At 68.2% G+C, this 55,911-nt stretch carries 52 protein-coding genes and 7 pseudogenes (1 of these 59 only partly in view); 34 read left to right on the plus strand and 25 right to left on the minus strand.

The window, feature by feature from the left end:
- Window positions 1-130 precede the first annotated feature (130 nt).
- Window positions 131-424, plus strand: a pseudogene (locus tag P2L57_RS32080) (transposase); the annotation flags it as partial.
- Between the two features lie 222 nt (window positions 425-646).
- Window positions 647-1,135, plus strand: coding sequence for a GNAT family N-acetyltransferase (locus P2L57_RS32085; RefSeq protein ID WP_275820558.1), 489 nt, complete (start codon window positions 647-649; stop codon window positions 1,133-1,135).
- Between the two features lie 336 nt (window positions 1,136-1,471).
- Here the strand turns inward: P2L57_RS32085 and P2L57_RS32095 are convergent, their stop codons facing one another.
- The 3 genes from P2L57_RS32095 to P2L57_RS32105 all read right to left on the minus strand — a co-directional run bounded on the left by P2L57_RS32095 (window position 1,472) and on the right by P2L57_RS32105 (window position 4,312).
- Entirely contained in the window at window positions 1,472-1,867 is a 396-nt protein-coding gene (locus P2L57_RS32095) for a hypothetical protein (RefSeq protein ID WP_372516015.1), read from the minus strand.
- Between the two features lie 30 nt (window positions 1,868-1,897).
- On the minus strand, window positions 1,898-3,118 hold the full coding sequence (locus P2L57_RS32100; protein ID WP_275820560.1) for a metallophosphoesterase: 1,221 nt from the start codon (window positions 3,116-3,118) through the stop codon (window positions 1,898-1,900).
- Window positions 3,119-3,826: 708 nt separating this feature from the next.
- Window positions 3,827-4,312 carry a MarR family winged helix-turn-helix transcriptional regulator gene (locus P2L57_RS32105; RefSeq protein WP_275820562.1) on the minus strand — a complete coding sequence of 162 codons (486 nt, stop codon included), beginning with the start codon at window positions 4,310-4,312 and terminating at the stop codon, window positions 3,827-3,829.
- 99 nt (window positions 4,313-4,411) lie between these two features.
- Here P2L57_RS32105 and P2L57_RS32110 point away from each other — a divergent pair, with 99 nt between their 5' ends.
- The 6 genes from P2L57_RS32110 to P2L57_RS32135 all read left to right on the plus strand — a co-directional run bounded on the left by P2L57_RS32110 (window position 4,412) and on the right by P2L57_RS32135 (window position 10,742).
- Window positions 4,412-4,786: a cupin domain-containing protein gene (locus P2L57_RS32110; RefSeq protein ID WP_275820564.1), complete on the plus strand. Its 375-nt coding sequence runs from the start codon at window positions 4,412-4,414 to the stop codon at window positions 4,784-4,786.
- A gap of 166 nt (window positions 4,787-4,952) precedes the next feature.
- A complete protein-coding gene (locus tag P2L57_RS32115; protein ID WP_275820566.1) occupies window positions 4,953-6,230 on the plus strand; it encodes an endonuclease/exonuclease/phosphatase family protein in 1,278 nt (425 codons plus the stop codon).
- A gap of 1,617 nt (window positions 6,231-7,847) precedes the next feature.
- On the plus strand, window positions 7,848-8,171 hold the full coding sequence (locus P2L57_RS32120; protein WP_275820568.1) for a hypothetical protein: 324 nt from the start codon (window positions 7,848-7,850) through the stop codon (window positions 8,169-8,171).
- A gap of 139 nt (window positions 8,172-8,310) precedes the next feature.
- Window positions 8,311-8,673: a hypothetical protein gene (locus tag P2L57_RS32125; RefSeq protein WP_275820570.1), complete on the plus strand. Its 363-nt coding sequence runs from the start codon at window positions 8,311-8,313 to the stop codon at window positions 8,671-8,673.
- Window positions 8,674-9,053: 380 nt separating this feature from the next.
- Window positions 9,054-9,155: a hypothetical protein gene (locus P2L57_RS32130; RefSeq protein WP_275820572.1), complete on the plus strand. Its 102-nt coding sequence runs from the start codon at window positions 9,054-9,056 to the stop codon at window positions 9,153-9,155.
- A gap of 492 nt (window positions 9,156-9,647) precedes the next feature.
- Window positions 9,648-10,742: an IS110 family RNA-guided transposase gene (locus tag P2L57_RS32135; protein WP_303656930.1), complete on the plus strand. Its 1,095-nt coding sequence runs from the start codon at window positions 9,648-9,650 to the stop codon at window positions 10,740-10,742.
- Window positions 10,743-11,435: 693 nt separating this feature from the next.
- Here P2L57_RS32135 and P2L57_RS32140 read toward each other — a convergent pair.
- Window positions 11,436-12,197, minus strand: coding sequence for a LysR substrate-binding domain-containing protein (locus P2L57_RS32140; RefSeq protein ID WP_275820576.1), 762 nt, complete (start codon window positions 12,195-12,197; stop codon window positions 11,436-11,438).
- 58 nt (window positions 12,198-12,255) lie between these two features.
- Here P2L57_RS32140 and P2L57_RS32145 point away from each other — a divergent pair, with 58 nt between their 5' ends.
- Both P2L57_RS32145 and P2L57_RS32150 read left to right on the plus strand, forming a co-directional pair.
- Window positions 12,256-12,660 (plus strand): DUF5997 family protein, encoded by a 405-nt coding sequence (locus P2L57_RS32145; RefSeq protein WP_275820578.1) that lies wholly within the window; start codon window positions 12,256-12,258, stop codon window positions 12,658-12,660.
- 332 nt (window positions 12,661-12,992) lie between these two features.
- Window positions 12,993-13,649 (plus strand): alpha/beta fold hydrolase, encoded by a 657-nt coding sequence (locus P2L57_RS32150; protein ID WP_275820580.1) that lies wholly within the window; start codon window positions 12,993-12,995, stop codon window positions 13,647-13,649.
- Between the two features lie 82 nt (window positions 13,650-13,731).
- Here P2L57_RS32150 and P2L57_RS32155 read toward each other — a convergent pair whose 3' ends face one another.
- The 3 genes from P2L57_RS32155 to P2L57_RS32165 all read right to left on the minus strand — a co-directional run bounded on the left by P2L57_RS32155 (window position 13,732) and on the right by P2L57_RS32165 (window position 15,721).
- Window positions 13,732-14,913, minus strand: a complete 1,182-nt coding sequence (locus tag P2L57_RS32155) for a PP2C family protein-serine/threonine phosphatase (protein ID WP_275820582.1) — start codon at window positions 14,911-14,913, stop codon at window positions 13,732-13,734.
- A gap of 191 nt (window positions 14,914-15,104) precedes the next feature.
- Window positions 15,105-15,284, minus strand: a complete 180-nt coding sequence (locus P2L57_RS32160) for a putative immunity protein (RefSeq protein WP_275820584.1) — start codon at window positions 15,282-15,284, stop codon at window positions 15,105-15,107.
- Between the two features lie 134 nt (window positions 15,285-15,418).
- Complete coding sequence (locus P2L57_RS32165; RefSeq protein WP_275820586.1) at window positions 15,419-15,721, minus strand: DUF6183 family protein; 303 nt, start codon at window positions 15,719-15,721, stop codon at window positions 15,419-15,421.
- A 255-nt stretch (window positions 15,722-15,976) separates the two neighbouring features.
- On the opposite strand from P2L57_RS32165, the gene P2L57_RS32170 reads away from it, so the two are divergent.
- Window positions 15,977-16,792, plus strand: coding sequence for a class I SAM-dependent methyltransferase (locus P2L57_RS32170; RefSeq protein ID WP_275820588.1), 816 nt, complete (start codon window positions 15,977-15,979; stop codon window positions 16,790-16,792).
- 122 nt (window positions 16,793-16,914) lie between these two features.
- Here P2L57_RS32170 and P2L57_RS32175 read toward each other — a convergent pair whose 3' ends face one another.
- Both P2L57_RS32175 and P2L57_RS32180 read right to left on the minus strand, forming a co-directional pair.
- A complete protein-coding gene (locus P2L57_RS32175) occupies window positions 16,915-17,142 on the minus strand; it encodes a hypothetical protein (protein ID WP_275820590.1) in 228 nt (75 codons plus the stop codon).
- 280 nt (window positions 17,143-17,422) lie between these two features.
- Entirely contained in the window at window positions 17,423-18,235 is an 813-nt protein-coding gene (locus tag P2L57_RS32180; RefSeq protein ID WP_275820592.1) for a hypothetical protein, read from the minus strand.
- Between P2L57_RS32180 and P2L57_RS32185 the strand changes: the two genes are divergently transcribed.
- Window positions 18,225-18,566: a VOC family protein gene (locus P2L57_RS32185; protein ID WP_275820594.1), complete on the plus strand. Its 342-nt coding sequence runs from the start codon at window positions 18,225-18,227 to the stop codon at window positions 18,564-18,566. The genes P2L57_RS32180 and P2L57_RS32185 overlap by 11 nt on opposite strands.
- Before the next feature lie 63 nt (window positions 18,567-18,629).
- Here the strand turns inward: P2L57_RS32185 and P2L57_RS32190 are convergent, their stop codons facing one another.
- Window positions 18,630-21,266, minus strand: coding sequence for a SpoIIE family protein phosphatase (locus P2L57_RS32190; protein ID WP_275820596.1), 2,637 nt, complete (start codon window positions 21,264-21,266; stop codon window positions 18,630-18,632).
- 692 nt (window positions 21,267-21,958) lie between these two features.
- Between P2L57_RS32190 and P2L57_RS32195 the strand changes: the two genes are divergently transcribed.
- From P2L57_RS32195 to P2L57_RS32230, 8 genes and pseudogenes are all read left to right on the plus strand, one after another.
- The gene (locus tag P2L57_RS32195; RefSeq protein WP_275820598.1) at window positions 21,959-22,948 is read left to right on the plus strand and encodes an alpha/beta fold hydrolase; all 990 of its coding nucleotides are present in this window, start codon (window positions 21,959-21,961) and stop codon (window positions 22,946-22,948) included.
- A 249-nt stretch (window positions 22,949-23,197) separates the two neighbouring features.
- Window positions 23,198-23,623: pseudogene (locus P2L57_RS32200) on the plus strand (formylglycine-generating enzyme family protein); the annotation flags it as partial.
- 441 nt (window positions 23,624-24,064) lie between these two features.
- Window positions 24,065-24,265 (plus strand): hypothetical protein, encoded by a 201-nt coding sequence (locus tag P2L57_RS32205; protein ID WP_275820600.1) that lies wholly within the window; start codon window positions 24,065-24,067, stop codon window positions 24,263-24,265.
- Window positions 24,266-24,368: 103 nt separating this feature from the next.
- Entirely contained in the window at window positions 24,369-24,656 is a 288-nt protein-coding gene (locus P2L57_RS32210; protein WP_275820602.1) for a hypothetical protein, read from the plus strand.
- Window positions 24,657-24,780: 124 nt separating this feature from the next.
- Window positions 24,781-25,194: a hypothetical protein gene (locus P2L57_RS32215; protein ID WP_275820604.1), complete on the plus strand. Its 414-nt coding sequence runs from the start codon at window positions 24,781-24,783 to the stop codon at window positions 25,192-25,194.
- A 537-nt stretch (window positions 25,195-25,731) separates the two neighbouring features.
- On the plus strand, window positions 25,732-26,529 hold the full coding sequence (locus P2L57_RS32220) for an SDR family oxidoreductase (protein ID WP_275820606.1): 798 nt from the start codon (window positions 25,732-25,734) through the stop codon (window positions 26,527-26,529).
- Window positions 26,530-26,724: 195 nt separating this feature from the next.
- Window positions 26,725-27,990: an MFS transporter gene (locus tag P2L57_RS32225; protein WP_275820608.1), complete on the plus strand. Its 1,266-nt coding sequence runs from the start codon at window positions 26,725-26,727 to the stop codon at window positions 27,988-27,990.
- A gap of 63 nt (window positions 27,991-28,053) precedes the next feature.
- A complete protein-coding gene (locus P2L57_RS32230; protein ID WP_275820610.1) occupies window positions 28,054-28,446 on the plus strand; it encodes a hypothetical protein in 393 nt (130 codons plus the stop codon).
- A 404-nt stretch (window positions 28,447-28,850) separates the two neighbouring features.
- Here P2L57_RS32230 and P2L57_RS32235 read toward each other — a convergent pair whose 3' ends face one another.
- Window positions 28,851-29,603 (minus strand): SDR family NAD(P)-dependent oxidoreductase, encoded by a 753-nt coding sequence (locus tag P2L57_RS32235; protein WP_275820612.1) that lies wholly within the window; start codon window positions 29,601-29,603, stop codon window positions 28,851-28,853.
- A gap of 31 nt (window positions 29,604-29,634) precedes the next feature.
- Window positions 29,635-30,596, minus strand: a pseudogene (locus P2L57_RS32240) (NAD-dependent epimerase/dehydratase family protein).
- Window positions 30,597-30,783: 187 nt separating this feature from the next.
- Here P2L57_RS32240 and P2L57_RS32245 point away from each other — a divergent pair.
- A pseudogene (locus P2L57_RS32245) lies at window positions 30,784-31,733 on the plus strand (LysR family transcriptional regulator).
- A 280-nt stretch (window positions 31,734-32,013) separates the two neighbouring features.
- Here the strand turns inward: P2L57_RS32245 and P2L57_RS32250 are convergent.
- Window positions 32,014-32,865, minus strand: a complete 852-nt coding sequence (locus tag P2L57_RS32250; RefSeq protein ID WP_275820613.1) for a helix-turn-helix transcriptional regulator — start codon at window positions 32,863-32,865, stop codon at window positions 32,014-32,016.
- Window positions 32,866-32,952: 87 nt separating this feature from the next.
- Here P2L57_RS32250 and P2L57_RS32255 point away from each other — a divergent pair, with 87 nt between their 5' ends.
- Entirely contained in the window at window positions 32,953-33,753 is an 801-nt protein-coding gene (locus P2L57_RS32255) for an SDR family NAD(P)-dependent oxidoreductase (protein WP_275820615.1), read from the plus strand.
- An 844-nt stretch (window positions 33,754-34,597) separates the two neighbouring features.
- Here the strand turns inward: P2L57_RS32255 and P2L57_RS40400 are convergent.
- Window positions 34,598-34,888 (minus strand): hypothetical protein, encoded by a 291-nt coding sequence (locus tag P2L57_RS40400; RefSeq protein ID WP_308292535.1) that lies wholly within the window; start codon window positions 34,886-34,888, stop codon window positions 34,598-34,600.
- Between the two features lie 166 nt (window positions 34,889-35,054).
- Between P2L57_RS40400 and P2L57_RS40405 the strand changes: the two genes are divergently transcribed.
- Both P2L57_RS40405 and P2L57_RS32270 read left to right on the plus strand, forming a co-directional pair.
- The gene (locus tag P2L57_RS40405; RefSeq protein ID WP_308292536.1) at window positions 35,055-35,525 is read left to right on the plus strand and encodes a hypothetical protein; all 471 of its coding nucleotides are present in this window, start codon (window positions 35,055-35,057) and stop codon (window positions 35,523-35,525) included.
- 471 nt (window positions 35,526-35,996) lie between these two features.
- Window positions 35,997-36,509: a DUF2231 domain-containing protein gene (locus P2L57_RS32270; RefSeq protein ID WP_275820617.1), complete on the plus strand. Its 513-nt coding sequence runs from the start codon at window positions 35,997-35,999 to the stop codon at window positions 36,507-36,509.
- 214 nt (window positions 36,510-36,723) lie between these two features.
- Here the strand turns inward: P2L57_RS32270 and P2L57_RS32275 are convergent.
- Both P2L57_RS32275 and P2L57_RS32280 read right to left on the minus strand, forming a co-directional pair.
- A pseudogene (locus tag P2L57_RS32275) lies at window positions 36,724-36,957 on the minus strand (helix-turn-helix domain-containing protein); the annotation flags it as partial.
- Between the two features lie 113 nt (window positions 36,958-37,070).
- Window positions 37,071-37,673: a TetR/AcrR family transcriptional regulator gene (locus P2L57_RS32280; protein ID WP_275820619.1), complete on the minus strand. Its 603-nt coding sequence runs from the start codon at window positions 37,671-37,673 to the stop codon at window positions 37,071-37,073.
- Window positions 37,674-38,307: 634 nt separating this feature from the next.
- Here P2L57_RS32280 and P2L57_RS32285 point away from each other — a divergent pair.
- Entirely contained in the window at window positions 38,308-39,351 is a 1,044-nt protein-coding gene (locus tag P2L57_RS32285) for an ornithine cyclodeaminase family protein (protein ID WP_275820621.1), read from the plus strand.
- A gap of 365 nt (window positions 39,352-39,716) precedes the next feature.
- On the opposite strand, the gene P2L57_RS32290 is transcribed toward P2L57_RS32285, so the two are convergent.
- Window positions 39,717-40,214: a MarR family winged helix-turn-helix transcriptional regulator gene (locus P2L57_RS32290; protein ID WP_275820623.1), complete on the minus strand. Its 498-nt coding sequence runs from the start codon at window positions 40,212-40,214 to the stop codon at window positions 39,717-39,719.
- 185 nt (window positions 40,215-40,399) lie between these two features.
- Here P2L57_RS32290 and P2L57_RS32295 point away from each other — a divergent pair, with 185 nt between their 5' ends.
- From P2L57_RS32295 to P2L57_RS32305, 3 genes are all read left to right on the plus strand, one after another.
- On the plus strand, window positions 40,400-40,705 hold the full coding sequence (locus tag P2L57_RS32295; protein ID WP_275820710.1) for a cupin domain-containing protein: 306 nt from the start codon (window positions 40,400-40,402) through the stop codon (window positions 40,703-40,705).
- Between the two features lie 908 nt (window positions 40,706-41,613).
- Complete coding sequence (locus tag P2L57_RS32300) at window positions 41,614-41,970, plus strand: YciI family protein (protein ID WP_275820626.1); 357 nt, start codon at window positions 41,614-41,616, stop codon at window positions 41,968-41,970.
- Between the two features lie 7 nt (window positions 41,971-41,977).
- Window positions 41,978-43,198 carry an RNA polymerase sigma factor gene (locus P2L57_RS32305; RefSeq protein ID WP_275820628.1) on the plus strand — a complete coding sequence of 407 codons (1,221 nt, stop codon included), beginning with the start codon at window positions 41,978-41,980 and terminating at the stop codon, window positions 43,196-43,198.
- Window positions 43,199-43,320: 122 nt separating this feature from the next.
- On the opposite strand, the pseudogene P2L57_RS32310 reads toward P2L57_RS32305, so the two are convergent.
- A pseudogene (locus P2L57_RS32310) lies at window positions 43,321-43,461 on the minus strand (dehydrogenase); the annotation flags it as partial.
- Between the two features lie 265 nt (window positions 43,462-43,726).
- Here P2L57_RS32310 and P2L57_RS32315 point away from each other — a divergent pair.
- Window positions 43,727-44,306 (plus strand): annotated as a pseudogene (locus P2L57_RS32315) (TetR/AcrR family transcriptional regulator).
- A 76-nt stretch (window positions 44,307-44,382) separates the two neighbouring features.
- Here P2L57_RS32315 and P2L57_RS32320 read toward each other — a convergent pair.
- The 3 genes from P2L57_RS32320 to P2L57_RS32330 all read right to left on the minus strand — a co-directional run bounded on the left by P2L57_RS32320 (window position 44,383) and on the right by P2L57_RS32330 (window position 47,243).
- A complete protein-coding gene (locus tag P2L57_RS32320; protein WP_275820629.1) occupies window positions 44,383-44,994 on the minus strand; it encodes a GOLPH3/VPS74 family protein in 612 nt (203 codons plus the stop codon).
- A 743-nt stretch (window positions 44,995-45,737) separates the two neighbouring features.
- Window positions 45,738-46,532, minus strand: coding sequence for an SDR family NAD(P)-dependent oxidoreductase (locus P2L57_RS32325; RefSeq protein ID WP_275820631.1), 795 nt, complete (start codon window positions 46,530-46,532; stop codon window positions 45,738-45,740).
- A 342-nt stretch (window positions 46,533-46,874) separates the two neighbouring features.
- Window positions 46,875-47,243, minus strand: a complete 369-nt coding sequence (locus P2L57_RS32330) for a hypothetical protein (protein WP_275820633.1) — start codon at window positions 47,241-47,243, stop codon at window positions 46,875-46,877.
- 394 nt (window positions 47,244-47,637) lie between these two features.
- Between P2L57_RS32330 and P2L57_RS32335 the strand changes: the two genes are divergently transcribed.
- From P2L57_RS32335 to P2L57_RS32345, 3 genes are all read left to right on the plus strand, one after another.
- Window positions 47,638-47,832 carry a hypothetical protein gene (locus tag P2L57_RS32335; RefSeq protein ID WP_275820635.1) on the plus strand — a complete coding sequence of 65 codons (195 nt, stop codon included), beginning with the start codon at window positions 47,638-47,640 and terminating at the stop codon, window positions 47,830-47,832.
- A gap of 288 nt (window positions 47,833-48,120) precedes the next feature.
- Entirely contained in the window at window positions 48,121-50,214 is a 2,094-nt protein-coding gene (locus tag P2L57_RS32340; RefSeq protein WP_372516019.1) for an NEW3 domain-containing protein, read from the plus strand.
- 75 nt (window positions 50,215-50,289) lie between these two features.
- A complete protein-coding gene (locus P2L57_RS32345) occupies window positions 50,290-51,987 on the plus strand; it encodes a glycoside hydrolase family 27 protein (protein WP_275820637.1) in 1,698 nt (565 codons plus the stop codon).
- A 123-nt stretch (window positions 51,988-52,110) separates the two neighbouring features.
- On the opposite strand, the gene P2L57_RS32350 is transcribed toward P2L57_RS32345, so the two are convergent.
- The 3 genes from P2L57_RS32350 to P2L57_RS32360 all read right to left on the minus strand — a co-directional run bounded on the left by P2L57_RS32350 (window position 52,111) and on the right by P2L57_RS32360 (window position 53,974).
- Window positions 52,111-52,395, minus strand: a complete 285-nt coding sequence (locus tag P2L57_RS32350; protein ID WP_275820639.1) for a class I SAM-dependent methyltransferase — start codon at window positions 52,393-52,395, stop codon at window positions 52,111-52,113.
- A 353-nt stretch (window positions 52,396-52,748) separates the two neighbouring features.
- On the minus strand, window positions 52,749-53,228 hold the full coding sequence (locus tag P2L57_RS32355; protein ID WP_275820641.1) for an ester cyclase: 480 nt from the start codon (window positions 53,226-53,228) through the stop codon (window positions 52,749-52,751).
- A 104-nt stretch (window positions 53,229-53,332) separates the two neighbouring features.
- Window positions 53,333-53,974, minus strand: a complete 642-nt coding sequence (locus P2L57_RS32360; protein WP_275820643.1) for a TetR/AcrR family transcriptional regulator — start codon at window positions 53,972-53,974, stop codon at window positions 53,333-53,335.
- A gap of 635 nt (window positions 53,975-54,609) precedes the next feature.
- On the opposite strand from P2L57_RS32360, the gene P2L57_RS32365 reads away from it, so the two are divergent.
- Entirely contained in the window at window positions 54,610-55,131 is a 522-nt protein-coding gene (locus P2L57_RS32365; protein WP_275820645.1) for a DUF3995 domain-containing protein, read from the plus strand.
- Here P2L57_RS32365 and P2L57_RS32370 read toward each other — a convergent pair.
- Window positions 55,101-55,376, minus strand: coding sequence for a hypothetical protein (locus P2L57_RS32370; protein ID WP_275820647.1), 276 nt, complete (start codon window positions 55,374-55,376; stop codon window positions 55,101-55,103). The genes P2L57_RS32365 and P2L57_RS32370 overlap by 31 nt on opposite strands.
- On the opposite strand from P2L57_RS32370, the gene P2L57_RS32375 reads away from it, so the two are divergent.
- A protein-coding gene (locus tag P2L57_RS32375; protein ID WP_275820716.1) for a hypothetical protein crosses the window boundary here: on the plus strand, window positions 55,375-55,911 show its 5' portion. It continues 531 nt past the right edge of the window; only the first 537 of its 1,068 coding nucleotides appear in the window; the start codon lies at window positions 55,375-55,377; its stop codon lies beyond the right edge, outside the window. The two genes, P2L57_RS32370 and P2L57_RS32375, sit on opposite strands and share 2 nt — an antisense overlap.

The following is a 55,911-nucleotide window of genomic DNA, read 5'->3' on the forward strand; positions in this document are numbered from 1 at the left end:
TAGTCGGGTCGCACCTCGGCGACCATGCGGACCGCGCGATTACGCAGTTCAGCGGGATAACGGGAAGGACGTGCCATGACTCAATCCTCTCAGAGAATCGAGCCTCCATTCGACCCGGGGCGCTTCAATGGGGGACAACCCGGAACGGCTGGGCAGTGAGGCGTCCTTCGCGGCGCTGTGCGGGGTCAGCCCGGTCGAGCGCTCCTCGGGCAGTCGGCAGTACCGTCGCCTCAACCGCGGCGGCGACCGGCAGGCCAACGCCGCCCTGCACTGGATCGTGCAGACCCGGCTGCGCTTCGACCCGCGCACCCGTGACTACTATGAGCGCCGCCTCAAGGAGGGCAAGACCCGGCGCGAGATTGTCCGATGCCTCAAGCGCTATGTCGCCCGAGAGGTCTTCGACCTGGTCAGGCCCTCACCATAAGGGCACCCGTCATAGGGGCAGCGAGGCCCGTCAGAAGCCGTTCCGACGGGGACCTCCGCGCGGAGCCGTGAGACGCCGAAGCCACACCGGAGCGCTCCGGGGCGGCTTCGGCGTGAGATCGGTTGCGCTCGCACGAGTGGTTCCCGGGAGTGGTGCAGGAACGCCTGCCCGAGCAGCCGGCCCGCCGCAGGAAGGCATTCTGCGGTGCGAAATACTCTCCCGATGAGTTCACGCACTTCTCCGATCAGCCAGCCGATCACGATACGGAGGGCAGTCGCGCGGGATGCCAAACGGCTCACGCGGCTCGTGCGTGGCTCAGGCGCCTACGAGGGTAAGTACGCAGCCGCCGTGGCGGGCTTCCGGGTCGGTCCTGATTACATCGAGGCCCACCGCGCCTTCGTAGCCGTCGGCGCCGACGAGCATGGAGGCCGGGTCCTCGGGTTCTACTCGCTCGTCCTCGCTCCACCGGAGCTCGACCTGCTGTTCGTCGCTGACGAAGCGCAAGGACGTGGTACTGGACGGCTGCTCGTCGCGCACATGCAGTCCGAGGCCCGTGCCGCCGGGCTCGACCGTGTCAAGGTCGTGTCGCATGTTCCCGCCGAGGACTTCTACCACCGCGCCGGTGCAGTGCGGACCGGGACCGCGCTCGCGAACCCGCCCGCCGTGCCGTGGGACCGTCCCGAATTCGAGTTTCGCATTCCTTCGGAATGACGCGGTGTGCCGGTTCGCAGGGCGCCGGCTTCGCCTGCATGGTGGCCGGCATGCAGGAGCCGCTGGACGCCGCGCGCTCCGTGTGTGCCCTCGTCTCTGCCCTGGCGGGGGAATCGCCTGCGCCAGCGGCCTCTCCCGGCGACTCCCTTGCCTCCGGCACTCCCAGGGCCATCGAAATCGCGTACACCTCGGCTCGTTCCACACACGATCGAGGTCGGCCGCGTAAATACGTAGTTCACACAACCCTGATCTGTGAGACGAAGTGGCCACAGTCCACCGTCAGCGCTGTAGGGGGTGATGCCTTGCCAGTGCAGCCATCAGCGCAAGTGGAAGTAGTCACAGCCCTTGCCCCCGTGGAGCTTGGCCGACCGGCGTCGGTGCGGCCCGCGGTGGAGCGGATCGGCGGGAGGCTCCGGACAGGGGCATCAGAGCCTGACTGTCGTGGGTGTTGGCCAAGGCCGACTCGGCGTTCGGGTCGTCGTAGGCGTCGACGATGGCGATGGTCCTGCCGGAGCCGCTGGCGGAGGCGGCGGAGGTCAGGCCGTAGACCGACTGCAGGTCGCTGGGGCCGTAGCCGGTGGGGGAGTCCGCGGCGGCGTTCGGCCGGACGGTCTGGGGTGCGATGCCCCTCTTCGCCGCCTGCTCTTCCTGGAAGGCGGTGGTGCCGCTGGTGACGCGCAGGGCGTTGCAGGATGCGTAGTCCTTCTTCGGGGTGCCGGCGCACTGCAGCATCTCCAGGCGGAACCGCCAGCCCGCCCAGCGCTACGGCGTGGGGGGCCGCTGCGGGGAGCGTAGTACGAGCAGGGTGATCTCGCTCGGGGCGAAGACGCGGAAGGGTGGGCCCCAGAAGCCGGTGCCACGGCTGGTGTAGAGGAGGGTGCGGGTGCCGTGGCGGCTGAGGCCGGCGAGGGCGGGCTGGTCGATGCGGACCAGGTGGTGGAAGGGCCAGATCTGGCCGCCGTGGGTGTGGCCGGAGAGCTGGAGGTCGACGCCGTCGGCTGCCGCCCGGTCGACGAACTTGGGCTGGTGGGCCAGGAGCAGGACGGGGTAGTCGGGGTCGGCGCCGTGCAGGGCTCCGGCGAGGTGGGCGCCGTGGCCGGCGAGGCCGGAGGACTCGGCCGTGACGTCATCCACGCCGGCGACCACGAGGGTGTCGCCACCGCGTTCGAGCAGCAGATGGCGGTTGCGCAGCGGCTCCCAGCCCAGCTCGTCCATCAGGTCGACCCAGCCCTGGGCCTCACTGTAGTACTCGTGGTTGCCGGTGACGTAGACCCGGGCCCGGGTGGCCTGCACGGTGCCGAGTGGGGCGGCCTGGGCGCGGCGGCGTTCGGCCGTGCCGTCCGCGATGTCTCCGGTGTGGCAGACCAGGTCGGCCTTCAGCGTGTTGACCGTCTCGCAGACCCGCGCCGACCAGCGGGCGCGGTCGAGCGGGCCGTAGTGGGTGTCGGTGATGAGGACGACGCGGAGGCCGTCCAACCCGGCTCCCAGGCGTGGGAGTTGCACGTCCAGGAGGCGTACCCGTGGTACCCGGCGGGCCTCGGCGTACCCCCAGGTGAGGAGCATGGTGGCTGCGCCGAGGACCGCCCAGGTGACGATCCGGGCCCGGTCCTGGGCGTCGCCGACGCCGACGCCGGTCAGGGCGAGCCGCAGCGGGACGCCGAGCACGACGGACCAGGTGAACAGGGTCCAGATGGTGCCCAGCAGGGTGTCTCCGACGATCGCCGCCCAGTCCTGCTGGCGTCGGCCGTGGCCGCGCACCATCGCGAGCGGCATACCGATCAGGCCGAGGGCGAACAGGGCGGTGCCGGCGAGCGTGACAGGGAGCGGCCAGTGCTGGCCGGTGTGCAGCAGCAGCCAGCAGGGCACGGTCCACAGCAGGACGGGGGCGATCAGGGGGAGGTAGCGCATCAGGCGGTGCAGTCGGCTCTGTTGAGTCGCGTGCGCTGCACTGTCGGCGGATCGGGTTTCGCTGGTGTCGGTCACGCTTCCCCTCCTTGAGCAACCAGGCTGCCGTCGCGCGCACTGTATCCGGCCGTCCCGAGCCGGTCGGACGGACGGGGTGCTCATGGTGGGCAGCCTCATGTGGCGAGGTGGCCTCCGAGTTCGCCCCCGGCTCACGCGGTTGGTGACTCTGCTCCTGACCGGGGCCGCGGCGGCTTCGAACGGTGAGGCGTGGAAGCTCCGGAAGCAGTGGGGAGTACAGCCCATCGTCGTGGGCCGGGTGAGATCCACGTGCCGGTGCCTGTGATGCTCAGTATTTCTGGGTGGGGATGCTGTGACGGGCGGGAGGATGGGTGGGTGCTGTCCCGGGTCCGGGGGTCTGACTCATGACACGCCTGACCGAAGTGTCCTGGTCTCACGGTGTCTGCCGTTGGCCGGGGATGGTGCGACGTCGGTGCCGGGCCGCGGGGCGTGTCTCGATAGGGCCTGCCGATCAGTTGTGGCGTCCTCACGGTTCTGACCGCCCGCGCGGTCTGGTGCCGGCAACGTGACGCGCCATCGGACCGGAAGGGAGACGGGCACTTGTCGTCGACGCTCTGCGGGATACCGCGATCTGCTGAAGTAGGCCAGGAAGTGGGGAGCCGTGAGGCTGCCCGCGAGGTCTTCCACCTGGTCGGACAGTTACAGCCAGGACCCCGCTTATAGGGGCTGTCCGTGAGAACGTGAGACGAAGGACTCCCGCCGGTGCGCTCACCACACCGGGCGGAATGGGACCGGCTGATCGCCGTAGACGTAGTCGATGTAGGCGCGCAGGTCCTGGTCGAGTGCGGCGAGGCGGTCGGGGCCGATGACCTCGGCGAACCGCTGTTCCACTTCGGCCCACAGTTGGTCGGCCAGGTGCACGTACTCGTGGCCCCGCTTGGTGAGGGTGAGCGACTGGGCCCGCTTGTCGACGGGGTGGGGTCGGCGTTGCACGTAGCCCCAGTCCTGGAGCTCGGCGACGGCCTTGGAGGCGGCCTGCTTGGTGATGCCCAGATGGGCGGCGAGGTCCACGGTGGTGGCGTCCGGGTGGTCGGCGAGATAGCGGAAGGTGTAGCCGTGCGCGGGACGTAGTGGTTCGCGTCCGAGTTCGGCCAGGCGGCTGTGGAAGTGGTCGGTCATCGCCCGGTAGGCGATGGCCAGCAGCAGCGGCACCTGCCCCGGGCGGTGATCGGCGGGATCGGGGTTGGATGGCACGGCGTCTCCTTCGATTGGTCAACTGCATTGACTTGTCCGCCGGGTGCGGCATACCGTGAAGTGGTCAAGCGGGTTGACTATACCTTCTGGAGGAGCGCCATGTCCCTGTCCACCCTCGCCGGTGCGCCGGTCTTCGACCGCGACGGCTTCACCTTCCGTCCGCTTGCCGTGCCCTCCCGGGGCAGCACCGAACTGGCCGTCTGGTCGCCGGAGTTGGCGCCGGGCGCACGGTGCGAACCACACCAGATGGACCGCGAAGAGGTCTTCGTCGTCCTGCACGGGGAGGTGTCGGCCAGCGTCGCGGGCGAGGAGGTGCTCGCCGGACCGGGCGACGCCGTCATCGTCCCCGCCCAAGCCGTCTTGCGGCTCAGCAACGCCTCCGCGCAGGTCCCGGCGGCGGTCACGGCGGTGACCTCGGCCGGCATGAAGGCGACCGTCGGTGGCGCCACCTTCCCGCCGCCCTGGTCCCAGTGAGCCAAGCGTCTCCGCTAGTTAAGATCATCTGCTGCGTTGCTTCAGGAGCGATGTACCCCGCAACGCGGACCTCGTCCCAAGTGTTCGGCCGTCTCCGCAGTTCCCATCCGCGCCGCGGGCGGCCCTGTGTGCCCGATGCCATAGCTCGTCGTGGAGTTGATGTGACGTGAGACGTCTTTTCCTATCCGGAGGCAAGGCCCGCTGGCGGTCGGCGACCGCTCGCCTGACCGTCACCGGACTGTCCTTGCTGTCCTTGCTCGTCGTCCTGCCCCAGCAAAGCGCCTCAGCACTGCCGCTGGAGCAGCACCGGCCCGCCACCTACAACCTGCAAGGCAACGGCGGCGGTTCCAAGTGGAACACCAGCATCCGCCAGCTCATGGCCGGCGATGGCTCCCCGCAGTCCCTTTACAACAACGACTTGTTGGCGTTGCAGGAGAGCGGCAGCCCGCCCGCGGGCGCCGTGCCCACCGACCGCAGGGTGCAGGCGACGGACGGTGGGATCACGTTCACAGTCACCGAGTACGAGTGGAACGTCGGCACGAGCAGCAGGCCGGTGACTTACTACATCTACTTCCTGCCCCAGCCGGGTGCCGGGAACGACCGCACGAGCATGGCCATCGTCACCCACGGCCGAGCCGACGAGATGAACGTCATCCCCAACCGCGGCACGGGCACCCGCGGAAGCGTGGGCGTGCGGTACAACAACACCTGGTTCTACGACATCCACGCCGCCTCGGCAGGTCCCTCCCGCGCGCGCCGGGATGCCCTCGACCTGATCACCCAGATTCAGCACAGCGTCGCCCAGACGCCGTTCGACTGGGTGGCCCTAGGCGACTTCAACGTCGACCTGTTCAGCAACGTCTTCAGCGAGCAGAGGGGCATGTACACCTACGCCCCGACCGAAGTGACGCAGCAAAGCGGCGGGCAGCTCGACTTCATGGTGACCAACCGCCACATCGACGGCTATGGAGCACACCGCATCAACGGCATGGACTCGGACCACTTCCCCGTTGCCTTCCGCCCGAACATGGTGGCCAGCGCACCGCAGGGGGCTGGCTGGAACCTGAACACCTCCACCGGACAGAGCGTCGACGTGTGGCAAGCGAACCCAGGCCAGCAAGCCGGCCTGAACCGGACCTACGCCCCGGGAACCAACCCGCACCAGGAGTTCCGCTACGACGAGGTGCCAGGGAACCCGGAGTACGGAACGCTGCGCAACTCCTACAACGGCATGTGCCTCGCGGTAGCCAACAGCACCTCCGGCGCCCCTGTGGTCAGCGAGCCGTGCGACCCGACCAACCCCGAAGAGTGGTTCACGCGGTGGGCATCGTCGCCCAACGAGTGGATCACCGACTTCGACCGAACCATCTCCTACGACGCGAACGGGCTGATTGCCCTCAGCGGCAGCTACCTCGCGCTGGCCCCGACAGCCCACGCCGAGTGACCACAACTGCCCTTATCTCGTGAGGGCGCACTTTTAACCACACATAGAGCGCCCTCGGCCCAGAAGACCACCGGGACCGAGGGCGCTCCGCTGACAACGCCGGAAAAACCACGCTGCGTTCTTTGAGGGCCCTTTTGGGCGTCCCGGCCTAGCCTTCCCGTGGCATCCGGAGCCGGGGCAGGGGCGGGACGCAGGGGCCGGGCCCTTCCGCCCGGAGTCCGCAGCCCCCGTGACGTGCACAGCGAGCAATGAGCGGTCGCCGCCACCGCGCAGCATAGCCAGGACGGACCAGACCAACTGAGACGGCGAGTGAATCGGACCAGATCATGTGAGACCGGGAACAGATCACCAGAGATGGGGCAGCCGGTTCGGGCAGCAGTTGGCGATCTTGAAGTTCGTGGATGTTCACGAGAAATACGGACAGCAGATGTTCACCACTTCGGGAGGCACTGTGGTCGGTGTCTGTTCGATGTTCACGAGAATGGGCAGCACAGCTGTGCCATGCAGGAACTCGGCATAACGCTCCCCCTATGAAGCGACGAGACGCGATTCTGGTCAACAGACGAACGTTGCTGGGCTGGGCAGGTCGGGGCGGCTGCCACGGCTTGTCCAAGGTCCCGTGCTGTCCGCGCCGTATTTTTGCTCCGGGGCGGGCGCTGGCCCCGGCCACGCGCCGCGGTCGGTGCCACCGACCTGTGGTGATGCATCGAGTGATGTAACGCGCCGCGGGGGTCCGGCGCAGAGAAGGGTGGGTCGGTGGTCACTGGCCCTGCGGACGCGAGGCGGGTCCCCCCCCGTGCCAGCCTCTCGCTCCACGCCTGACGCGGGCGGAACATCCCCCGATGCCGCCCGCGTCACAAGACCCTCGTGACGACCCTCGCCAGGTGGCTACCGGTCCGCAGACAAACGAGCCGCAGGGTGCCAACAAACCGCGCTTCTACGCTGCCACGCGCGGCCTCTTGGGAAGAACCGGTGCTGCGTTGCCCAACGTTGTCCGCCACGCCCTCGGCCCGCTTACCTCGTGCCTCGCCCTGACGTCCGCCGGCGTCCAGATCATCGTCCGCGACACCAGCCCCACCCTTCCCCAGCCTCGCCCCCCGACCTCACCACCGGCACGGGCGGCTTCGGCTGGCCCCTCCTGCAATGCCTCAAACACCAGTTGCGCACCCCCAGCCGGACGGCAAGGAAGTCCACGCCCTCATGCCGTGATGACGGCCACCCCCGGACAGTGTGGGAGGAGGTTGTGCCCCACGGCTGCACGGGGAGGTGGCTTTGGTGTTCTCATGGCTGGTCGGTGCTGCGCGGTGTAGCGTCGTGGGCAGTAGTCGTGGTTCCGAAGTCTCGTTCGCCCGTGATCGCCATCGCGGGCGTTCTTGCTGTTCAGCTTCTCCGGACCAGGGCGATCACCTCCGGAGCCCGTCGTCCGATGCCTCAAACGCTACGCTGCCCGGGAGGTCTTTCACCTGATCAGGCCCGCACAGTCATGCCCCCCGTCATAGGGGCAGCAAGGGCATCGATGTCGCGCGGGGCGCCCTTGTGGACAGGCTGCGAGAATATTTCCGCAGGTATTCGTTGGGATTGGATCCCGCCAAGGGAAACAAATTCAACGTAGGCGAGATGCAGACCGCTTTGCGGGTCGAAACGGAGCGCGGCGTTCAGCTCACCCGAGACAGCAGTGGCGACCTGGAATGGTACGACCAAAAGGGGCAAGGCTACGATGCGGTCGGCAACTCGCCGTCCCAGTACTTGGATGTCACCAAGTTCATGGCCTCGATCAGGGCGCACATCCTCAAGACCGACAACAAGGGCAGGCTGGTTTCCTTCATTCCCGTCGATGTCAACACCTACACCGTGCAGCAGATCAACGACATCAAGGCGGCCATAGCCAACCTGTCAGCGGCTGATCAGGCAAGAATCTTCTTGGTCGGCGACCACAGCTGAGACCGGCTCACCTACAGTGTGGCCGTGGGCGGCTTCGTGCAAGCTGCCGCCCACGGCCACGACCATGCGGGATGCCGTGCAGCGCTAGCTGTTGCACGGAGAACACGGGAAACTCAACACAGGTGGGACGGTGCCCGGCGTGACGAAGATCATTAGCCTTGCAGATGATGACGCGACCCCTGAGATGAACTGGTTTGCCACGAGCTGGCTGTTCGAACGGATCGCCGATTTTGTTCTCGAGCGCGTTGACGACGAGCGGATCCGAGAGGACTTGAAGAGAGATGTGCTATCCGGATACTTGTTCATCCGAGGCATTCCCGAGCCGTTCCAGGAGAGGGTACTGAAGGCACTGCGTGACGACTTGCCGAAGTTCGTGGACGATGTAATCTACCCGCCGTCGGTGACTGTGAACATGGATAACCCTCAAGAATTCATCGATCGCGCGAAGTCGCTGTCTTCGATGGCTGCGAGAAGGCTGGACAGTCGCGGCTCGCAGCCTTGAACCGGTGGATCCTGTACGGTTCGCCTCCCGCTTCACCCGCACTGAACCCGCACCGCTCACCGCTGACGTCTTCCAGACGGTGTCATGGATATGGAAGAACGGACCTGCCGTCGGACAACGTCCCCGACGAGACGCGTTCCCGAGATGCGTCTACCCGGCGGGACGGGGGAGGTTTGGCGAACGTCCCGACCCTTGACGTCGTTGGGGAGTCGTGAGATGTCGGACCGTGGGCGGGTGAGCGAGACGACGGCCAAAACCCTGCAATACCGCTGTGACGGGCCAGAAGACGCCCCGGTCCTGATATTGGGCCCGGCCCTCGGTACCACGCGGCACAACTCGGCGCGCTCACAAGGGAAGAAGCCGATCGCCATGAAAGCCTGGTGGAAGGCGAGTTCGGCCACAATGTGAGGCTGGAACAGGAACGCGTGCGCTACCACCGGCTCGAGGAAGCCCTGAACGACCTGCACCACGATCCACAGTGATCAACTGCCGCACCCACGGACGGGACTGTCTGATCGGTGGGTCTTCCAAGGCAGCAGGCCGCTGACCGCAGGAGCGCGCTGATCCTCGTCCGGTGGTCGGGACCAAGGCCCCGCCATTCGCTGGCCGTCGGTGAATCCTGAGGGCTGAACGTGATGTCGACCTTCGCGATCCGTTGTGGTCGGCCAGAGTCAGATTCAGAGCGTTCCATGAGCTGGGATTGAGAATGTTCTGCGGGCCTGGGTGGGTGCCTCTGAGCGTGGGGAGGATCGGTGGGTGCTGACCCGGGCCGGGGTCTGACTCACGAGAACTCTGACCGCGGTGTCCTACTCACGCTGTGTCGACCGCTGACCGGGGATGGTGCGTTGCTGGCACCGGGTCGGCCGGGTGTGTCCCGATAGGGGCCTGCCGACTAGGCGTCGTCACAGTTCTGACCGCCCGCGCGGTCCGGTGCCGGCTACGCGATGCGCCATCGGGTCGGAAGGTGAACGAACATGACCGCTACGTCCTTAACCCCGCGTACTCGCCGACGCCGGCCCACGGGGGAGGTGGTCCTCGGAGTGGACACGCACCGGGACGCTCATGTGGCTGCCGTGCTCTCCCCGGTGGGGGCGCTGATCGGCACCGAAGAGTTCCCGGCCACCGCGGTCGGATACCGCGAACTGCTGAAGTGGACCAGGGTGCTGGGCACGGTGCGGCGGGCCGGAGCGGAGGGGACCGGCTCCTTCGGGGCGGCCCTGTCCCGATACCTGCTGACCCAGGGCGTCGAAGTGCTCGACGTAAACCGGCCCGACCGGACCGACCGCCGCCAGCGCGGCAAGTCGGACCCGCTCGATGCCCAGAACGCAGCCCGGGCGGTGCTGAGCGGGCGGGCGCGCGCCCAGGCCAAGTCGGGCGATGGACCGGTGCAGATCGCCCGGATGTACAAACTCGCCAAGGGCTCGGCAGTCAAGGCCCGCACCCAGGCGATCAACCAGCTCAAGGCTGTCCTCGTGAGTGCCGACCCGAACCTGCGGGAAGAACTGGCCAGGCTGAACAATTCAGAACTCTTCCGAACCTGCGCACGGCTCGCCGACGACAGCAGGAACGACGAGGGCGACGAAGAGGAGGTACTGCAGGCTACTCGCATCACCCTGTGTCTGCTGGCCGGGCGAATCGGGCAGCTCAGCGAGCAGATCCAGGACTTGGAAGGCCGCCTGGCCCGGCTCGTGGAACGCCACGCTCCACAGTTGCTCACTGTGGTGGGCATCGGTCCGGACACGGCCGCCATATTGCTGATCACGATGGGGGACAACCCGGACCGCCTGGGCAGTGAGGCATCCTTCGCCGCGCTGTGCGGGGTCAGCCCCATCGAGCGTTCCTCGGGCAGCCGACAGTACCGTCGCCTCAACCGCGGCGGCGACCGGCACGCCGCCCTCCACCGGATCGTGCAGACCCGCCTGCGCTTCGACCCACGCACCCAGGACTACTACGAGCGCCGCATCAAAGAGGGAAAGACCCGGCGCGAAATCGTCCGTTGCCTCAAACGCTACGCCGCCCGGGAGGTCTTCCACCTGGTCAGACGCACACAGTCATGCCCCCCGTCATAGGGGCAGCTGTGAGATGTGGGAGCGTGACCGGGTGAGCACGACGGCGACGAAACACCTGCAATACCGCTGTGACGGGCCAGAAGACGCCCCGGTCCTGATCCTGGGTCCCTCACTGGGTACCACATGGCACAAGTGGGACCGCCACCAGCCCGCGGGCCGATGACTCTAGTAGGCGGTCGACCGGCGCATGCCGGAATTCCATATTGCGCATTTTATCCCGTGCCTTACTTCCCCTGAGGCGCTCGGGGGGCGTGCGGTGGGGCCGCTCCGCCTTTCCACGGCGGAGCCGTCGCTCCGACCGCTGCTGGCAAGGCTCGCGGCTCTGCCGCCCCTGACCGGCCCGGGCCCGATAGCCCAAGATCGCCATCTCGTGGGGGTGCGCCGGTGCTCGGGAGGGAAGCCTTCGAGCATGATCTGTGCAGGGAAGACCGGGTCGGACACGGTTCCGGTCTCGTGAGCCCGGTGTCCGCCCGCGGTGAAGCGGAGGCGGTCTGTGAAGGCGGCGCCTTCGACAGGCCTGCTGACAACACATCAATCGCCTTGCGGCTCTGCCCTTTTGACGACCGCCACGCTGGGGATTCAGTTCCCTGGCCAGTCATACACCTGCGTCAGCGCCGTCGCAGGAGCAACGCAGCCGGAGCCGGAGCCGCAGCCGGAGCCGCAGCCGGAGCCGACGGATGCGTGCCGCCTGGGCTACGACCGGCGGCGAGGTTTGCCGTGCTTGCCGCCCTTGGGGGCGCCGGAACGGCTGCGTGGGTTCTTGCCGGTCGACTTACCGGCTGCGGGCTTGCGCTGTGCGCCGGCCTTGTCGGGGCGCTTGCCCTTCGGCTCCGCCGGGGTCTGGGGGCGACCCCGTGTGCTGTTGACGGTCCGCCCGCGGACGATCCCGATGAACTGCTCCACCAGGTCGGTGGTTTCGTCCTCCGGCCACGACAGCGCGACGCTCGACGTGGGGGCGTCCGTGACCGGCCGGTACGTGAGGTCCCTGCGATGGTGCAGGCGGGCGAGTGACTGCGGGACGACGAGGAGTCCCACCCCAGCTGCCACCAGTTCGACGGCGTCGGCCGTCGTGGCGGGGCGCTCGATCGCGGGCCGCCCGGGCGGATGCTCCCAGTCGAGGGTGTCGTCGAGGGGGTGCAGCACGATGTCGTCGGTGAGATCCTCCGCGGACACCTCGTCGACCGCCGCCACGACGTGGTCCTTCGGGACCACGACCACCGTCGTCTCGGTGTAGAGGGGGATCGCGCTGAGGGTCGTCCGGTCGACCGGCAGTCGTACGAAACCAGCATCGGCGCCGCCGTCCCGCAGCACATCACAGGCCTCCGCGGCGGGCACCTGGATGAGGGTCAGTGGGACTTCGGGCAGCCGCTCGTTCCAGATTCGCACCCACTTCGTGGGCGTCACTCCCGGGACGTACGCGAGCCGGAACGAAGGGGTTACATCCGAGCCTGTCACTCCGCCAGGTTACCGGTCGTGGTCAAAGGCAGCGCACACGCTCGATATCCTTGACATCATGACGTCGCACAAGACCACCCAGACGATGAAGCCCGCAACCGCGGCGAAGAAGCTGGGTGTGTACCTCGAAGCCACCCCCGCCGAGTTCCGTGAGGGTGTCGTCTCGCGCACCGAGCTGGACGCGCTGCAGGCCGATCCGCCGGAGTGGCTGCGGGAACTGCGACGTAACGGACCGCATCCCCGGCCGGTGGTCGCGGCGAAGCTGGGCATCTCCATCTCGGGTCTCGCCCGTGGCGGAGTCACGGACGCCCTCACCACGGAGCAGATCGACGCGCTGAAGAGGGAGCGTCCCGAGTGGCTGGAGCGGGAGCGCGCCACCCAGGCCGAGGTCCGCAAGGAAGCGGTGCGCATCAAGGAGAAGAACGCGGAGCGAGGCGACCAACCCGGGGGACCGCGTTCCTGATCTCCATTCCCCGACGATGCCGCGTGTGCTCGACAGTGGCATCCTGAACCCGCCTTGTCCCGTCCGTCACCGTCGTCGTCCGGGATGCCATCAGATCTTTGGCGCACCATGTGTGACTGATGTGGCCTGGTGATCTCGGCAAGTCCCAGGGCACGGAAGCTGTTTCGGGGTGGACCGGACACCGACGGGGTGCTGCGGGCTGACTTGTGCCATGGAACTCATGGTGTCGGTCAAAGACGGTGAGTTATGGGCGGACGACTCCGGAGGGGACGGGCTGCCGCTCGTCCTGCTGCACCCCGGGGGTCGGTGACTCCAGCATCTGGGAGAAGATCATGCCGCCCCTTGTGGAGCGGCACCGGGTGATCCGCTACGACGTGCGCGGCTACGGGCGATCACCACAGCCCACCGCGCGGTATTCGCTGGTCGAGGACCTGGTCGCGGTCCTCGACCACTTCGAGCTGAGCCGGGTGGTTCTGGTCGGCTCCAGCATGGGCGGCGCAACGGCGGTGAGTCTCGCGCTCAGCGACCCCGCGAGGGTCGCGGCGCTCGCCCTGTTCTGCCCGGGCGCCACCGGCAATCCCCGTCTTGCCTCAGCGACCTTCATGGCCGAGGCCGAGGTGCCGGCCAAGGCGGGAGACATGGACGGTCTGGTGGCCTTGAGCCTGCACACCTTCGCGGCAGCCGGAGTCGACGACGATGCGGAAGCCGCCGCCCAGTTGCGGTCGGCGATCCCGGCGTGGTTCACCAACTATCCGTACCAGGTGCCGGACGCCCCAGCCTTCGACCGGCTCGGCGAGCTGGTCGCGCCGTGCGTGCTGGCGTTGGGGGAGCGGGACCAAGCCGAGGTGGTCCGGTGCAATGAGGAGATGGCCGCGCGCATTCCCGGCTGCAGCCTGGTGAGGATGCGGCAGTGCGACCACCTGCCGTCGTTGCGTGAGCCGGAGACGGTCGCCCGGCTGGTACTGGAGCTGAGCGACGACCTGCGTTAGGACGCTCTTACTGTCTGGTCGGTCTTACTGCCTGGTCAGTCGAACGCACGCTGATCGCCGGCGCTTCAAGCGGGGGGAGTGGTCAATGCGGCCTCTCACTCAACGAGGCTGCCGCTGCGCCGACTTGTTCGCTGATCTCTTGGTCGAGCCGGTCAACGAGGAGCATCGCCACATCGTCCGCGAGGCGACCCTCGGTGTGGCGGACCAGGTCCCGGTGCAGTTGCTCCAGGAACTCCGGCGGGGTGCGAGCGTGCGCCGCTTCCATGGCCTCGGTCAGGGCGAAGAAGTCATTGGCACTGTTGCGGGCCTCGATCACGCCGTCGGTGTGGAGCAGCAGACGGTCGCCGGGCACGAACGGATAGCTGTCCGGTTTGGCCGGGGGACCCGTGATGAAGTCCTCCAGGCCGAGGGGCGGCAGGGCGGAGGTGGGCACCAGGGCCTGCGCCTTGCCCTGGTGCAGCACCAGTGGCGGCGGGTGGCCGCGGTTGACCAGTTGGACCACGGGTTCGTCCGTCACCTGAGCCACGAGCGCGGTGACGAAACCCTCCACCTGGGCCTCCGGATCGAATGCACCAGGTATGGCGCACTCCCGTCGCAGCGCGGCCGCGCAGTGGTTCATCACCTCCGCCAGATCCTCTTCGTAGTGCACCGACTCACGGAAGGCGCCCAGCACAGCGGCTGCCGCGCGTACAGCAGGCAGTCCCTTGCCCCGGACGTCCCCCACGATCATCCGGACCCCGTACGGGGTCTGCACGGCCTCGTACAGATCACCGCCGATCTGCGCCCCCGCCTCAGCCGCGAGATACATGCTGGCCGCCCGCAAAGGGCCCAGCCGGGCGGGTACCGGCCGCAGCAGCACCCGTTGTGCCGCCACGGCGATCCGGTGGATCTGGTCGAGCTCGCTCTGCCTGCGAGTACGCACCGCACTACTCGTCGTAACGCTGGCTATGGACACCAGGAGCAGAGCCAGCAGATTGCTGTACACCTGCTGCGTGCCCCACGCCTGGTTGTAGGTGGCGGTGGTGATGCTGACGGCCAGCGCGACAGCCGCCGCCGAGATGGTGCCCTTCGGGCCCATCGTCACTGCGGCCAACGCGGGCGTCGCGGTGAGGAGGGGACCGGTGTACAGAAAGTGCGCAGGCGAGAGCTCGATTCCTACCACGAGCAGTGCGATCGTGAACGGTACGCACTGCGCGAGTGCGAAGAGGATCCGGCTATGACCGCCCACCCCCATTTGCGGAGATGAGCGGGAGAGAGACCGCATGGGTACAGCCTGACTCGTTGAAGCTCAGCGATCCACTTGTCGCTTTATGGCCTCGCGGGCGTTCGGTGATCCGTGGTCGCCTGGGCGCAGGTGATCGCGGCGCTTGCTGTCCCTGCTCACCCTGGCGCGGCGACGCCGACCAGGCCTGGGCTCGGCGACCTGTCGGCGGTGGCTGCGGCCCGGTCCGCGGGTCACCGGGCGGCCATGGCACCCACGCGCCGGACACCCTTGATGGCATTGCGAGCGCGCGTGTCGGTAGGGGCCTGCGCCTCGGACAGCAGCAAGGTCCGCTCGACGCGGTCCGCGGCCCAGACGTCCACGACTCGGCTGTCCTCCTCGCTCAGCGTCAAGGGACCTGGCTCGCGGTTCATGGCGACGTATTCTCCCATCGCGCGAGCGGCCCCCCAACTGCTGGGATTTTCCCAGGAGTTGTGGTTGCCGCCTTCCGCCTCAGACACGGCGGCGATCCCAGCACGGCGTGATGTGGTTCCGGCCGACCGTGCCCCTAGTCGGTGTCCGTCGCTGCCAGCACAGCGATCCGGCGGCCGTCGGGGGGGAGGGCGGCGATGCCGTAGTCGTCGCCGATCTCGTTGTGGAACCAGTCCGCGTCGGCCTCGAAGTGGAACCATGTACTCCGTCGAGCGTGATCTTCCACCTCCTGCGCGCTCGCGTCCGCCGGAGCGCCGCCGAGCCCGGCCATGGATCGCCATGCCGCCAGTCGGCCGTAGGCGCCGAGCGCGCGCGTACGTGGTGTCGCCTTGCGCGGCGCGCTGTTCGGCCGTGCCCCATACGCGACTTCCGAGATCATCTTTCGCGTCCATCACGGCCCGTCACCTTGGAGCCGCGGGGATCGGTAGCCGACCGCACTCCCACCGCTGTCGTCTTCGTCGCCGTCCCCGAGCCGCTCGGCCTCCGCCAAGTGGGAAACCGAACAGAACTCCACGATGAGCCGATCAGTACCGCCACCCAACCAATCCATGGTCGGCGGGAGGGGCCAGGGCACGCGGGACCTTGGTGGTGTCCTGCGGTAGGGGCGCCGCGGGAGGCGAGGGACAATCCCCTCATGACGCACTCCGCCCCCGCCTCCCCCAACGATGACGGCTACCTGCTCGACAACGCTCAGCCCGAGGCGGGCACCCGCTTCGATGCGCTGAGCGAGCTGTTCGACCCATCGACCTTCCGTCACATCGAGGACCTGGGGATCTCCCCGGGCTGGCGGTGCTGGGAGGTCGGGGCGGGCGGCTCCTCGGTGGTGAGTTGGCTGGCCGAACGGGTCGGGCGGACCGGCCGGGTACTGGCGACCGATATCGACATCTCCTGGGCCTCCCGGGCGGCGGGCGGCGTCATCGAGGTGCTGCGTCACGACGTGGGCCAGGACGAGCCGCCCGAGGGCAGCTTCGACTTCGTGCACGCCCGGTTGGTGCTGGTGCATGTGGCCGATCGGGAGCAGGCTCTGCGTGCGATGGTCGGCGCGTTGCGGCCGGGCGGGTGGCTGCTGGTGGAGGACGCCGATCCGGCGCTGCAGCCGCTGATCTGCCTGGACGAGTACGGGCCCGAGCAGGCATTGGCCAACAGGCTGCGGGCCGGATTCCGTTCGTTGCTGGCGGCCCGTGGTGCCGACCTGGCGTACGGGCGCAAGCTCCCCCGGCTGCTACGGGAGGCGGGACTGAGCGATGTCACCGCGGACGCCTACTTCCCGATCACCTCGGCGTCCTGCGACGTCCTGGAGGCCGTGACGATCCGGCATGTGCGCGACAGGCTGGTCGCGGCAGGTCTCGCGACTGACGAGGAGATCGACCTGCACCTCGCGAACGTCACGTCGGGCCGCCTCGACCTCGCCACCTCCCCGATGATCTCCGCGTGGGGCCGCCGCCGGTAAGGGACCACCGTCCGCGGTACGGCAGTGGACTCCGCTGCCGTACGGGGAGGTGGGGACTGGTAGCGCACAGCGCACCGTGACTCCTTCGAACCCGGCCCCGGCGCACTTCACTCCCGAACTGCTCAAGCCAACTCCCGTATCACCGGAGTCAGCCACCGGCGATACGCCACCGCGTCTCCCCGCAGCGCCCGACCCACCACCACATGCCCTGCGGACACCCGCCAGCCGACCACACCGGCGACCGGCAACTCCGTCACCTGCAGCTCGAACGAACGGGCCCTACGACCGATCTCGACCTCCACAGCCCGGACGAGGTCTCCCTCACGGCCGCGGCGATCACCACGCCGCATGGCATCCGCGTCCTCACGACCCCGGGCGGAACTCCATCGCACGGCATCGGCGAAACACGCCCGGACCAACACATCGAGTTCCCGGCCGTCCCCGAACCTTGGGTCAGGTGCGAAGAACCCCCGCTCGGGTCCCTCCTGACGCATCAACTCCCGGTCCCACCAACGGGCCCACTGCACCGACGCCTCCGGAACGGCAAGCGGTGCAAGGCTCGGCCAGGCCTCGACCGCGGGCACCAACGGTGGCACATCGACATCCGTGGCTGGCTGCAGACCAGCAGCATCACGCACGAACAACCCGATCAGGAGACCGCGCGGAGACCCACTTCGAACCTGCCAACCAGACGATCCCGCGAATCGCATGTGGAAAATCCTCTGCCTCTGCTGCCGTCCGGACCACCAGATTTCCAGTTCCCGAGGAGCGCGCTGACAGGCCGTCGCTCCCCGCACTCCCCATGCGGCGCGTTCCTCGGGGGGTGAAGGCCAGTGCGCGTTCCACCTGGGGCAGGGATTGCCGCACTTCGGCCGCGGTCAGTAGGAAGTTGCCGCACCAGACCGGGAGTTGGGCGGCGCGGTCCGGGCCGATCGCATGGAAGAAGGAGGAGATCGGGTACTCCTTGGAGTGGACGCAGTAGAACCCCGTGTCGGGGCCGGGCTGCCGTGCCCAGACATCGTCGGTCACCCAGAAGGGATCGTCCCCGACGCCGTAGCAGGCGTCATCGATGTGCCTGCCGGCACAGGTCAGTTCTGTGAACGAAAGCAGCGCCTGTGATTCCGGACTCCGGCGGTCAGCCCCGCCGAATGTCCGCCACCACGTCCGGTAGTCCGGCAGCGGCGCCCCCCGCCAACGCTCCCAACGCTCTTGTGCCTTCGGCTCGGCGCGTTCCGTCTCGATGGCACTCAGAAAGCGCGGTGCCAACTCCGCGATGACCACGTCCTCGTGAGCGGTGATCATCCATGCCCCGGTGAACCCCATGCGACGCACGCTACGCGGCAGCACTGACAATCGGGGGCCGCGCACTGCGGCTTCGGCCGGTTCCGGGATGCGGCCGGTGGGTGATCGCAGTGGCGGTAGGGAGGGGGCCATGACGATCACTTCTGTGGTTCTTCGGCGGCGCGTGGATGACCTTGAGTCGGCTACGGCCTTCTATGAGCGACTGACCGGTGAGGCGGCGTCCCGGTTCCGGTTCGCCGGCCTGGAGCTGGCAGCCGTGGGCTCGTTACTGCCGTTCAGCGGGCCTGCGGAGGTAGCGGGGCGGTCCGCCAGGGCGGCGGCCGCCTTGTCCGTGGTGGATCTGGATGCCGCAGTGGCGGAGTACGCGACTTTGGGGGCCGGGGTGATCGCCGCTCCCGAGAGCACACCGAACGGGCGCAGGGCCGTGGTGCGGCATCCGGACGGTGGGGTCTTCGAGTACGTCGGCAAGTGACCTGGAGAGAGGAGCTCCGGGGCGGTTGCGGAGGGGAAGACAGGGCTCGCTCCGGTGGATCGGCTAGGGAGAGTTTCCGGCGGCCCGCGCGGAGGGTGGGGGCAGTGGTTGTTCGGCCCAGATGATCTTGCCTTGGGGGGTGTAGCGGGTGCCCCACCGTTCACAGAGCTGGGCGATGAGGAACAGGCCGCGTCCGCCTTCGTCCTCGGCGGCCGCGTAGCGCAGGTGTGGTGCGGTGCTGCTGGTGTCGGCGACTTCGCAGATCAGGCTGCGGTCGCGCAGTAGGCGTACCCGGATGGGGCCGGAGGCGTGGCGGACGGCGTTGGTGATGAGTTCGCTGAGGATCAGCTCAGTGGTGAAGATCGTCTCTTCGTCCAGGTTCCACTGCGCCAGCTGCCGGGTGGCCTTGGCGCGTGCGCCGGCTACGGCGGCGGGATCGCAGGGCAGTTCCCACTCGACGATCTGGTCGGCGGGCAGGCGGCGGGTGCGGGCGACGAGTAGCGCGATGTCGTCGCTCTGGTGGGTGGGCAGTAGTGCGTCGAGCACCGCCTCGCAGGTTTGCTCGGGTGTTCGGCCGGGGTGTGCCAGGGCGGCGCTGAGGGTCTTCATGCCGGTGTCGATGTCACGTTTGCGGCTCTCGATGAGACCGTCGGTGTAGAGGGCCAGGGTGCTGGCCGGTGGCACATGTAGTTCTGCGGCCTTGAAGGGCAGGCCGCCCAGACCAAGTGGCGGCCCGGCGGGGACGTCGGGGAATTCCACAGTGCCGTCGGGGTGGACGAGGGCCGGTGGCGGGTGGCCGGCTCGGGCCAGGTTGCAGATTCCGGTGGTGGGGTCGTAGATCGCGTACAGGCAGGTGGCGCCGACGATGGCGGCTTGTTCGTCCGCGGCCGACGTCTCCTGGTCGATGCGGCTGACGAGTTCGTCCAGGTGGCCGAGCAGTTCGTCGGGCGGCAGGTCCAGGGTGGAGAAGTTCTGTACCGCTGTGCGCAGGCGGCCCATGGTGGCGGCGGCGTGCAGGCCGTGGCCGACCACGTCACCGACGACGAGGGCGACGCGGGCGCACGGTAGGGAGATGACGTCGAACCAGTCGCCGCCCACTCCTGCCTGGGCGGGCAGGTAGCGGAAGGCGATGTCGAGGGCGTTCTGTTCGGGCAGACCGTGTGGCAGCAGGCTGTGCTGCAACGTGACGGCCATGGCGTGCTCTCGCGTGAAACGGCGTGCGTTGTCGATGCACACGGCGGCACGGGCCGCCAGCTCCTCGGCCAGGGACAGGTCGTCCTCCTCGAAGGGGTCGCTGTCCTGAGTTCGCCAGAAGTTGACGACTCCCATCAGGATGCCCCGAGCCTTCAGCGGAACGGTGATCATCGAGCGGAAGCCGTAGTCAAGGACCGCTTGGGTGTGCTCGACGTCCCCTGTGCGCCAGCCGGTGGAGGCCCGCAGATCGGGGACGATCACGGGGTGCCCGTCGGTGAAGCCGGTGGCTTGCGGGGTGGTTGCCGCGAAGGTGACCAGCTCGCCCGCCGGGTACAGGGGGTGGTCGTCCCGGATGCCGCTGACCGCGACACGGCGCAGCTGGGCCGCTTGGCTGCCGCTCCTCCCCACCCGGGGCTCCTCACCGCGCAGGACCGGCTCGGCCAGGTCGACGGTCGCGTAGTCGGTGAACCGCGGGGCGGCCACCTGGGCTAGCTCCTCGGCGGTCCGCTTGATGTCGAGGGACGTGCCGATGGCCATGCTCGCGTTGTACAGCAGCCTGAGACGACTGCGCGCGACCTCGGCCTTCCCGGCGAGCGCGCGTAGTTCGGTGGAGTCCCGCAGTGTGGCCACGCTGCCGCGGGGGCCGCCCCGGCGATCCGTCGGCCGGTTGTTCACCGCCAGCAGCCGGTCTCCGACAAGGAGCACCTCATCGGTGGCCACGCGTCGGGAGAGAAGCAGCTCGGCCATGCGGGGGTCCAGGTCGAGGGCGGTGACGTTGTGTCCCTCCACATCCGTGGACAAGCCCAGGAGCCGCCGCGCCTCGTCGTTGGCGAGCAGGACCTGGCCGTCGCCGCCGACGATGACCACGCCTTCGCGCACCGCGTGCAGCACCGCGTCGTGGTGCTCGTACATCTTGGTCATCTCGGTCGGGCCGAGGCCGTGGGTCTGCCGCCGCAGCCGCCTGCTGACCAGCGCGGTTCCGCCCGTTGCCAGAGCGAGGGCGACGGCACCGGCGCCAACGACGACCGGCAGCTGCCGGTCGACCGCACTGCTCACCCCGATGGCCTTCATCCCGGCCGAGACCATGCCGATGACTTTGCCGTGGGCGTCCGTGATCGGAACAACCGCCTGGACCTCCACGCCCAGCGGACCGTGGACGGTCTCGACGGTGGTGCGGCCGGCCTGCGACGGTGCGATGGTGCCGACGAACTTCTTCCCGATCTCCTCCGGCTTGGGGTGTGTGTAGCGGATGCCGTCGCGGTTCATCACGACGATGAAGTCGACCGCGCCCCGCTTGCGGGCGGCTTCGGTCCGTGGCTGGAGTACGGCACTCGGATTGGGGCCACGCAACGTGTTCTCCAGGCCGGGGGCGTAGGCGAACGCCTCGGCCGCAGCGAGCGAGCGGTCGCGCGCCGCTTGGAATCGGTCGCTGCGCGACTGGAGCAGTAGCGTGGTCACGGCGGCCACGACGAGCAGCAGGACGATCAGTACCTGCAGAACGAACATCTGACTGGCGACGCTGCTGATGCTCGTCACAGACCGCACACGCCGCGTCGACGGCACCCGCAAGCCGTGGCGCCACTGTTGCCGCTCACTTCGGCTACCTGGGCGCCACCCGGCGAACCAGCGGCCCGAGAGGCCCCAAGAACGGCCCCGGATTCGGCCCATACCCCATATCTACCCCACCCCCTTCCGCGGCGCGAACGACACGCGCTACGCACAGCGCCCGCTGTATGTCCGCAGGACCAGTCTTCCCACTCCGTCCAGGATGGGAGGAGTCGCCCCTCGGGTGTTGTCATGGACATCCGGTCGCTGTCAGGGCCCGCGACGGACAGCACACCCGAGCGTGCGAGCTCGTGAGATCAGCCCGCGCAGGCAGGTGCGATGTGGTTGGTCCGGCTCGGTGATCACCGCGGTATCCAAGATCGCCCACGCCTAGGCACGGCTGCGAAGCGCTGCCGCGGCACTCCACCGCGGGCCGGAGCGATACCGACGAAGCGATGGGCATCGGTCCGGCGGCGCGGGGCGGAGCACGCCACGCGCGCGGCGTGACCGTCCACAAGCGACTTGCCGAAACGGCAACAAAGGTGGCCGCGCTCGCACCGCGTGCCGCATGATCCGCGTCTGAGCGGTTGCACAGCTCGGGTCAGGGCCGTACCGACCTTGGCAGATGGCGGATCGATATCCCAGGAGGATGCATGTCGCAGCAGGCCACGGACGCAACTCATCGTCTGGTGTCCTCTCCCGCAGGCCGGATCCACCTTGTGGAACAGGGCACCGGGCCACTGGTGTTGCTGGTGCACGGGTTCCCGGAGTCCTGGTATTCCTGGCGCCACCAGCTACCGGTGCTGGCCGCCGCCGGATATCGCGCGGTCGCCATCGATGTGCGCGGGTACGGACGCTCCTCCAAGCCCGCGGACGCGGCAGCGTACCGGATGCTCGACCTGGTGGAGGACAACGCCTCCGTGGTGCACGCGTTGGGTGAACGGTCCGCGGTGATCGTCGGCCATGACTGGGGCTCGACCATCGCGGCCAACTCCGCCCTGGTCAGGCCGGATGTCTTCCATGCGGTCGGGCTGCTCAGCGTTCCCTACGCCCCGCGAGGCGGGCCGCGGCCCAGCGAGATCTTCGCACGGATGGGCGGCGACGATGAGTTCTACGTTTCCTACTTCCAGGAACTGGGCCGGGCCGAGGCCGAGATCGAACCGGACGTCCGCGGCTGGCTCGCGGGCTTCTACGCCGCCCTGTCAGCCGATACCATGCCCGCACCCAGCGCCCCCGACCCGCACTTCGTCAGCCGGGGTGAGACGTTGCGGGACCGATTCCCCGCCGGTCGGCTGCCCGGTTGGCTCAGCGAAGACGAACTCGACGTGTACGCGGGGGAGTTCGAGCGGACCGGTATGAGCGGGGCGCTCAGCCGCTACCGGAACATGGACCGGGACTGGGAAGACCTCGCGGAATTCGACGGCACCCCCATCACCCAGCCGTCCCTGTTCATCGGCGGCAGCCTCGACGCCTCGACCTCCTGGATGGCCGACGCGATCAACGCCTACCCAACAACCATGCCTGGCCTGCTCTCTTCGCACATCCTCGATGGCTGCGGCCATTGGATCCAGCAGGAACGTCGCGACGAGGTCAACCAGTTGCTGATCGACTGGCTCACCGCTCTACCCACCGCGTCCGCCTGAGATTCCGTACCCGGCCGCACTGCCGGTGGCAGCGTCCACCTGGCCGGTGTCACGTGCACGGCGGTCGAACGTATCGCGACAAGTGCCTGGCGCCACGCCGACCTGTCGTCTGAACAGTGTCCGCAGGTCGGTCCGGGTGCCCAGTCCGTACAACCGTGCCACGGCCTCCATGGGCGCGTCAGATGTCTCGAGCAGCTCTCGTGCCCGGTCGATACGGGCGGGGGCCGGCCTCCCCATTGCCGAACGCCCGAGGGGTTGGCGCCCGCGTATCGCCTGCATGCTGATGTCCAGGGCATCGAGTGGGACGCATCCGCTGACGGATACCGGCTACCGACCGACGCCGAGTGGGAGCGCGCCTGTCGTGCCGGTACGGCTGGCCCACGGTACGGGCACCTCGACGAGATCGCATGGCATCGCGGCAACTCGCACGAACGGATTCACGACGTCGGCGGCAAGCCACCCGACTCGTGGGGCCTGTACGACATGCTGGGCAATGTCCGGGAGTGGTGCTGGGACATCTACGACGCCGACGTCGATGGCAGCTATCGGGTGCTACGTGGCGGTGGGTGGTTTGACGAGCGCTGGAGCTGCCGGGCCTCGGTGCGGCGCCGTAGCCATCCGACCTTCCGGATCGACGACGTGGGATTCCGCATCGCGCGTTCCAGCTTGCGCTGATACGCGTGCTCATGGCACCTCAGCGGACCGGTCCGAGTGATCGTCCCGGGCACCCGCCGTGGTCCTCCGCTTCACAGGCCGCACCCGACTGATTCGGCGATTCTCGGGAATCAGTTCCTCCACCGTCAGTGAAAGGAGGGCCGCGTCGTATGGATGGCAGCGCCCCCCCGCACCCGCGTACATCGCCATATTGATCATTGCGGTCTTCAGCGTCGCCGGAATCATCGGCCTGATCACCAGCCACAAGGACAAGCGATAGCCGTCGGGCGGCTGTTGGGAGCCGACAGTAGGTTGTTGATCATCGTCAATCCCTGGCTCTTCATCTTCCCTTGACGGCGCCCGTCGAATCACCAAACTGCCGCTGAATTAACGAGGTTTGGTGTCGCTGAGCGCGGGGATTCGTCGTGGCAGACGGTTTTCCACGGCAGAGAGGACTCGACTGTGCGTGCGACCAGTGCGGTGAAGGTCAGGGCGGACCGGGCGATGGGCAACGCAAGGGAGTCGGTGGCACGCGCAGCAGCAGTGGGCAGTACGGAGATGACGACCGAGGCGCGGGTGGAGCAGGCGTGCGCAGACGCACGTGCGGCGGTCGAGGAGTTCCGCAAGTGCCTGGACGAATTCGAGTTCGCCCTCAAAAGGTAGCCGCGAATCGGCGCGGCTCCGCGGGGCCCGGCGCCGAAGGGGGGAGCGGCCGGAGGCTGTGTGCACGGGAGCGCGCCTCGGCGGGCGAGAGGAGGAGAGCCAGATGACTGCTGACCGCCATGGCGCAGCAGTGACCGAGGAACTGCGACATCGGGCGGGCACATTCGTCGACGGTCATGCCGGGTCGTGGGTCACCGTCGGAGACGACGGCACTTTGACGCTCGCCGGAGAACGTCAGCCCAGCCTGGTCCGGGCCGCGGCGGAATGGTTGGAGGAGGATCCCACGTACACGGTCGTGGACGTCAGGCTGGACCACCAGGCGGGCGAGCCCACCTGGACGTTGGGCCTGCGCCTTCACCACGCCGGTTCCGACGGGCCGTCGCCGACGTAGGTATTCGGTCGGCCCTGGGCGCCTCACCACGTTGAGCTCCGGCGATCCGCCGGGAAGGGGCTCCGGGCGATAATCTGGAACGCTCTGTGCGCATTACGGCAGGGAATTCGGATATCCGAGAGGTATGGCTGAATACTTCGCACACCATCACCACCAGCTGATCGGGGCTCGGCCCCGCTCCCACGTTGAGCAGGCGTACGAGTCCCTACAGCAACGCGCTGCGAAACCCGAGCCGCACCGCCAGTTCACCCTGGGCGTGCTGGCCGCCTACCAGTGGGCGATGGGCCGCGTCGCCGGCGCCCCGCTCACCGGTGCCCGGTGTGTCGGGGTGCCCGACCTGGAGCAGTTGACCTCTGAGATCGACACCGCAGTGGTCCAACTGGAGGACACCACGCAGCACAGTGCCACCCGCGACTTCGCACAAGGCGTTCACGACGCGCTGGTGTGGGTGTGCGGGCTCAGTGAAGACGAGGTGCTGACTCCCCCTGTCGGAGGAGCCTGGCCGGTGGGATTCGGCCACCGTCCTCGATTCCGTTGACCGTGTTGCCCCAAGGGCCAGGCGGGGCCGCCGCCGTGTCCGAACCGCTTCTCGACCGGACCGGCCGACGAGGCAGTCCCCGGGGCGCGGCGACGTGTACGAGGGTGAGGCGGCGAAACAGAGGCGGACGGATCGCCGGCAGAGGGAGCAGCGTGGGCACGAACAGCAGCGCGCAGGAGCGAGCGCAGCTCTCGATCGCAGCCAAGACGATCGAGGACCTCTACACGGCTTCCGCGCCGACGACGGTGCCGCGAGCTGGGGCACTCCTTCCTGTCCCGTGCGCCAGGCGAGCGCTTTCCGTGCGGCGCTCACTCCGTTCGAGGCGATCAACGGTGCTCGGAGACGGAGTGTGGGGAGGCGTTCTCGGGCTACGTGGTCCAAGCTGCGAATAACAGAAGACAGCCGCCGAGGGCGTCCACCATCGGTGGTGCGTTGGCGTGCGGTGCTGAGGGTGAATTCGTCAGCCCGTGGTGAGTTGGACGAGCTGCGAAGGGCGACCTGGGTGTGAAGGGTACGAACGCTGGGAGCGCCGGAGCCGTGCACCAGTACGAAGCGGTGGCAGGCACGCAAGCCGCTGATGCGACCGGCGGGCCGCTGTCGGGATGCGTGGCGCTGGTGACGGGCGCGTCCAGCGGCATCGGGGCGGCCACCGCCCTGGCGTTGGCCCGGCAGGGCGTCGCCGTTGCGTTGGCCGCCCGCCGCACGGAGCGTCTGGAGGAACTGGCCACTGCGATCCGGGAGCAGGATGGCGCGTGTGTTGCCCTTACCGCCGACCTGTGTGATGTGGCACAGGCGCGCCAGATCGTCGAGGACGCCGTGGATCGATTCGGGCGGCTGGACGTGCTGGTGAACAACGCCGGCTACGTCGCGATGGGCGCGTTCGAGGACGGTGACCCAGAGGACTGGGAGCGGATGGTCGACCTCAATTTCACCGCCGTTCTGCACAGCTCCCAGGCGGCGCTGCCACATCTGCTGCGCGCGGCGGCGCAGGGCCCGCGAGGTGTCGCCGATGTTGTGAACGTCAGCTCGGTCGGGGGCCGGGTGGTGCGTAAGAACAACAGCGTCTATTCGGCGACGAAGCACGCGGTGTGCGCGTTCAGCGAGGCCCTGCGCCAAGAGGTGACCGGGCGGGGTGTACGGGTGGGTCTGGTCGAACCGGGTCTGACCGTGACGGAGATGGCGACCGGCCCCGGATCCGCTGCCGCCCGCGGCATGCCTCAGAACGCATGGCTGCAGGCTGAGGACATCGCGCGCGGCATCACGTTCATGATCACTCAGCCGCCGCACGCCGCCGTCAACGAGATCATGATGCGCCCGACAGCCCAGGAACACTGACCGCCGCATCAGTTACATGTCATCGATATCGTCTGGCTCGGGCAGCACCGCGCACGACAGCGGTCCAGCGGTCGATCGGGCGCGAGTGAAGAATGATATGTGAAACATGCGGTGCGCGCATGGAGGTTGTGGCGGAAATCGATAGATTCGTCATTTAGTTGGTGGTAGCAGTTAACTCGTCTCTAGTGTGCCGACATGGCAACACTCCAGCCCTTCCGCTGCCTACCTTTGACGGTCCGGCTGCTCTTGATCAATCAGTTTGGTATGGATATCGGATCGTACATATTGATTCCTTATCTGGCCATGCACCTTGGTAAAGACCTCGGGCTGTCCGCTGCGGTTGTCGGCGCGGTTGTCGGAGTGCGCAACCTCAGTCAACAAGGACTGTTCATCCTGGGTGGCACCGCGGCTGACCGTCTGGGGGCACGCCGGGTGATCCCGGCCGGCTGTTTGCTGCGCACCACGGGTTTCACTCTCTTCGCGTTCGGCGGCGGTCTACCGATAGTGCTCGCCGCTTCCGTACTCAGCGGACTGGCGGGCGCACTGTTCTATCCCGCGGTACGCACCTATATCACTCTGGAGGCGGTGGACCGCAAGGCGGAGGCGTTCGCGCTACTCAACGTGGCCAGCACCACTGGAGGGCTGGTGGGACTGCTGGCAGGTGGGTTGCTGCTCCTGATGGATTTCCGGGTCTGCGCGCTGAGTGCCGCCGCCGTGTTCGCCGTACTGACGATCGCCCAGCTGGCCGCGCTGCCGGCACGTGAAGTCGCCCTGGCTCACGGGAGTATCTGGAATGACTGGCGCGAAGTACTCGGTAATCGTTGGTTCTTGGCCTTCGCGATCACGATGGTCGGGATGTTCACCCTGGAGAACCAGCTCTATCTGCTGCTGCCGGATGGGGCTCGGCGAATTTCGGGGTGGGACGGCGCGGTCTGCATCCCGCCTGCCCTGGGTACCATCGCCAATCTGGTGTTCCAGTTGCGGATCACCCACGCTGTGCGGATCCGGGGAGGGGCGGCACGGTGGGTGGGGCCGGGACTCGCACTCATGGGGTTGGGGTTCGTGCCACCGGTGCTGGTTGTCGGCCTTGGGGAACCCGCTGACGCGCATGACGCGGTGCTGCGGATACTACCGCTGTCGGTCGGAGCGCTTCTGCTCTATGCCGGGGTGATGGTGGCTCAACCGTGCGTGATAGAGCTGGTTCCCAAATTCGGCCGCGAAGACCTTACGGGCACGCACTTCGGGATGTTCTCCGTCTTTTCCGGTATTGCGGCCGCCAGCGGCAACACCCTTGTGGGATGGGCCATGGATTCCGGTCAACACAGCGGACGAGCCTGGCTACCATGGGTATGCTGTCTGGGAATCGGGCTGCTCTCAGCGGCAGGTGTCACATGGCTCTACCGTCACCAGGCCCTGCCAGTCGACTACACCACCGCCCTCTCGACACCCACAGCGAGCTGAACTTCCGGCTCCATGCTGACAGTTCGCATGCTGCCGATGGCTTGGTGGTGCCATGATCAATGAGTGCTGGTCCACATAGAGAAGCTCGCGGGTATTCCGCAACTCCCACACCCCGTTCGGGTTCAGACGCCCTACGGAAGCGGAGTAGTCCGCTGGCGCGGTGATCCCGGTGATCCGGAGGGCTGGTACCACGTTGAGTGGACCGTCGACGAGGACATCGTCTGGGGAGGCAACACTCAGTGGGCTGCCACTGCCGGATCGGCGATCGGCCAGGAGGACAGCCGCGTCGTCCTACGCGGTCGGCTGACGTTCGTGGACACGGGCGGTGTTCTGAAATTGGGCGAATCGCAGATCTTGTTCGATGTCGCAGAACCACCCCCCGGAGACGTCGACGGCACCTGGGTGGAGATCCGCTGCGATGGACAGAAGGTCACGCTCTGGCCGTACCGGATCTGACGCCAACAGATCTATGGCAGACCCTTTTCGGCCGTACGGCCGGACGCGCTCAAGTTCACGTGATGTCGGAGCTGTCGTCAATCACAATGCGTCCGACCGCTGATCGAACCGTTGCTGCCGTCCTGGCCGTTGAGATCGCCGGGGCCTCCACCGGTGGCGGACCGAAACGGTGCTGGGTGCTGGAAGGCGCGATTGCTCTGCTGCGCTGGTTCCGCCGACCACGTATCCGCCGGGAGCGCCGCGACGACATCCACCAAGCGTTCGGCACCCTCGGCTGCGCCACCATCTGCTGGCGACGACTGAAGACCTCGTTTCGATCCCAGACAGACACCGAGGACAGGCACCGAGATGCGCCCCGTGCGAGGCAGCGCGCGCGGCGCTGCCCGACACGGGGCGCGGACGGTTCAGCGGGTCAGGGCACCGCCGTCGACGGGCAGCAGCACGCCGTGAATGTAGGACGCCTCGTCGCTGGTGAGGAAGAGCACGGCGTCGGCGACCTCTGCCGCGGTGCCGGGGCGTCGGGCGGGGTAGCTGCTCGCGGTCAACTGTTCCCACATCGGCATCTGCGCCGTGTTCAGCTCGGTGGCGGTCGGACCCGGCGCGATGGCGTTGACCCGCACGCCCTTGGGGCCGAGTTCTGCGGCCCACGACTTGGTCAGGGAGTGCAGCGCGGCCTTGCTCGCCCCATAGAGCGCGGTGCCCTCCTTGCCGTGGACGCCGCTGACCGAACCGATGTTGATCACGGCACCGGCGCCGCGTTCGACCATGCCGGGCACCAATGCGGCGGTGAGCAGGAACGGCGCCTTGACGTTGAGCCCCAGAGCCGCGTCGATCTGCTCCTCGGTGGCCTCCAGCAAGGATTGCGCGGGCAGGATGTGGGCCGCGTTGTTGACCAGGATGTCGATGCGCCCGCCCGCGGCGGCCAGCGCGTCACTGGCGAGGAGCCGGACGGCGTCGCCGGTGGCCAGGTCGGCCTTGACGAACTCGGCGCGCCCGCCCTGTTCGCGGATGCGGCCGACGACCTCCCCGCCGTGCACGGCGTCGCGACCGGTCACCACGACGAGCGCGCACTCGCGCGCCAGCGCCTCGGCGATCGCCCGTCCGATCCCGCCGGTGCCGCCTGTGACGAGGGCGTGGCGTCCCTGCAAACGTGTCATTTCGATCTCCGGATTCAGAACTGACGGCTATTCAGCCGCAGAAGTAGTGGTCTTCATCGAGGTCTGCTATCAGTCCGGGGCGCACCGGCCGCCACCCCAGCGAGTCCCGTGTCACCGTGCTCGACGACGGGTTGTCGAGCACGGCCGCGGCGCCGAGCCACCCGAAGTGGGCTCCCGCCTGTTGCGGCGGAACGCTCAGGACCGGCAGGTCCAGATGGCGGCCGATGGTCTCGGCGATGACCCGGAAGGACACTGCCTCATCACCGCCCCGTGCAGCCGCGACCCGGCCGGGGCCGCTTCCAGTGCCAGCCGGTACAGGCGCGCCGCGTCGAGTTCATGCACGGCCGGCCAGCGATTGGACCCGTCGCCGACGTGGGCGGAGAGGCCCTTCTGACGAGCGATGCGGATCAGGCGCCGGATGAAGCCGTGGGTGTCGTACGGACCGTGCACGGGCGGTGCCAAGCGGATCACCGGCGACCGTGCCCCGCGCTCGGCCAGTGCGATCGCCGCGTTCTCTGAGGGACCTCGCGGCGCCGAGGCTCCCTTCGGATCGAGCGCGAAGTCTTCCGTCCCGACGCGTCCCGACGCGTCCCGACGCGTCCCGACGCGTCCCGACGCGTCCCGACGCGTCCCGAGGTAAGGCCCGCGGTGCCCGAGGTGACCACGAATGGCGTACTGGAGTCTGCCAACGCGTCCGCGATCGCCTCGACGGCATGCAGGTCGGCCGCGCCCGCGGCGGCGTAGTCGGCGAAGTTGTGGATGAACGCCAGATGGATGACGCCGTCCGCCGCCGAGGCGGCCTTCCATGGGTCGTCGAGGTCGTCGAGGTCGTCGAGGGTGCCGCGGTGGGCCTCGGCGCCGGTGGCCGCCAGTGCGGCGGCGGACGCGTCGGAGCGGGCCAGGCCGACAAACGACCTCGTGTCCGGCCGAGCGCAGTTCGGGAACGACGAGGGAACCGATGTGGTCGGTCGCACCGGTGACAAAGACGCGCATGGATCGTAACTCTCTTCCTTGAATCGGGTGTTCGATGGACCGTCCGGCCGGTCCTTCCACCCTGCGCCCGCCGGGCGCCCGAAATCCAATGAATGTTCCGCATGTAGAAATACGCGTTGCGTATGACCGCATCTCATCAGCGCTCTTCGCGCGGCGGCGCCCGGCCGGCGCGGGTTTACCCTGAGGTATGCCCGACTGGTCGCCACGCCCGGTGGACCTCGACCTGCGGCTGGTGTGGTGCTTCGTCGTCGTCGCCGAGCATCAGCACTTCGGCCGCGCCGCCGAAGCCCTGCACACCACCCAGCCGTCCCTCAGCCGCCAAATCAACCGCCTTGAACAGCAGTTGGGCACCCGCCTGTTGGACCGCACGCCTCGGGGCAGCCGCCTGACCGAGGCGGGTGAGGTCTTCCTGCCACTCGCCGAGGCGCTGCTGCGTTCCGCTGTTCAGGCCGTGGAGCTCACACGGGCCGCGGACGAGCCAGAGCAAATCACCGTCGGGTACACCGCAGGCATCATCGTTACCCCGGCCGTGCGGGAGCTACGCCGCCGCAACCCCGACGCGGAGGTGCGAACCCTGCATGTGGCCTGGAACGAACCGCGCGCGGCACTGCTGGACCGCCGCGTGGACGCGGTCGTGGCCCGCATGCCGTTCGCGACCGACCACCTGCGCGTGACCGTCCTGTACGACGAGCCCCGCGTGGTGGTGCTGTCAAGGGAGCACCGCCTGGCCGGCAAGGAGTCGGTCACCCTGGACGACATCGCCGACGAGCCCCTGCCCCGGGTGCGCAGATCCGACCCGGCCTGGAGCGCCTTCTGGCGCGTCGACCCCCGGCCCGACGGACGCCGCGCGCCCGACGGCCCCTCGTCGAGGCCGTCGAGGACAAGTACGAGATCATCGCCGCCGGGCAGGGCGTGGCCATCTCCATCGCTCACGCCGACCATCTGCGCCCCGACCTGACCACCGTCCCGCTGGAGGGCGTCGAGCCGAGCCACGTCGTGCTCGCGACCCGCGCCGGTGACCGGAATCGCCTGCTCGCGGCCTTCTGCACGGTCGCCGAGGCACACCTCACGGGCGATCGCGGCTCAGGCGAGGCAGCTGCCCCTCACTCCTATCCGGCAGTCATCAACGAAGCCTGATGCACCATCATTTCCGGGCGCCGACCGACCTCGTTTTGATCCAGTCCCTACTGGCGCGTTGCGGTGACTGATCATGCCTCGTCTCCGTGCGTGGGTAGGCGGAGTCCGCTCTGCGAGGGCGTGACGGTCGTTGTGCCGGCGCTGATGTGCGGGACCGCGGCGGGCAACGTTCACCGGGTTGGCGATGCTGGCGACCGAACCGGTTGGATGTGGCCAGACGTCCGATTCGGGTTGGGAGCATGATGGCGGAGCCGGTCGCTCGAATGCGGCCTGGTGTGGCTCAGCGGGGCACGTCCATGCGCTGTGTGCCGATGACCGACAGTAGTCGTAGCGCCTCCTCGGACGGTGAGCCGGGGGCGGCGGTGTAGATCACGACCCGCTGGTCCCGGTCGGTGATGTCGAGGACGTCGCAGTTGACGGTGACCGGGCCGACCAGCGGGTGCTGGAACGTCTTGCACAGGGTGAGCTCGGCGCATACGTCGTGGGAGGCCCACAGCCGGGTGAACTCCTTGCTTCCGGCGAGGAGTTCACCGACCAGCTCGGCCACCTCGGGATCGTCGGGGTAACGGGCGGCGATGGCGCGCAGATGCTGGGCCGAGGTGCGGGCGAACGCGTCCACGTCCGACAGTCCGTACAACCGCTGCCCCTGGCGGTGCGGCCCGAGGAAGACACGCCGCACAAGGTTGCGGTCGCGCCGCGACAGGGCGGAGAAGTCCTCCATGAGGGCAGCCGCCAGATCATTCCAGGCGATCACCTCGTACGTCGCGGACGTCACGATCGCGGCGGCCTGCGGCAGCCGGTGCAGCAGGTCGAGGATGCTCTGGCGCACCTCGCGCGAGGGCCCGGGCGGCGGGCCAGGCGGTGCGCCGGCGAGGTGGTGGAGGTGGTCGCGTTCGGCGTCCGAAAGGCGCAGGGCCCGGGCCAGCCCGGCCAGCACCTCGCGTGACGGGCGCGGGCCACGGGCCTGCTCCAGCCGCGTGTAGTACTCGGTCGAGATGAACGCCAGCTGCGCCGCCTCCTCGCGGCGCAGCCCCGGGGTGCGGCGGCGCGGCCCGGCGGGCAGCCCCACGTCGGCAGGGCTGATCCGCTCGCGCCTGCTGCGCAGGAAGTCGGCCAGTTCTCGTCTGTCCACACCGCCAGTGTGCGCGGGTGTCGCGCAGCCGATCCAGGTACCGCTGGTGCCTGGATCGGCTCTGTGGCCGGACGCAGGCTGGCTGCCATGAACAACACACCGACCACCGACACATCCACCCCCGCCGCCCTGGGCCTGCTTGCCGGCAAGGTCGCCTTCATCACCGGTGCCGGCCGCGGTATCGGCGCCGCCGCGGCGCGGCTGTTCGCCCGGGAGGGCGCCCGGGTGCTGCTCGCGGCCCGGACGGAGGCACAGCTGAAGGCGGTAGCTGAGGAGGTCCGGGCAGCGGGGGGCATCGCGGACTACGTGGTGTGCGATCTGGCCGACGCCGCCAGCGTGCGCGCCGCCGTCGACCGCGCCGTGGACCTGTACGGTCGGCTTGACGTCGCCTTCAACAATGGCGCGACATTCGTGCCGCCCGGCCCGATGGACCAGGTGCAGGAGGCCGACTTCGACCACGTCTACGCCGTGAACCTCAAGGGCCCCTGGCTGGCCATGGTCGCCGAGGTCGCCGCCATCCGGGCTACCGCCGGGACGGGCGCCATCGTCAACAACTCCAGCGTCGGCAGCCTGATGGGCAACCCCGAGCTGCCCGCCTACGGCGCGATGAAGCGGGCGGTCAACAGCCTCACCGAGTCGGCTGCCATCACCTACGGCCCGGAAGGCATCCGCGTCAACGCGATCGCCCCCGGCAACACGCTGACTGAGATGATCCGTACCTGGGAAGCAGATTCGCCCGGTCTCGTCGAGCGCCTCAAGGCGCATACCCCGCTGCGCCGCGCGGCTGACCCTGAGGAAATCGCCCAGGCCGCCGCCTGGCTCCTCAGCGACCGCTCCTCCTATGTGACCGGCACGGTCCTCCGGGTCGACGGCGGGGCGCGCGCCTGAGCCAGGGATGCCGCCGCGTCATCTGCAGCATGGTCTCTGATGTTGTAAGGCGTCCCGTGGACCTTGCGCAGGTAGGCGAGCAGATTGCGGATCGACCAGCGGGTGAAGGGCTGGCCGAGCCTGACCGGGCGGGTGGTGGCCGTCTGGACGACGAAATCCGCGTCAGCAAGCCTGAACAGGCGCGGACGGCCTCCCACCCACCGAGGTCCGGGCAGGCCAGGCCGACGTACGATCCGCTGTGACTTCTCGACCTCCTGGTCGGTCAGCCTCCGGGCATTGAACGGCTTCACCGTTGCGACCCCTACCGGTATCGGATGTCTGCCCATATCCAACGGGTTCGGGCGCCACCGACGCCAACCCGGTGAACTTGCCGGTCACAGCACCTGGATGACGGATCACGGTCGAGTGTGTCGACGTCAACTCACTGAGCAGAAGGGGGAGTTGCTCGCCCCACTCCCAGCGACGGCCGGGGACGGCCGCTGGCCATCCAGCTCACGCCCCGGCCAGCGACACGACGCAGTCTGTGCCAGGCCACTGCTGGAACGCATCCGGGTTGCGCGCATCGGGCTCGGTCGGCCGCGTTGCCGCCCCACCGTCAATCTCCCGCACCCGAACACGTTCCCGCACCTGAACACGTTCCCGCTCCCGCACACGTTCCGGCATCCGCCACCTGCGTCAGCCGGCTGTGACTGGTGTCGATGAGGCAGAAGCGGTTGCCCGGCACCAGCGTCGTTCACGCGTACGGAACGATATGGCGATGAGGTCACGACTGCCATTCGGGGAAGAGCTCAGGGCCGAACCGGGTTCGCCGCGTCGGGCCCAAAGGCTGGGCAGCAGGCCGCGATCACGGGTATGGCGGGCGGAGCTGTCCGGTACTCCCGTGGTGGTCGAACAGCTCATCGACGGCCCGGAAGCCAGGGAGAGGTATACCCGCGAGGTGGCCGCGCTGCAGCTCGCGTCCCACTTCAGCCCGCCCGTGGTGCCGATGCTCCTCGGCACCGATCCAGACGAACGGGCCCTGGTCCTGGAGCACTTGGACCACCAGGAGCCGGGCGAGGACTGGGTGGTCGACTACGCGACGGCGCTGGCCCGGCTCCGGCCACCAGCGCCGACGCCACAGGATGTCTTCCCGCATGGTCGGGTCCGACCGCGGATGACATCGACTCCTTCCTCAGGCTTGCCCAGATGCTCGGCGTCGTGGCCCCGTCCGGCGCGCGAACCGAGCTGCACGAGCTCGGTACCGTCTGACCCGGACCCCGGGTCACGCCCTGCCGCACGGCGATCCCTGTCCCGGTAACGACATGCACGCCGGCAGCGGCGTCCGGTTCATCGACTTCGAACAGGCCGCGCTGGGCAACGGGCTCGTGGAACTTGCCTATCTGCGCATCGGCTTCCCGACCCGCTGGTGCGCCACCGCTGCGCATCAGACACTGCTGGACGCGGCAGAAACCGCCTACCGCACGGCATGGCGCAATGCTACGGGCATCGAAGTCCAAGACGATCCCACCGACGCGTGTGCCGGCTGGCTGCTACGAGGCGACGCATTGGTGCAGCGGGCGCAACGCGGGACCATCGACCACCTGGACGAGATACCGAACCGGGACTGGAAGTGGGGCACCGCTACCGCCCGCCAGCGGCTGGCACACCGTCTCCGAATCGTCAGCCAGATGACCGCTGACAGCTGTGAGTTGAAGGATCTGGGAACGCTCGCCACAGCCATGCGCGAGAGCATGCTCGCCCATTGGCCCGAGCTGCAACCGCTGCCCTCATAGCGCCCGTAGGGGCCCTTCCGTCCGGCCCCATCCAATGGCAGGCCCCCAACCTCTGGCTTTGGGCCATTCCTAACGCGCCATCAGCCCGGGAATCTCGGCGTATCAAGCACCAAGGCCGGACGGCTGACGGGCTGTAACCTGCACATCGGCGTGGCCTCGGCTTCGGATGCAAGGCGCTCCGGGCGCGCCCGGAGACCTCACTGTCGCCGCTACCGCGAAAGCTCGGACGCCGTATATGGCGGCGTTCCGAAGTGTCTGACTCATCTACGCACCTCTCAGAGGCTATTGAGAGGTTCCTATGCAAACGTGACCTCGCTTCCGGCAGCAGGGCAACGGATGCCTTCACGCCGTAGGTCGCGGCACCCTTGCCACAGGAGCGGGATCCGGCCTTGCCGCAGGCAGCGTTCGTTGTGGGGCCACCGCAATCGGGCGGGGGCCCAGTCCGGGTCAACCGCTGGGGAGAACAACGTTATGGGTCCCACCGTAGTCAATGGGCTTCCTGCGCACGTGCTGTTGGTGCACGGCGTCGTCGTTCTCGTGCCGTTGACGGCGCTGGCAGTCGTGGTCTGCGCCGTGTGGCCCGCCGGTGCGCGTCGGTTGGGCTTGCTGCTGCCAGCCCTTGGATTCGTGACGCTGGCCAGCGTGCCGTTGACCACGCATGCGGGGGAATGGCTTGAGGCGCACGTCGGCAGCGACCCTTTGGTGCGTCGGCACGCCGACCTCGGTGACGGTCTGCTGCCGTGGGCTGTTGGTCTCTTTCTGTTCTCAGCCGCGGTGTGGTGGATGGCACGCCGACAGACGGTCGGTGCGGGCGATTCGTCGGCGGCATGGGTGGCGTCGGCCCCGGTCAGGGTTGCGGCTGTCCTTCTCTCACTCGCTGTTGCGACCGGTTCGGTGGTGGACGTCTACCGCATCGGTGACTCGGGCGCGAAGGCCGCCTGGCACGACAGCCTCTCCCAGACAACCCAGCAGCACGGCAAGTGATCCGCCGACCGTGGTAGGCCAAGGGGCGAGTAGGCGGCGGCTTACTGATCGTTTCAAATTGAGTGCAGCCGGGGCCGCGTTTGCCTGGCTGCCCGCCTGCGGTCAGGTGCCGTAGCGCCGCTCTCGGCCGGCGAAACTGCGAATGGCGCGGCCCGCGTACGGCCCCGAACCGACGGCAGCCTGGGTCGGGTGCGTAGCTGAGGGCCTCGTCCCGCTCCAGGGCCCGCCGGGTAGGGCTCTGCCGGGTCCAGCCGTGCCGGTGCAGCAGCCGCCACAACCCCGCGACGGAGCAGGAGATGCGCGACGGGCGCTCGATCACTGTGGGAACCCGCTCCAGCGTCCAGCGCTGGTCGCCCCAGCCGTACGCGGCCCGAGCCCCGCTCCGGATCCCGGCGGCATCCGACCGCTGAACCAACGGACGCCGTGACACGGCTCCGGGCAGCCGCATAGGTGATCAACTCGACGGAAGGCGGCGACATATTGCGGTGATCTGACCACTGTTCAGGCAGTGAACGAGCACGGCGGCGAGTGTCGGTGTCGGACTCATATCGGCCACGGTGATCACGGAGCGTGCCGGGGTGCCGATCGTCGTTCGGCGCCTGGTTCTCGCGCCGGTAGGCCTCGCAGGAGGGTGTCGAGGAACAGCTCGAAGCGAGGGGCGCTGTCGCCGAGGTCGAGGGGATTCTCTTGGGCGGCGAGCCAGCTGACGACGGAGGTGATGAAGATGTACCAGCTCTGTTCGGCCAGGTCGGGGTGGACTCCGGCGTTCGTGAAGGCGGTGATGACTTCATTTCGGAGTCGTCCGAAGGCCTGGGCGTTGTGGCGATGCGGTCGTGAGGTGCGGGTGGCGTAGCCGGGCACGGCGAGGAACTGGTCGTGCATGGCCCAGGCGACGTGTGCGAGCCAGGGTCGCCAGTAACGGCCGTGTGGGCCGTCGGGGGGAAGGATGCGCTCGACCATGACTTCGCTGATGAGGTCGAACAGTTGGTCGCGGTTCTTGACCCAGCGGTAGAGGGCGCTGTGGGTGACCTCCAGGCGGGCAGCGAGCTCCCGCATGGTCAGCGTGTCGAGGTTCCCGGCCGAGAGGGCGGCTTCGACGATCTGCTCGCGGTTGATCTGTGCGGGGCGTCCCGGGCGGTGTCGGGTTGTCGCGGCATTTGCCATGGCCAGGACTTTACGAGACCACTGTCGGTGAGGGCCGGTGGCGAGCACTCCGTCAGGGGGTGACAACCACCACACGGATTGTTTGTGACCAGTGGTCACAAATTAGGTTAGGCTCGCCGTGTGTCCAGCCGAACCCGTACCTTTGCCGGGGCCATCCGAGAGCGGAGGGGCGAGCCGGGACTGTCGTTGGCTCTCGCTTGTCTCGGGTTGTTCGTGGTGACCCTTGACGCGGTCATCGTCTCGGTCGCCCTGCCCGAGCTCGGCCGGACCTGCGCTTCGCCGCTTCACTCCGACCACCGTCGCGGCCACCCGTTTCGAGCCCGCCCTCGCCGGCGTTGCCGCTGGCGTGCTGAACACCACGCGTCAAGTCAGCGGAGCCATAGGCCGCGCCCTGCTCACCACCCTCATCGATACCCGTGCCTCTGGCGGAACCCGCCAACTCGCCTCCGGCTACGACCTGGCATTCCTCGCAGCGGCGGCTGGAGCTGTTCATCGGGGCGTTCGACGCCTTGGCTCTCGTCGACCCGAAAGCCAGGTCCGGAGCAGTCACACCAACCGAAAAGCGGGGCCCGGCTATGCCCCGGCGGCGTGAGCTAGCGACGCCGAACAGACCCTTCGTCCATTGAGGAGAATCATGGAACTGAATCAGATCCTGTCCGTCAGTGGCGGCGGCGCGGCGCCGGACGGCACGACACTGCTGCTGAGCGATGACGAGGTGCGCCGGTCCTGCGACATGGCAGCGATGGTCGACGCCATCGAGGCGGCGCTCGGCGACGCCCCCGGGCCGCAGCTGGCGATGCCGCCGCGGTCCAACTTGGCTGTAGAGGGCACGTTTTTCCGGGTGATGCCGGCCATCACGAGCCGGGCCGGGGTGCTCGGGCTCAAGATGCTCCACGGCTCATTCGAGCGGGGCGTCCGGTACCTCGTGGTCCTCTGCGACATCGAGACCGGCGCGGTCACGAGCGTGCTCGACGCCGCCTATCTGACGGCCGCACGCACCGGAGCCACCGCCGGGCTGGCGACCAGGCACCTGGCCCGGGAGGACGCCGCCACCGTCGGCGTCATCGGGGCCGGTCTGGAAGCCGAAACCAACCTGGCGGCCGTGGCGGCCGTGCGTAAGATCCAAAGCGTGAAGGTGTTCAGTCCCCGGTCATTGCGGCGTGAGGCGTTCGCCGAGCGCATGGCCGCCGAGCTCGACATCGAGGTCGTGCCGGTCGACACCGCCCAGGCGGCAGTCGCGGCGATGGACGTGGTGGTCGTGGCGACCAACACGGGTTCCGGCGGCCCGGTCGCCTTGCGCGGCGAGTGGATCGAGCCCGGGCAGCACATCGTGTCGATCGGCTCGACGACGCCGTCCCTCAGGGAGATTGACGTCCCCACCTTCACTCGGGCCGACGCCGTTGTCTTCGATGCCCCTGCCGACGCCGTCGCCAGCGAATCGGGTGACGTCCTGGCCTGGCGCGAGCTCGACGGGGAGGCGGTCTCGGCCGTGCCCACCGTCACCGAGCTGTTGCGGGCAGAGGTCCCGGGCCGCCGGCGGGCCGACGACGTCACCGTGTTCAAGTCGATCGGGGCCGCCACCCAGGATCTCGCTGGTGCCGTCGCCGTATGTGAGAGGGCCCGGGCCCTGAAGATCGGGACGGAGGTCCGCAGCGTCGCGGTGCTCAAGACGTTCTGAGCGGCTGCGTTCGACACGACCGCAGCTCCTACCGTCCGCATGGTCCAGCAAGAACTGACGACTGCCTCAACGAACCCTGAAGCTCAATCGCCACCTTCGCAGAGGCCTACTACCAGGAGCACGGACGCGGACCGGTGTAGTGGGAAGTGCTCGGACCACACGAGCGGGTGGTGCCTGGATCGCGACGAAGGAGAGCCGATGAGCGAGCGCACGATGTGCGCCGTAGTGCAGCACGAGTTGGGTGGGCCGGAGGCGCTGCACCTCGAAGCCGTGCCGCTGCCGACCGAGATCCTCGTGCGGGTGCACACGCTCCCTAGGCTGGCAGTCGACACCGGTTGTCAGTGGTTCGGCTACCCGCGGTGGGTTCACCAGAGGGGGCGCAGTGGGGCTTCGTTGTCGCCGTAAGTGTGATTGAGATACGTCTGCAGGTCACGGCGGACGGCTTCGAGACGGTCAGCGCCGATGAGGTCGGTCCATAGTTGTTCGGCTTCGGTCCAGAGCTGGTCGGCGAGTTGGAGGTAGTCGCGTCCGCGTCGGGTGAGGGCCAGGGTTTGGGCGCGGCGGTCGTGGGGGTGAGGGCGACGTTCCAGGTAGCCCCACTCGTGTAGTTCGGCGACGGCTTTGGACGCGGCCTGCTTGGTGATGCCGAGGTAGGCGGCGAGGTCGGCGGTGGTGGCATCGGTATGGGTTGCGAGGTAGCGGAAGGTGTAGCCGTGTGCGGGGCGTAGGGGTTCGCGGCCCAGTTCCGCCAGGCGGGCGTGGAATTGGTCGTTCATGGCTCGGAAGACCATTGCGAGCAGGAGGGGGACCTGTCCCGGGAGGCCGGGCCCATCACCGTCCGTTGCGATGTCCTTGGTGCTCACGGGTCTCCTCGGGGTGTCGGGTTCCCATCTTGTGGTCAACTGGGTTGACCACTGGGCGTGTTCGCCTTAGTCTCCAAAACGTCAGCTAGGTTGACTATATCGTGTGGAGGAACGGCATGCCCCTGTCCACCAGAGCCGCTGCTGCGGCTTTTGAGCGTGACGGTTTCACCTTCCGCCCCTTGGCGGTGCCTTCCCGTGGTAGTGCGGAACTTGCCGTCTGGTCGCTGGAGTTGGCGCCGGGCGCTACCAGCGAACGCCACCGGATGGACCGTGAAGAGGTCTTCGTCGTGGTGAGCGGTCAGATCGCGGCCACCGTTGGTGGCGAGCAGGTAGCCGCCGGGCCCGGCGACGCCATCATCGTTCCGGCCGACACGGAGCTGTTGATCCGCAATGGCTGCACCGTCAACCCGGCCACCGCCACCGTCATGACGTCGGTCGGTATGAAGGCCACTGTCGGCGACGCCGCTTTCTCTCCGCCTTGGGCCCAGTAGGGCAATCGCCACGGACCCCTGACCGTCGGCCCCCGAGGTTGCGGTTGCGTAGAGCATCCGGCCCCGACGGCGGTTGGAGGCTACCGCTCACGGCGAAGGGGTGCTGCGGTGCTGCGGACGCTTGTCTCTCACGTGTCCGTGGCGCCGCTCCCATCGCCGGTCCGAGGGCCCGTGTGACATGAGGGCTGATGGTTTCAGAGTGCCGAGGGCCGCCGCCCAGTGGTTGGGCAGATACGTGTTCCGGTCCTCCCTCCCGGGTCTGGATGCGTTCCTGGACGGCTACGACCAGCATGCACAGCGCGATGGCGGCCCTGGACCGTAGGGGGGCGGGACTGGCTGATCGCCCGCAGTGGCCGGAGCAGCGATCACATGTGGCAGGGCCTGGTGTGCCCGACGGCCGGGACAGCTGGGATCTCCCCCCGGCGCAGGAAGCCCAGGGTGGCCCTTCGAGTTGTTGGATGAGTTCCTTGCCGAACAGGAGAGCGTCACCGTGTCGTGAGCAGGCATGTACGTACGCTGCCGCCGAGGGTCCAGGGGCCGCTGATGCCGCTCCGGGTAGGAAACGTGCCGCAGGCCGCAAGAAGCCCGGCCCACCGGTCCCCACCAGGTGTCCAGCGGATCCGGCCGGGGCGCCTCAGCCGGTCCAGTGAGCGTCTCCGTATGCCGGTGTCGTACTCAGCCAGCGATGCGGGAAGCGCGCATGGGGGTGAGACCCTGTATTGGGGCCGGTGGGTGCGTCCCGCTGGTGGCTCGCCGAGCTGCCATCCTGGGCTGGCGGTCGCCCGAGGACGCCGCGAGACGGATCCGTAAAAGAATTTTTCGGCCCGGGTGTCGATCCGGCGGTGGGGCGTTCGTAGTAGCAGTAGAAGGCCGGTAAGGAGCCGGCTGTTGCTGATGAGGAGAGCGTCATGAAGCAGTACCTGCTGTCGGTGCACATGGTCGAGGGGCAAGAGCCGCCGACGCCCGAGGTCATGCAGCAGATGTATGCCGATGTCGAGGCCTTCAACAGCCGGTTGCGGGCCGAGGGGGCCTGGGTCTTCGCGGGTGGGCTGCACCCGCCGACGTCCGCGACGGTGGTTCGGGTTCAGGACGGCAAGGTGCTGACGACGGATGGGCCGTTCGCGGAGACGAAGGAGCACCTAGGCGGGTTCTGGGTGATCAAGGCCGAGGACCTGGACGCCGCACTGGCCTGGGCGAGCGAGGCGACCAAGGCGTGTCAGGGACCGGTCGAGGTCCGTCCCTTCCAGGAGGAACCAGCGGAGTAGTACGTCGGTGACTTCCCACGACGACATCGAGAGCGTCTTCCGCGGCGAGTACGGCCGCTGTGTGGCCACCTTGATCCGTCTCTTCGGCGACATCGACGTCGCCGAAGAGGCGGTGCAGGACGCCTTCGCGGTGGCCCTGGCCCGGTGGCCGCAGACGGGATTGCCGCCCAATCCGGGTGCGTGGATCACCACCACGGCCCGTAACCGTGCCATCGACCGGCTGCGCCGTGACGCCTCCCGTCACGAGCGTCATGCCCAAGCCGAGCTGCTGCACGGCCGAGAGGCGGAACCTGAAGGGGAGGGACCGGTGACCGATGACCGGCTGCGGCTGATCTTCACCTGCTGCCACCCGGCGTTGGGCCGCGGTGCCCAGGTCGCGCTGACACTGCGGCTGCTCGGCGGCCTGTCGACCCCGCAGATCGCACGTGCCTTCCTGGTACCCGAGGCAACGATGGCGCAGCGTCTGGTGCGCGCGAAGCGCAAGATCAAGGACGCGGGCATCCCGTACCGGGTGCCCACCGAGGCCGAACTGCCCGACCGACTGCGCGCCGTGCTCGACACCGTCTACCTGGTCTTCAACGAGGGCTACACCGCCTCGGGCGGGGACATGCTGGTACGGGAGGACTTGTGCGCCGAGGCGGTACGGCTGGCCCGGCTGCTGGTCGAGCTGATGCCGGACGAAGCCGAGACCGTGGGGCTGCTGGCGTTGCTGCTGTTGACGCACACGCGCCGCACGGCCCGCACCGCGGCCGACGGCTCGCTGGTGCTACTGGCCGACCAGGACCGCTCGCTGTGGGACCGGTCGCTCATCGAGGAGGGCCAGGCGCTGGTCCGCGCGTGCCTGCGCCGTGCTATGCCTGGCCCGTACCAGATCCAAGCCGCGATCAACGCGGTGCACAGCGATGACACCCTCACCCCGGACGCCAGGTGGTCGCAGATCCTGCAGCTGTACGACCTGCTGATGAGTTGCGCTGCGACGCCGGTTGTCGCGCTCAATCGGGCTGTCGCACTGGCTGAGGTGCACGGCCCCCAGGCGGCGCTTGCTGTCGTCGACAGCCTGGAGGCCGACCTTGAGGCGTACCAGCCCTTCCACGCCACCCGCGCGGATCTGCTTCGCCGTCTGGGGCGCCACCAAGAGGCCGCCGAGGCGTACGACGCCGCGCTCGCCTTGACCAGCAACGCCGCCGAGCGCGCCTTCCTGGAGGGACGAAAGCGTTCAGTCCGCTGACGCCGCACGGGCTGCAGGTGGCCAGGGGGGCATTCGTGGCGTGTCCGAGGCCGACAGCACAGCGCACCGCGTCGCGCGTCCTGCACGCTGACTTCTGGGGCGCCCCCCGAGTTGACTCGGCGTCAATTTTCGTCGCTGTCGCGCGGTTCGAGCCGGAAGTCGAACGCGACGGTCCCGGGATCGAGCGAGGTGACACCGCCGTCGACGGTGAGGACCGCGCCGTTGACGAACGACGCGGCGGGCGACAGCAGCCAGCAGATCGCCGCGACGCTCGACGAGCTTGACGCGGCGAAGCTGCGATCGGGGGCCGCAGTCGCAAGTGATGTCCCGTCAGGGGAGCTGGACTTCGAACAACCTCCTCCTGGCCGTCGCCGAGGGCGCCGCGGGGGCAGCGTGATCCAGTCAACTGCGGTGCTGACAGCAGACGCGACGCTCCGGCATCGGCGGCCGGGTGCCGACGAGGCCTGCCTAGTGGTGCTAGGCCCTTTCCTAGAGACTCCAGGAAAGAAGATTTGTGGAGGTACCCGTATGGTGCGCGCAGGACTCTCCGCCACCCGGCCGGCGGCGGCAGCCGCGGAGATGGCGGACGAGGTCGGCCTCGACAAGGTCACGGTGTCCGCGCTCGCGGCGGCACTTCGCTGTCAACGACGCGAGCTTGTACTCGCACGTCAAGAACCTGCGGGAGCTACGTGTTCGGGTCGCCCTGCCGGCCGCCCAGGAGATGACCGACCGCATCGCGGCGGCCGTCGCGGGCCGGGCCGGCAAGGACGCACTCGTCGCCTTCGCCAACGCCTACCGGCAGTACGCCCTCGAACACCCCGGACGCTACGCGGCGACCCAGATGCAGTTCGACCCGGAGGAAGTCGCCGACTCCGTCGGGTTCCACCGCAGCGCCGAGCTCACCTACGGCATGCTGCGCGCCTACGGCCTCACCGAGCCGGACCTGACCGACGCGGGCCGCCTGCTGCGCAGAGCCTTCCACGGCTACGTCCACCTGGAGTTCACCGGCGGTTTCGGAGACCCCCGCGACGTACAGGAGTCCTGGTCGCGCTCACCGGTGTTCGGTGATGTTGGCGGGGACTTGCGGAGCTTTGGGTCCGGCAGGTGATGCAGCGAGCTGGGCTGATGTGTCGGCGCGCCCGTGATCACGCTGTCGGCGCCCGTCGCCACCGCGCGTGCGGTCATCATTCCCAGCCTCGCCAGATGTTCTCGAAGGCCGCCTCGTCGATGGCCCGCCGATGCCGTTCGAACTCCAGATCCTTCAACGCGTCATCGACGGTGGCCAGCACCGTCGCCACCGGGTCGTCCGCCGGGCTGGGCGAGTCCTCATTTTGCTTGTCGCGGATCCCGATGGCCGCCGCGAGCGCGGCGAGGACGGGCTCGTCCGACGTCCAGCGGTCCGCCGCCTCACGGCGGGCGGGTGAGTCGACGAGCACCATCTGACCGGCCCGGAAGGGCGTCCAGCGGGCGCGGCGTTCCTGGGTGAGCTGCCCTTCCGCCTGGAGGGCGGCCAGATAGGCCGCTGACAGGCCCCGGCCTCTGCGCCACAGCCAGTCGTCGATTGACTCGTACGGCGCCTCCTGGACAAGAGTCGCGGCGGCCTCGTCCAACAGGCGATCAGCTATCGCTGGCCGGTAGGTCGGCACGATGCGATCGCCGTCCAGCCGGATGGCTTCGGCGTTCAGGAGGTCGATCAGCTCGGCTCCAGCGAGCGCAAGCGACAGGTTGCCGCGCCCCAGTGGGCGACTGGACGCCATGTCGATGGCACCGATGAGCAGGTCCCGAGGTGTGGTCATGAACGGCTCCACGTCAGAGGCATAAGGGGTGATGCGTCGCTGATCAGCTGGCCCGGTACTCGGCGTGAGGCAAGCGGTGAGATCAGCTGACATCGTCCGGGGCCGCTGCGACCGCTGGACGGGTTCGCTTTGCACAGCCGGCGGGCGTGAAGTCCGGCCCGGCACCGTCGACCTGCTCCAGATGGGCCAGGCCTTCTTCCCTCGGTATGCCAGCCCGGACGCGCAGGTGATTGATCGGGTATGTGGCCATGTCCCGCCTCTCGGATCGTGTCGTGTCGAGCCGCTACCCAGGCCGGTGCACGGGCTGCTGACGCCTGGGTGACGGATGCCCGTCGGCTGAGCTCGATGCCGCTGAGGCCAGTCCTGATCGGGCTAGCGGCCGGAGACGTCCGTCCCTTCTGCGCCCATGGTTCCACTCCGCGCGCACCGACGCCGGTCCGGGTGAACCGGCACGGCTCGACGAGGAAGCGCCGGCCCTCCGGTGTGTAGCCGTCGACGGTCGCTCGCAGGTTGCCCAGCGGTTGGGGCCCCTGCCGTCCGCTCTCGTGGTGGTCACCCGGTTGGCCTCACGCGGAAGACGACCGTGCCTGCCGTGGGCGTCGGGCACAGGCTCAAGCAGTGTTTCCGTCATTTGCACCTGATGGGGACCGCTGAGTGCGCGAGTGTTGCCGGGACCGTGGATTTCGTGAGCGAGTGGTGGGCTGGTCGTCCGCGAGCCGATGCCGAAGTTCGGCCCCAGTGGGCTAGGGGAGGATGGAGTCGACGTAGCCGCCGTCTACCCGTAGTGCTCCTCCGGTTGTCGCGGATGCTTGGTGGGAGCTGAGGTAGACGACCATGTTCGCGATTTCCTCGGGTTCGATGAGCCGTTGGAGCAGCGACTGCGGACGGTGTTCACGCATGAACCGCCGTTGTGCCTCGTCCCACGGGAGGCTTCGGTCCACCAGTTGGTAGACGAAGTCTTCCACGCCTTCGGTGTGGGTGGGTCCGGCGATGACGGCGTTCACGGTGACTCCGGTGCCGGCGGCCGCCTTGGCGAATCCCCGGCCTACTGCCAGCAGAGCCGTTTTGGACATCCCGTAGTGGATCATCTCCGCGGGGATGACCACTGCCGAGTCGCTCGCGATGTATTGGATGCGACCCCAGCCCTGCTCGGTCATGGCTGGCAGGTACCTGCGGGTGAGCCGGACGGCCGCGAGGACGTTGATGTCGAAGTATCGGCGCCACTCCTCGTCGGTGATCTCCAGGGCGGGCGCGGCTCCGAAGACGCCCAGGTTGTTGATGAGGATGTCCACGTGGGGCAGGGCCTGAGCGGCCTGGTCGGTTCCTTCTTGCGACGTCACATCCGCCGGTACGGGGACGAAGTCGCCGTGCGGGGCCTGCTCGCTGAGACGGTTGATCGCTTCCTCGACGCGGGCGGGGCTGCGGCCGTTGATCCCCACTCGTGCCCCCGCGCGGGCGAGCCCAGCGGCGATCGCGGCCCCGATGCCTTGTGTCGATCCGGTGACCAGGGCGGTGCGTCCCGTCAGATCCAGCTGCATCGATGTCCTCCTCGGTCCGGCCGACTGCCTACTGCCCGATCATCGGGTTCGTCGACGGATCGCGCCGCCCGACGTCCTGGCGCGCATACCGCCGTCCAGGTGGAGCGGCCATGTGGTGGCGGGCAGCGGCCCGGCGCTCGGCAGATCCCGGGTTGGGGAGTGGTGGGCGTTGTTCTCCTCGGGGCACCTCGGCGTCTGGACCATCAGCGGTACCCCGGCCGGTGCCGAGATGAGGCGCCCGGCTGGGCGTGTCGGATTGCGGGTCCGCGCCGTGCTCGTGGTGTGCGTGGGCGGACTGCGCACTGCTCCGGGCCACCGTGGCTTCCGCCATGAGCTGCGCCTTCAGCGTGCGTCGCTGCCCCGGCAGACGGGGTGCTCGGCAGACCGGGTGCTGATGGCCAGCGACGACTGCCGGTTGAACCTGGGAGTCCGGAGCATCGTTGGCGCGACTGAACTGCCAGCATGGCGGTGGCTGGTGCGGCTGGTCATTCGGGCCTTGCAGTCGATCAGGGCAACTCGCCGGCCGTTGGCAGCGATCAGGTCAGGTGTCCAGCGCAACGAACTGTCGATACGGCGCAAGGCAAAACGGACGGCGTTACTCAGCACGCCTTGGCCCCAGGCGTCGACTGCCCATCCGCGCCGGGTGAGTTCCCAGGCGACACATTCCTCATGGGCATCGCCTGCGATCTTCCTCTCTTGAAAGCTCGCCATACCGACCAGTGTTGCGCATCGTCTGCGGGCCGAACCGAGGGACGGACGCCAATGGGCCAGGTCAGGACAGCCGAGTTGGCGCTCGTCCTTGGCCGTCAATGTTCATAGTTGTTCGCTGGAGTCTCATGGCGTCTCACTGCGGACACTGAAGGTTGACTGGATCTCACCCCTGAGCCAGGAACGGAGTGGGGTGCCAGAGGGACCTGAAACGGAGAAGGCGGTCAAGAGGTCGTCATGGGGGAGAAGCTCCTGCGCCATCGGCCAGGGCTAGGGTTTCGTCCGAGGCACGCTGGCGCTGGCCGACGTAGCGGGCGTGCTCGGCGCCTGCGGATGTTGTAAGTCGTGCTGCGCACTCGCCCATAGACGGCGGGCCTGCAACTGAGATGCGGGCTGCTTGCTCTACCAGAGCACGCACCGTGTCGCCGATGGCATCAACTTCGTGGGCGGACGGCATGCACTTCTGGAGGTGGGCGCGCCGGCCGGGCTGATCGGCGCGAGCCCGCCGTTCCTCGCGTGCTTGGCGGCTCGCGGTGGCGGTCCGCGCGAAATTGTCGAACGCACCCATGAACCCTTCATATGCCTCGAGTGAGCCGTACCGGAACGGCGAGAACGACGCCATCCATCGACGCCGAGGCCGCCGCCCGCGCAGATCAGGCGGGCACCGTCATAGGTCAGGCCAAGTCGCAAGACGGTCGAGTCAAGTCGGCAACGTTCGCAGATCTGTTGGGAAGTATTCCATCGTGTGTGAATGGGGGGCGAGGCGCGCAGATTTGTGTTTTCTATTGACTAGTTATGTTGACTTTGGTTCGCTTGGCACGCCCTGCGCAAGGCATCAGATCCGCGACCGTCCGTTGCCTCCTCGGACTCAGGAGAACCGATGCGCAAGATGTGGGCCGCCCTCATAGCGGCCGCGCTGACAGTGGTACCTCTCGCGGTTGTCCCCTTCGCCGCCACTCCGGCCGAAGCTGTCGACAACGGCTTGGCCCTCACCCCGCCGATGGGCTGGAACGACTGGAACGCCTTCGGCTGCAACGTCAGCGAGCAACTCGTCGAGCAGACCGCAGACAAGATCGTCTCCAGCGGGCTTCGGGCCGCCGGCTATCAGTACCTCAACATCGACGACTGCTGGATGGGCAAGTCCCGTGACAGCGGCGGCAATCTCGTCCCCGACTCGACCAAGTTCCCACACGGCATCAAAGGCGTTGCCGACTACGTACACGCCAAGGGCCTCAAGCTCGGCATCTACGAAAGCGCCGGCACGATGACCTGCGCCGGGTACCCCGGCAGCCTCGGCCATGAGCAACAGGACGCGAACACCTTCGCCACCTGGGGTGTCGACTACCTGAAGTACGACAACTGCAACAACATGGGCATACCGGCCCGGCAGCGTTACCAGGCCATGGGCGACGCCCTGGCCAAGACCGGCCGCCCGATCGTCTACAGCCTCTGTGACTGGGGCGAGGAGAATGTGCCGAGTTGGGGAGGCTCGGTCGGCAACCTCTGGCGTACCACCGGCGACATCGACGCCTCGTATGGTCGGATGCTCGCCATCTTCCACCAGAACGTCAACCTCGCCGCCGCGGCCGGTCCGGGCTCCTGGAACGACCCGGACATGCTGGAAGTCGGCAACGGTATGACGCCGACCGAGGACCGCACCGAGTTCTCGCTGTGGGCCGAGATGGCCGCACCGCTGATCTCGGGCACCGACCTGCGCAGCGCAAGCGCCGACACCCTCGCGATATACGGCAACAAGGAAGTCATCGCCGTCGACCAGGACAAGCTCGGCAGGCAGGGAAAGCCAGTCAGTATGGCAGGCGGGCTGGACGTACTGGCCAAGCCCCTCGCCGACGGAAGTGTCGCGGTGACCTTGTTCAACGAGAACACCACGCCCGCCGTCATCTCCACCACGGCTTCGGCGATCGGGCTGGGGGCCGCCAAGGACTACACCGTGCGAGACCTCTGGGCGCACCGCACGACCGAGACCGCCAAGGCCATCAGCGGCTTCGTGCCCGGACACGGCACGGTGATGTACCGGGTCGCACCCACCCGCAGACCGGACGCTTATGCGCCCAACGTAGTTGTGGACACCACAGGGTCCGGCTGGTCGGCCGGCAGCTCCGCCACGGTGACCTCGACCGTCACCGACAACGGTGCGCGGGCCGCCACCGATGTCCGCCTTGGGGTCCATGTCCCCGCCGGGTGGACCGTCACCCCGCTCACCCGCACCCGTTTCGCCCGGGTGCCCAGCGGCGGTCAGGCCGTCGCCAGGTTCCGGGTGACCGCCCCTGCCGTCCTCCCCGCTCCGATCACCCGTACCACCGTCACCGCGGTCGCGTCCGTCCACGGGCCGGGCGGCAGCCAGACGGTGACCGCGCCGAACCCGGTGGAGCTCTCCGCCCCGGTCCGGGCGCCGTTCAAGACCTTCTCCGACAACACGGCCACCTTCGGTGCGCAGGACAGTAGGCTCGCCATCGATGGCGCGGGCGCGGACTTGTGGGACGGCACCGACCAGTACAGCGCGATCTACCAGCAGGGCGCGGAGCACGACGGCTCCACCACGGTTGTCAAGGTGACCGCCCAGGCCGACACCAGCGAGTGGGCGAAGGCCGGGATCATGGTGCGAGATGACATCACCAAGCCCGGCAGTTCTCCCGGCTACCTGATCCTCGCCGAGGCCCCTGGCAAGGGCTACGTCCTGCAGTGGGACAGCACCGGCAGCGGGCGTCTGGACTCCAACAGCGCCCCGCCCAACGAGGGCAGCGGCACCGCCGCCTACCCCAGCTGGCTCAAGTTGGTCCGCTCCGGGTCCACTTACACCGGCTACTACTCGACCGACGGCACCGACTGGACCCAGGTCGCCGCGGCCACACTTCCCGGCGTGACCGCCACTCAGGATGTCGGTGTGTTCACCAGTTCCCACAGCGAAGGCGCCAGCGGCGAAGCAGACTTCGCGGGATTCACCCAGAACTGACATCCGCGGCGGAGCGGCCCGCCAGCCGCTCCGCCGCCGTCCAACCCCATTCCCCACACACCGGTGGAGCTCCCCATGCGTGCCCTTCCACGCCTGCTCCTGTCCCTGTCCATCGCACTCCCCGCGCTCTCCCTCTCCCTGCTCGCCACCACCCCCGCCCACGCCTTGGACAACGGCCTGGCTCGCACCCCGCCGATGGGTTGGAACAGCTGGGACACCTTCGGTTGCAACGCCAACGAGCAGATCGTCAAGGACACCGCCGACTTCATGGTCTCCAGCGGCATGCGCGACGCCGGATACCAGTACCTCACCATCGACGACTGCTGGATGAGCCGCTCCCGCGACGCGGGCGGCAACCTCGCCCCCGACCTGCAGAAGTACCCTGACGGCCTGGCCGCCCTCGCTGCCTACGTTCACAGCAAGGGGCTGAAGTTCGGCGTCTACGAGAGCCCGACCTACCACACCTGCCAGGGCTTCCCCGGAAGTCTGGACCATGAACAGCAGGACGCCCGGACCTTCGCCTCTTGGGGCGTCGACTTCCTCAAGTACGACAACTGCCTTGCCAGCGACCCCTCTCAACGAGTCGGCGACGAGCGTCTCCCACTGCAGACGCGTGACGGCTGGATGCGCGACGCGCTTGCCGCCACCGGCCGGCCGATCGTCTTCAGCCTCTCCCTGCAGCCTGCGGCCCAGGGCGAGACACCGTGGGTGTGGGGCAGGAGCGTGGCCAACATGTGGCGCATCGACGGCGACCGCGACGCCTCCTTCGCCGGCCTCACCCGACTCATTCACGCCGACCTGGGCAAGTCGCAGTACGCCGGTCCCGGCGCCTGGAACGACATCGACATGCTGGAGACCGGCAACTACGCCTCGGCTTCTCGGGACCCCAACCAGCGCTTGACCTACGATCAGGAGAAGTCCGAACTCTCGGCCGCCGCCGTGCTCGCCGCCCCGCTGATCTCCGGCGCCGACCTGCGCACCGCCGCCACGGCGGGCAGCTCAGGCTTCCCGATCAGTCAGCAGGACCTGAGCGTCTACCTCAACAAGGATGTCATCGCCGTCGACCAGGACAGCCTCGGTCAACAAGGCACCGCCGTCACCACCACCACCACCAACGGCCTTGATGTGCTGCGCCGCCCGCTGGCAGGCGGTGATGTCGCGGTGGCCCTGCTCAACGAGACCTCCGCGCCCGCCACCATCTCCACCACCGCCACAGCCGTGGGCCTGCCCGCCAGCAACGCCGGATACACACTCAACGACCTGTGGGCGCACACGAGTTCAGTCAGCGCCGACGGCACCATCAGCGCCACCGTCCCGGCCGGCGGTACGGTGCTCTACCGGGTGACTCCGCACTCTGGCACCACGAGCCCGGCGCAGCCGCTCGTCTCCGCCGCCTCCGGCCGCTGCCTGGACGCCTGGGACAACCAGACCTCTCCTGGCACGAAGATCGAGATCTGGGACTGCAACGGCGGCGCCAACCAGGAGTGGTCCTCGACCCCAGGGGGCGATCTACGCGCCTACAACGGCGCCCGGTGTCTCGGTGCCGCGAACGGCACCCTGGCCTGGGGCACTGCGGTGGTCATCCAGCCCTGCGACGGCAGCGCCGGACAGAAGTGGAGACTCAACTCGGACGGCTCCATCACCAATCCGACGCAGTACGGCATCTGTCTTGACGTGACCAGAGGCAACGTCCCGGCCGGGCAGGTCAACGGCACCACCGTCGAGGTCTACGGCTGCAACGGTGGCGCGAACCAGCGCTGGACCGAGCGGTGAGGTCGGGTGAGTTCTGGATCTAGTGGCGTAGCCGGGTGAGGCTCTGGGCTGCGGCGCCGTCGACGTCCCCGTGATGCACCCGAGCGCCTACGGCCCGTTGGGGGTAGATGTCGCCGACGTGCTTCAGTCGAGCCACTGTTTTGGCGTCGCGCTCTGTGAAAAGCAGGTCCAGCGCAGCTCGTGCTGGAACAGATGCTTGGACGCAACCCGCATGGCGATCTCCGCCGATCGGGGCTCGCCGTTTTCGTAGCGGCCCTTGCCGGCGTACCCGTCCCGATACACCACATGCTTGTCACGAGACCCCGTCATCCCGCCGAACTGCGGTATGTAGCGGTCAAGCAAGTTGTGCTTGAACACGCTGGGCAGCGCCTGGGCCGCCCAGTAGGAGCCGCTCGTGCCAATCGACATCGAAACCCCACCCCCGCCTCGCTCCTCACCGTCCTGTTGCTGGTGGTGAGGCCGCTGCTGGGAGGCGTAAAGACCGCCCCCATCCGCGTTCGCCGCCCGGCGTGCTGTGAGCGGAACTCCCGCGTCGACTTGGCGCAGCGGGACGCTGCGGTGCCGCATGCGGAGGCCGAGACGGTCTTCGCGGCACAGGCATCCGTGACAGCGCTATACGCGCCGGAATGCGCCGAACTGTGTCCCCGATCTATGAATCAGGAATCACTCCAGCCCCATCCGTCATAGAAGAGCGGCGGGAAACGAAGAGGGCGCGGGACCGTCGCCGGTCTCGCACCCTTCTTCGTTGCCGGTCGGGCCAATCAGCTCGCTGAGGCGCCTGCGGCGGCCGACGCGGCGACGGCGGACGCGAAGTCGGGCTGCACGCCGAGTTGGGCGAGCATGACGCTGACGCCGACGTAGCAGTTGAACTCCTTGATCTTGCCGTCCTCGAGGTACCAGAAGTCGGCGGTCGGGATATCGAGCTTGGCGCCGGTCGGCTCGATGACGCCAGCCGGGGTCGGGAACGGCCCGGTGGCGGTGCCCTGGATGGACAGCTCGACCACGACCAGGTTGTCGTTGACGACGTGGAAGCGGTGCAGCTCCCGGTGGATGTCGGGCGCGAGCTGGCCCATGAACACGACCAGGTCGCCAAGGTGCTCGCCGCGGTAGGTGTCGCCGGCGACGATGTTGTTGAACACGCCGTCCTCGGCGAACAGGTCGATGAATCCCTGCACGTCCAGAACGCTGCCCTCGGCCGCGTGATAGGCCGCCCGAACGATCTCTTCTGCGCTGGTGGTCATGGTCCCGTCCCCTCCGAGAAGTAATTCTAATGCTTGATTGAATTGTTGCCCGCAGGGCGGCCACCTGTCAAGCGTTCGTTTGAATAGTTTCGCGGTCGGCGGTATCAGCCCTGGTCAGACCGCATGGGGGAGCCGCGGAGGGCGCCAGCGAGAACCGGCGCCAGCCACCGCTCGATCTGCCCGGCTGGCAGCGCGGCCAACTCCGCGCCGATAGGCGCCACCGCGAGCCAGTTCAGCAGGCCAGCCGCGCACCGCGTCCGGAAGGTCAGCTCCGGCTCGTCGACCCCTGGCAGGTTCGCCGACAGCACCTTCAGGACGTCCCGGCGCGACTGCTCGAACTTCCCGTCCAGCCGGTCCCAGCCCTCGGGGGGGTCGATCCCGACGCGCGCGACCGTCCGCATCACGGCCAGGTCCCGTCCGCCGGCCGCGAGCGCGCGCATCATCGGCCGGGCGAACGCCGCGGCCAACTCCTCGATGGTCGGCCTGGCGCCGAGGGACGCGACCGCGTCGATCTGCGCGTCCAGGTACCGCTCCAGCGCGTGCTCGATAGCCGCGTCGCACAAGGCCTTCAGTGACCCGAAGTGGTAGCTCACCGCGGACACATTGGCTCCGGCCCTGTCCGTGATCTCGCGGAGGGTCACCCCCTCCTGGCCGCGCTGCGCCAGCAGTTCCAGGGCGGCGGCCAGCAGGCCGTCCCGCGTGCGCTGACCGGCCTCACGGCGTTGATCTGCTCGTTCTGTCGCCACGCGAGAAACTCAAACAGTCGCTTGACTTCATTGTCAAGCGTGATCTCCAGGGCCTCGGGATCCGATCCGCCACTTCGTCGTCCCGTCGTACACCCCGATGGTGGTGACGTACCTGTCGAACGCGAACGGCCCGGCGACGTCCACGCAGCCCGACGAGTTCGGATAGCTCGCGAGCTGGGCCCAGCCGCCAACTATCCCTGGGAAACGCCAACTAACGCTGGGAGTCACACCGACCCCGTGGAACGCCAGCACGTTGGTGCGGGGTGCCTCCAAGTCCTCCACGTCGAAGCCAGGGGCCGTGATGCGGGCCAGGTGCTCGACGAGCGCGGTCTGGACGATCTGCCACTGGCCTTGCCGGTTGGTGAACGCCTCGCCGGTAATGGTGGAATCGGCTCTTGGAATGCCTTGCTCTCAGAGGACCGCGACAGCAGCCCAGAGCCCTTTCGGTAGTGTCGGCCCCTCCCATGGCTTCGTAGCTGAGAGTCGACACCACTTTGCTGATGAGAACCGACGCGGCGGTGTCCGCGTGTCGTCTCTTCCTCAGGGCCTGCCGAGTGCCCTGAGGATGGCTGGCCGGGAGGGTGGAACCCGTGGCGAGGAGGAGACGTCCGGACAGCTGATGTGAGGGGGCGGCGATGGTGACGTCGAAGGAATCTTTGGGAACTCGGTTATCCAGGGCTCGACTGGGGCAGGAGGCTGCCTGGCTCGCGGCCACCTGGTGTGTACTGTTCGTGTTGGTGCACCTGTACTGGGCTTGGGGCGGGACCGTGGGGTTCGTAGCAGCCACCGGAAGTTCGGATCTGATCCGGCCAACCTGGTTCGTCATCTTCGGGCTATGGGGGGTTGCTCTGGTCTGCCTGGTAGGTGCCGGGGCGGCTTTGGCTGCCGTCCAGTCGTGGGGTCGGGGCATGCCGCAGTGGATGGTGCGTACTGTGCTGTGGATGGGCGTCATCGTGCTGCTGCTCAGGGCACTGCCCACGGGGGTGCAGGACGTGCTGCTCGTCACGGGAGTTCTGCATCCGGCTCGCCCGCTGGACTGGTCGGTGGTGCACTGGAGGCTGGCCTTGTGGACTCCATGGTTCCTTATCGGCGCCACGCTGTTCTTGCTCACCGCGATCGCCGCGGGTCATCGACGGCGGTTGATCTCGGCTGCGTAGGCGCCCCAGTCTCCGGCAGCGGCTCGCTGCCATTTGACGGCGACGGTGATGTCGGTGCCGAGGGTGCGGGCGAGGACCGCGGCGGGCAGCTCGGTGGCGAGCTGGAACGGTGCGGTCGAGCGGGTTTCCGCGAGCCGGATGCCGAGTTTGCGGAGCCGTTCGCCCATGGCCCAGGCACTGATCGGGCGGCCGGGCTGACCTCCGGGGAAGAGCCAGGGCGAGTCTGTGCGGCCGAGGACTTGCATGGCTGCGGCGAACCTCGACCTGCTGGAGGGCCAGTTCAGCGACGGGTGCGGGCAGGTCCATCGGGACGGCGCCGAGGCGGATGCGGACCGCTCCGTCCGTCTCCTCGATATGGTCGACGGTGAGCCGGGAGATCGCCGCGGGCCACTGGGCATAGAGGAGCAACAGCGGGCCGGCAAGGCGGTCTTCGGGCTTGAGAGTGTCGTCGTGCAGCAGGCGACGGGCGGTGTCCCAGCGGGCTTCGACGTCCATCGCCTGGGAGGGGCCGTTCCATCTGACGGCCGGGAAGCGGAGATCGCGGGCTATCTTCTGGGAGAGGGCCCATCGCACGAAGTGGCCTGCCTCCAGGCGAAGACGGACGTCGTCGCTGGTCATCCAGCCCTCAAGGTCGGTCTGTCGACAGGTTGCAAGGGTCAGGTTCTGGCCCGCGAGCCAGTTCAGGAGATAGACGGCCGCCCGCAGATGCTGCCGCGCGACCTTGAGCTGGTAGTAAGTGATGTCCTTGCCGCGGCTGCGACGGCGAAGCCGTCGCAGGAG

The organism is Streptantibioticus ferralitis, from assembly GCF_029223525.1.
GTDB lineage: Bacteria > Actinomycetota > Actinomycetes > Streptomycetales > Streptomycetaceae > Streptantibioticus_A > Streptantibioticus_A ferralitis.

Bases quoted from the DNA above. Each gene is read 5' to 3' on its own strand.
- P2L57_RS32085 (WP_275820558.1), top strand. From the start codon at position 647: ATGAGTTCACGCACTTCTCCGATCAGCCAGCCGATCACGATACGGAGG.
- P2L57_RS32095 (WP_372516015.1), bottom strand. From the start codon at position 1,867: ATGCTGCAGTGCGCCGGCACCCCGAAGAAGGACTACGCATCCTGCAAC.
- P2L57_RS32110 (WP_275820564.1), top strand. From the start codon at position 4,412: ATGTCCCTGTCCACCCTCGCCGGTGCGCCGGTCTTCGACCGCGACGGC.
- P2L57_RS32120 (WP_275820568.1), top strand. From the start codon at position 7,848: ATGCAGACCGCTTTGCGGGTCGAAACGGAGCGCGGCGTTCAGCTCACC.
- P2L57_RS32135 (WP_303656930.1), top strand. From the start codon at position 9,648: ATGACCGCTACGTCCTTAACCCCGCGTACTCGCCGACGCCGGCCCACG.
- P2L57_RS32145 (WP_275820578.1), top strand. From the start codon at position 12,256: ATGACGTCGCACAAGACCACCCAGACGATGAAGCCCGCAACCGCGGCG.
- P2L57_RS32150 (WP_275820580.1), top strand. From the start codon at position 12,993: ATGCCGCCCCTTGTGGAGCGGCACCGGGTGATCCGCTACGACGTGCGC.
- P2L57_RS32155 (WP_275820582.1), bottom strand. From the start codon at position 14,913: ATGCGGTCTCTCTCCCGCTCATCTCCGCAAATGGGGGTGGGCGGTCAT.
- P2L57_RS32160 (WP_275820584.1), bottom strand. From the start codon at position 15,284: ATGAACCGCGAGCCAGGTCCCTTGACGCTGAGCGAGGAGGACAGCCGA.
- P2L57_RS32165 (WP_275820586.1), bottom strand. From the start codon at position 15,721: ATGATCTCGGAAGTCGCGTATGGGGCACGGCCGAACAGCGCGCCGCGC.
- P2L57_RS32170 (WP_275820588.1), top strand. From the start codon at position 15,977: ATGACGCACTCCGCCCCCGCCTCCCCCAACGATGACGGCTACCTGCTC.
- P2L57_RS32175 (WP_275820590.1), bottom strand. From the start codon at position 17,142: ATGCGGCGTGGTGATCGCCGCGGCCGTGAGGGAGACCTCGTCCGGGCT.
- P2L57_RS32185 (WP_275820594.1), top strand. From the start codon at position 18,225: ATGACGATCACTTCTGTGGTTCTTCGGCGGCGCGTGGATGACCTTGAG.
- P2L57_RS32190 (WP_275820596.1), bottom strand. From the start codon at position 21,266: ATGTTCGTTCTGCAGGTACTGATCGTCCTGCTGCTCGTCGTGGCCGCC.
- P2L57_RS32195 (WP_275820598.1), top strand. From the start codon at position 21,959: ATGTCGCAGCAGGCCACGGACGCAACTCATCGTCTGGTGTCCTCTCCC.
- P2L57_RS32210 (WP_275820602.1), top strand. From the start codon at position 24,369: ATGACTGCTGACCGCCATGGCGCAGCAGTGACCGAGGAACTGCGACAT.
- P2L57_RS32215 (WP_275820604.1), top strand. From the start codon at position 24,781: ATGGCTGAATACTTCGCACACCATCACCACCAGCTGATCGGGGCTCGG.
- P2L57_RS32225 (WP_275820608.1), top strand. From the start codon at position 26,725: ATGGCAACACTCCAGCCCTTCCGCTGCCTACCTTTGACGGTCCGGCTG.
- P2L57_RS32235 (WP_275820612.1), bottom strand. From the start codon at position 29,603: ATGACACGTTTGCAGGGACGCCACGCCCTCGTCACAGGCGGCACCGGC.
- P2L57_RS32255 (WP_275820615.1), top strand. From the start codon at position 32,953: ATGAACAACACACCGACCACCGACACATCCACCCCCGCCGCCCTGGGC.
- P2L57_RS40400 (WP_308292535.1), bottom strand. From the start codon at position 34,888: ATGCGGGAAGACATCCTGTGGCGTCGGCGCTGGTGGCCGGAGCCGGGC.
- P2L57_RS40405 (WP_308292536.1), top strand. From the start codon at position 35,055: ATGCACGCCGGCAGCGGCGTCCGGTTCATCGACTTCGAACAGGCCGCG.
- P2L57_RS32270 (WP_275820617.1), top strand. From the start codon at position 35,997: ATGGGTCCCACCGTAGTCAATGGGCTTCCTGCGCACGTGCTGTTGGTG.
- P2L57_RS32280 (WP_275820619.1), bottom strand. From the start codon at position 37,673: ATGGCAAATGCCGCGACAACCCGACACCGCCCGGGACGCCCCGCACAG.
- P2L57_RS32285 (WP_275820621.1), top strand. From the start codon at position 38,308: ATGGAACTGAATCAGATCCTGTCCGTCAGTGGCGGCGGCGCGGCGCCG.
- P2L57_RS32300 (WP_275820626.1), top strand. From the start codon at position 41,614: ATGAAGCAGTACCTGCTGTCGGTGCACATGGTCGAGGGGCAAGAGCCG.
- P2L57_RS32320 (WP_275820629.1), bottom strand. From the start codon at position 44,994: ATGACCACACCTCGGGACCTGCTCATCGGTGCCATCGACATGGCGTCC.
- P2L57_RS32325 (WP_275820631.1), bottom strand. From the start codon at position 46,532: ATGCAGCTGGATCTGACGGGACGCACCGCCCTGGTCACCGGATCGACA.
- P2L57_RS32330 (WP_275820633.1), bottom strand. From the start codon at position 47,243: ATGGCGAGCTTTCAAGAGAGGAAGATCGCAGGCGATGCCCATGAGGAA.
- P2L57_RS32340 (WP_372516019.1), top strand. From the start codon at position 48,121: ATGCGCAAGATGTGGGCCGCCCTCATAGCGGCCGCGCTGACAGTGGTA.
- P2L57_RS32345 (WP_275820637.1), top strand. From the start codon at position 50,290: ATGCGTGCCCTTCCACGCCTGCTCCTGTCCCTGTCCATCGCACTCCCC.
- P2L57_RS32350 (WP_275820639.1), bottom strand. From the start codon at position 52,395: ATGTCGATTGGCACGAGCGGCTCCTACTGGGCGGCCCAGGCGCTGCCC.
- P2L57_RS32355 (WP_275820641.1), bottom strand. From the start codon at position 53,228: ATGACCACCAGCGCAGAAGAGATCGTTCGGGCGGCCTATCACGCGGCC.
- P2L57_RS32365 (WP_275820645.1), top strand. From the start codon at position 54,610: ATGGTGACGTCGAAGGAATCTTTGGGAACTCGGTTATCCAGGGCTCGA.
- P2L57_RS32370 (WP_275820647.1), bottom strand. From the start codon at position 55,376: ATGCAAGTCCTCGGCCGCACAGACTCGCCCTGGCTCTTCCCCGGAGGT.